We start from the raw sequence: 57671 nt of genomic DNA on the forward strand, positions 1-57671 counted from the left end.
GTAACGAAACTTTCCATTAGAGACAAATCTAAGCTGTTCGCTCTTCCAATAACCCTGCATGTAAGCGTCAAGATCGCCGCGGTTCCACGCATCTTCCTGACCTTTTAGCATTTGGGCAATGTCATCCGTCGGCACCGCACTCACCTGCCCGACAAACAGCAACATCAGTACCGCGAGGCACTGTAAAATGTGTTTTTTCATCAATCCCTGTCGCAACATAGTATCGCTCCCCAACTATCAGGTTAGACTGTACTATAACCAAATTGGCGCAGACTATCTTGTCAAAGCCGATTTATAATTAAAAAAAGCTGATGATATTATTCATTTTTCGACTCTGAGCACCAAATTATGTTTACACATTTATGCCGCTGGCTACTCAAAATTTCAGGCTGGCAAATCCAAGGGCAGTTACCCTCTCAGGCCAAATACATTGTGATTGTTGCACCACACACCAGTAACTGGGACTTTATCATCGGCGTGCTTGCCCGCGGCGCCTTAAACACCCGTATACACTTCCTCGGTAAGCATCAGTTGTTTATTCCGCCTTGGGGTTGGTTCTTCCGCGCTATCGGTGGCAGCCCTGTGGATAGGCGTAAAAACAATAATTTAGTCGATGCTGCCGTGCAGTTGTTTGCCACTCAGCCCGACTATAAACTAGCGCTCGCCCCCGAAGGTACTCGCAGCCCAGTGACCCGCTGGAAATGCGGCTTCTACCATATCGCCTCCAAGGCGCAGGTACCCATAGTGCCAGTGGGCTTAGACTTTGCCCGTAAGGCCGTGGTGATCCAGCCGCCACTGCAACCAAAAGAAATAGAACAAGATATGGCGGAAATCCTCCGTTTTTACCGCAGCATTAAAGGGCGTCATCCCAAAACGATCCCAGACTATACGCCAGACAACAGACGTTAATGCCTGAGAAATTACGGAGCAAAACATGCAGACCGAAACTTGGTTACTCTATCTTTTTGCGATTGTTTTGATTGGGATTTCCCCCGGGCCTATCGCCATGTTGTCTATGTCCCACGGCATTCATTTCGGTAAAAAACGTAGCATAGCCACAGGGCTTGGCAGTGTCAGCGCCGCGCTGGTGCTGATGGCGGCTTCGGCGGCAGGATTGGGCGCCATTATCAGCGCCTCGGAATACGGCTTTAGCTTGCTCAAATGGTGCGGCGCCGCCTATCTGGTGTTTTTGGGCATTAAACTCGTGCTCACCAAGTCGCAGGGGCAAAAGCTGGAAGTGACGAAAACCGAAGGAAAAGGGACTGCTAAACAACTCTATAAACAGGCATTTTTAGTGGGGATCAGCAATCCTAAAGACTTACTGTTTTTTGCGGCGTTATTTCCACAATTTATCGATTTAACCGCCCCACAAATGCCGCAACTGACGATTCTTGCCCTCACTTGGGCGCTGGTCGATTTTAGCTTTGTGATGCTCTACGCCTCTATGGCCAATGTGCTGGCCCCGAGCCTAAAGGCCAACAACAAACTGCATTGGTTTGACCGTACCAGCGGCGGTGTGTTTCTCACCCTCGCCGCCATCTTAGTCAGTCGGGATTAGCCCTCGACTTTCACCGATTTTAGACTGCGGATATCGTTGCCCGTCGGCGCTTGGAAGGCCTGTAAACCAAATTCGGGCAACACGGCAAAGATATGGTCGAAGATATCCGCTTGTATCGCCTCATAAAAAGCCCAACGTGTATCATTGGTAAAGATATAAATCTCAATCGGCAAACCTTCGGTCGTGGGAGCCAGTTGACGCACCATCAGAGTCATATCTTTGTGCACTTTATCATGGCGTTGCAGGTACTCCTGCAAATAGGCGCGGAAGGTGCCAACGTTGGTCAGATGGCGGCCATTGACCTTCATATCCAGATCCGACACTTTGGCATTCGACTCTTGGATCTCGCTGATCTTGGCGGGGAAATACTCCTTCAAGCAATTGATTTTACTGAGTCGACTACGCTCTTCCTCAGTTAAAAATTTAATGCTGTTGATGTCGATATTGACCGCACGCTTGATACGGCGACCACCCGACTCCGACATACCACGCCAGTTACGAAACGCATCCGACACTAACGCATAGGCGGGGATCATAGTGATGGTCTTGTCCCAGTTACGCACTTTGACCGTAGTTAAGGACACTTCCTCCACCGCACCGTCGGCGCCGTACTTGTCCATTTGGATCCAGTCGCCCTTGCTGACCATACGGTTGGCCGCCAGCTGGATCCCCGCCACGAAGCCTAAAATGGTGTCGCGGAACACTAACATCACAAAACCCGTTGCCACACCTAAACCGCTGAGGAAGTACACGGGTGATTGATCCGCCAGTACGGAAATCGACACGATCAGACCGACAAAGAACAGGAACAGTTTAATCAGCTGCACAAAGCTTTTTACCGGCAAGCGGCGGCTGACCAAATTGACATCGGAAATCTCATTAACCGCATCGAGCCCTGCGTAAATGGCGCGGATCATCAGGATCACCAACCAAATACTCAATAGACGGTCGACTAAACTGCTGAGTACGGGATGTTCGGTTAAAGTGATTGGTACCAGCAGGTTTAGCACGATAGCAGGCACTAACATTGCCAGCTTTTCCAGCACCCGGTAACGCATAAATACGTCGTCCCACGTCGCCTTGGAGCGCAGGATCACCATGTTGACCGCACGGATCACCCCACGGCGCATAATAAAATAGGCAATGGCCGCCACCAGCACACAGGCAAGCAGCATAATGCTGGTCGATATGCCGTCGGATGGTTGGCTGTCGATCCCGATACTCGATAACCAGTTCGAGATTTGAAGGCGAATTTCTTGATCCACAATCTACTCCTAGAAAAACGGCTGGGTTATCTGCCCTGGTCAGCCATGCCAAGATAAGGGCTCAAGGTTGCGAGCACATGACGTGCGACTGCGGCATACCCGCAACAAATATTTCACAACCATATATTTTTAAAACGATTTTAGCATCCGAGACCCAGTGCTCAAAGGGCGTATCTATGTAAAATGCCGCATGAGTCGACAATGGTTCCCTTTCAGCTCGGTTTTACCGCCGTTATTGCTCCAATTCGGCCTTGGCTTGATGCAGCTCAGCCTGCGCCTCTGCGACCTTTTGGCGTTTTTTGCTGATCTTCTCCATAGACTGGCCACTAGCGATGGCTTCGCTGAGTTCATTTTGGCGCTCGACTAATTTAGCCTGTTTGGCCTCGACCTTAGCTAAACGCTCGGCGTATAGGGAGTCATCCTCACAATCGGCGACAACCGCCTCCAGTGCTGTTGTTAATCCATTGACCTTGTTTTGATTTCCCGCCGCTTTAGCCTCAATAAGCTGCGCCTCAATTGCCGCCAATTTTGCTCCGCAGCCCTTGGGCGCATCCTCCTGCGCAGCGGCAATCCCGCTGCACAACAATGCGATTAAACATCCATATCGACAAAACATGGCAATCTCCTTTAGCGGACTTAAATACAGCTCTTGGGTTGATAGTGCCACAGCCAACAAGCACAAGCTGTATTGTCGGGATTTAAAATCGATTTTATTGGTACAAATGCGACTTAGACAGTGACTTAATGGCAGTAAATTGTTTATGTTAGGGCAAAATATTGACTCAGACGGATATCGGAGCCAGAAACCATGCCCAGTTCATTTCGCCTCAGCGCGCTCAGCTCATTATTGTTGCTCTCTTCATCTGTGATGGCGGCCGATGTGGCGACCATCACCCTAGAGAATGGCGCTCAAGTCAGATTAAAAGATGACTTCACTTGGGAATATATCATCACAGAGACTAAAGTCGCCGAAGCGCCTGCGGTAGCCACTGTTGCCGCCGCGCCCAGCGTCGCAGCCGTAGCTTCAACCCCTGTGGTCGTTGAAGCAGCCAAACCTGTCACCACGCTAACGGCGAACGCCATTGCGCGCCCCGAGCTCTTAGGCTCTATCGCCAAAGATGGCATTAAAGTCACCTTCAACGAAAGCCAATGGAAGGGCGATAAACTCGGCCTGACCTTCGAGCTTGCCAGCACTAGCGGTGAACACGTGACCTTAGTTGAAGTCGAAGCTAGCTTCTTTGCCGACGATGGCACCTTGCTAAAAACCGAAAAACTGGAAGTCTGGGAAGCCATTTTCCGCATGCCAGAAACCTACCTACGTAAAGGCGAGCAACGTAAGAGCCCAGTGATTTGGGTCGAAGGCGTCGATAAAAACCGTTGGCAGAAACAACTGATTAATCTCAAGATCACTGAGATTAACTCGCGCTAATCCGACGAATGAGATAAGGAATTGGAGTTAGCTTTCAATTCCTTACAAACTCAAACGGGTGTTATCAGACGAATAAGCTACAATTGCCAGCATGCCCTTATTCCCCATATGAGCCAGATGCAAGATGCCCAATAGATATTCATCTCTCGCTCTCACACTCTGGCTCTGTGGTGTTAGTCACCATGCCATTGCCGATACGGTGTTTCTCACCAATGGCGATAAAATTACCGGTGAGATTAAAGCGCTAGATGAGCAAAATCTGGTAATCAAACCTAGCTACGCCCCCAAAATCACTATCGAGCGCAGCGCGGTTCGCAGCTTTGAAACCCGTGAGCAACAGCCCTGGAGCATCAATCGCTCAATCAAAGAGGTAACGGTTCAAGCTTCTGAATTAGATAGCTTTGTGCTGATAGACGATCAGCAGACCCCTATCAGCGAGTTAATCTATTCGGAACTTTTGAGTGACTCGGATTGGCACTACAGCGGCAGTGTAGAGGCCGCCATTGATGTCACCCATAACAGTAAAAACACTCAAAAGCTGCATGCTAAGGGAGATGTGACCGCCGAAACCTTAAACTGGCGTCATAACCTCAAGAGTGAAGTCCGCTACGAGACCGAAGACAAAACCACTAAGCGTAATACCCTCGAAGCCCATTACAGCCTCGACTATTTGATCAGTGACCATTGGTTCCTGCGGCAAGAGGATTATTATCAGGAGGATAAGCTCAACCTCGATATTCGCAGCTACTACGCCGCATTGGGTCCGGGCTATCGTTTTTGGGGCGTCAACCGCGACAAGCTCGACTTTGTACTCACCTACAACCACTTCTGGCTAGATTATCAAGTATTTACCTATGAGCTAAATGCTTGGGCGGCAACCATCAACTACAAACAATATTGGTTCGACGGTGTGTTAGAGACCTATGCAGATTTGCAAATTGCCTTTCCCGATATTCCTACCATTGAATATATTTCTGACTCGACGTTTGGACTTAAATACCTGCTAACACAACAGATTTACCTCTCATTTAAATACGATATCAATGAGACTAAATCCGCTGTGCAGCATTCGCGGGATATTTCCTACAGCCTAGGTTTAGGGGTTAACTTCTAAATTTACTGAGGTTTTACCACGCAGGTCATTTCTGGCGCTTCGTATCCCCAGACAATTTTGGCTTCGCCATGGTGTTCCCACAGACTCTCATTTCGGCCTTGATACTTAGCGCCGCTGCCACTGGGCTGAACAAACATCAAGGACGTTTGATCGCCACGCTCGGCTATCAGAGTGGCAGGCTCAGTCTTAAAGTAACTGACTACTACTTCATTCGCCGGATTACCGTCGCAGGCGTAAAATATCGGCCCGGTCATTTCCACGAGACGATACTGCGCCTGTAGCTCTGCAATCCGCGTCTGGTAACTCGACTCAACACAGGCGCGTTTATCTTCGCTCTTCCAACATTCATTACGGCCTTTGACCCAGCCCCGCTGCATGGCTTTTAGCATAGGAGGTTGCTCATTCTTTGCCTTATCAGCAGCTTGAGAATAAACCTCGGCCAATTGCAGGTCGAGCTTAGTCAAGCCCGCATCCTGGCACACCAGCTCTTCGATACTGCCTGCTTGAACCTTGCCACAGTCAAAGGAAGGCTTTTCTGCGGCCATCGCAGGGACACTTAAGGCCACAGCTAAAAGCCCCGCCACACCCACAGTTTGCATATTGATTCTCTTGGTAAATGTCATACCCGTGATTCCCTTTATCTTTTGCTTATGGCTATCTATTGCCCATAGCTAACGCCACCTTGGCTTAACCTAAGCTGACTTAAGCTAAATCCCCCTCTTGGAGCGAGCAAAAATCAGCACTTAGCCACAAATATCTGCCAATGTTAGCTCTACAAGCTAACGGCTTTGCACAAACTCGAGTAAGTGTAGTGCAGCCACAGACGTTATCCCAAGAGTGTCCACTGAACGGACAGTCGCGCGGACACATTTAAAGCCATAGTGCGGACACTTTAAACTTTTCACGCGGACACAATTTTTATCATACTGATAAATAAAGAATATTTAATTGGCACATATTCTGCCTAGTCAGTAGGTCACCACACTTATCCCAATACAAGGAAGCATTATGAACACTCACACAAAAGTATTCGGCGGTTTATTGATCCTCGCACTTATCCCCTGTGGGATTTGGGCAGCCCAACAGATAAGCACTCAGTCATCTAGCGACACCAACATCTCGATCAATAGCCGTAACTATCCTGACTTTTCGTGGATTTATGTACGCCAAGATGGCGAGCTCACGATTGGCGCGGGTGAGAGCCAAGATTGGAATAAACTCAAACGCCAAAGCAATGCTTATCAAACCGACTATCTGTGGGTCAAAACCGCAGGAAATAGCTATGTGATTACCGATCCGGCCTTAGTCAATCAAGTAAAAGAGGCGTTGCGCCCAATGCAGATCCAAGGCGAGAAGATGCAGCGTCTGGGTGAACAAATGCAGGTTAAGGGCGATGCCATCAGCGCCGAAACCAGCAAACTCTTAATCAATCTCGCCTCAAGTGAAAAAGATGCTGAGGTTAACGCGCAAATCGAAAGCCTAGGCGCGTCGATGGAAGTGATGGGTAAAGAGATGGAACAACTCAGCGAAGAGCACCAAGCATTAGTCGATGTGGCCGAGAAGCAGGTTTACGAACTGGCGCAAAACGCGATAAAAAATGGCACCGCAGTACTAACACCTTAAGCCATTTTTAGCACTTAAGGGTAAATTATCGGTTATTCCAGTTATAGAGATTGAATTTCCTAGTGAAATTGACTATTTTCACGCCGCTTTGTTATTTCACTAGGAAAAGGATCAACATGGAACAAGCGATTAGCACAGGGAACGACAACCCCATTCAAATGGCCGATACCGTCTATTCGAAAGAAAAGTCACTGTTTGCAATTTTAGCGATTATTTCGGGACTAATTTGGGCCGTGCTGATCTTAGCCACCAAAGGTCTCGCCCTGATTTATGTGCTGATGTTTTTTATCATTTACCTCTTCACCCACTCGGCGTTTATCAGCTACTTAAAGGGTACGGCGGTTGAAATCAGCCCTGAGCAGTTCCCCGATTTACACAAACAATACCTCGCCTGCTGCGAGCGTTTAGAGATTAAAGAACCGCCCCGCGCCTACCTGTTAGCCGCCGATGGCATGCTAAATGCCCTCGCCACCCGCTTTCTGCGTCGTAACTACATAGTGCTGTTCTCATCGATCGTGGATGCACTCGAGTCCGATAAAGATGCCCTTAACTTCTATATCGGCCATGAGCTGGGCCATATTCGCCGTAACCATATTGGTAAAGAGCCGCTGTTAGTGTTCGCCACTTGGCTGCCGTTAGTGGGCGCAGCCTATGCCCGCGCCTGCGAGTACACCTGCGACCTGCACGGTCTGCGTTGCTGCAATAGCCTACGTTCGGCCACCAATGCGGTTGCCGTATTAGCCGCTGGGGTTGAGCAGTGGAAGCGGATGAATGTCGATCAATATATTCGCCAAACCCAAGAGTCGAGCGGATTTTGGATGTCCTTCCATGAGCTTAATAGCAGCTATCCATGGCTGACTAAACGTATGGCAAGAGTACAAGCGACCGCACAAGGCAAAATGTATGCAGCGCCTTCTCGCAGTGTATTCGCCTACCTCTTTAGCCTGTTTATGCCACGTATGGGCACCGCGGGCGGCGGGATTATCATCCTTGCGGCCATTATCGGTGTGGCCGCTGCGGTCGCGATTCCCGCATATAAGGAATACCAAGAGAAAGCGGGCGCAGCCAGCATTAACTATGATGATGCCAACTACGCCACCAGCACCCCGCAAATGGACTCTGAGCCCGCTAACGTGCCCGATGCCGCACTGGCAATCGAGCATATCGATCAGTTACATCAATCATTAGCCCCGATTACCGGGGTGCTGACTCAGTACTACCAAAACCATAAAGCTTGGCCGACCGAGTTAGAGCCGCTAGGTTTTAGCGATGAGCAGCTAACCACCTTTAACCTTTATTCCGAGGGGATTGTTGGTTTTGTTGCCGGCGAAGCCTTAGGAGATTATCAAGATTATGAGGTGTATCTGTCGCCCCAAGTTGACGAGCAAGATAATGTCACTTGGGTATGTAGCAGTAACGGTATTCCCGACGAATATCTACCAGCCGATTGCCAAGGCTAAGAGCAAAAAGCGCTGCCAATGCAGCGCTTTTTATTTTAGGACAAATTAACCTTTTTGAATCGTCATTGTCCAAGCAGCATCACCCTTCTGCGCAAAGTGAATAACTTCGTGCCCAGCCTCTGCGGCCCAGCGCGGAATATTTTCAGTTGCTTGGCCACAATCGTAATCCAATACCACTTTATCACCGGTCTCAAGATTGGTGATTAAACGTTGCAACTCAATTAAAGGAAAAGGGCATAACTTACCCGTTGTGTCGAGATAGTGTTCCATATACAGCTCCTTTATCGAAATTAAATCTGCGCAAGGCGCATCGGCCTCAGTAGCGCAAAATAGTTAAAGCACCAACTACCCAATAAAATAGCAGGAATAAATAGCCAGCCTTGCCACGACAAATAGGCTGTACCAACCAGTGCGTTACCCAGCATACAGCCACCAGCAAGCCCACTGCCTACTCCCATAAACAAACCACCTACAAACCCAAACAATACGACTTTATGTCCAGGATAGCGCCAGCGCTGCTCAGCACTACCTCGGGCGGCAATGAAGGCACCGGCAAATAGCCCTAAGAGGAAATATCCAGGCCAACTAAAAAACTTAGTGTTGCCTGTGGTGATAAGATCCCATAATTGCGCACTTGGGCCACTGATCCCCACGCTACCAACCCGACCGCTCTCAAGGCTGGCTGGCCAAGCCAGCAGCGCTAGCAAACCAATCATTAGAGCTGTTACAAAAGGATGCCAACGCGCCTCAAACAACCAATGAGCTATCCCCGTTTTACGAGGCGCCATTAGCGCTACCGGACGTTTGCGGCGTTTGAGATAACTCAATGCCAACCATAATGTGAGTGAGACGAGAGCAAGCACGATCACCCAAGGGGAAACACCTAAAGTTTGATAGAGGGTTTGTTCCTCAAGTTGATGCTGTTTCAAAGGCTTAAGAAGCCCTTTCATCTCATCAAGGCGCACAAATTTACTGGCAACAATAAAACCAAGCACCGCCATCACACTGGCTGCCAATCCTTCGGCTGCACGGTAATAGGCACCAGTAGAGCAACTTCCCGCTGCAGCCATCCCTACACCAAACAATATTCCACCCACTAAGGTGGCCAACCAGGGAAAATGCCCTTCGGGCAATTTAACCCAGCCCCACTCATAGAACAGAAACAGCCCTAAACTTTGGATGCTGATGGCAATCAAAATCGCGATCACCATGGTAAAGTCACGTTGTAGATAGGTATCGCGGATCCCTCCTGCCATACAGAATCTGCCCCTTTGCATCACAAAGCCCATAGCCAAACCAATCCCTAAGCCACTGATGATAGTCAGCATAGCCCTATCCTCAGCGCTGGATCAGATAACGAATCGTTGGCCCATTTTGCTCAATCTCTAGCACTTTATAGCCATGATTCTTGGCATCGAGTGGAATATTATTGATTGACTGCGGACAGTCACTGATCACTTCTAATATCTCCCCCGGTTTCAACGTTGGCATAGCCTCAAGGGTCGCCACTGCGGGATAAGGGCAAGGCTCACCCACCATATCGAGTTGATAATCTGGAATATATTGACTCATTACGCCGCCTCCGCGATCAATTGTTCATCCCGCTTTGCCTTACGGGCAAAGAAACGTTTTTCCCACAGCAACATGGCCGCAAACGACAGCGCCAGCAGCAGATAGGTCAGCAATAAACCGCCCTTATCGCCAAAGCTAGAGAGCAAGTTAACCTTGTCCCAACTTGTGGCTAATGGCTGGGCTAAATCATCCCAGTAATAGGCCAGCAGGGTTGAACCGAGCACGTTACCTAAACCAACCCACCAAAAATGCACTTGTCCTTCGACGGCACGATACATCCAACCCGTCTCACAACCACCCGCCAGTACAATGCCAAATCCAAACAGCAGGCCACCAATCACCGCATTCGGGCCGGCCCACATAATTTTCGGCGGTACACCTAATTGCACATAGCTATAAATCCCGATGGCACTCACCGCCATACCGAGAATAATCGCCTTGGCCATATGGGTGCGTCCGGTGATCCACATATCGCGAAATGCCGAGGTAAAGCAGATTTGCGCCCGCTCAATCAACAGACCAAAACCCACGCCGCAGAGCATGGCGATACCCAACTTAGGCGCATTGAACATAGTCAGTAATCCCCAGCCGATAATGGCCGCAAACACCAACATGCCGATACGAAAACGACGTCTGGCTTGGTTTTCATCCTGTTTAACCGACGTCGCCTTATCGACTTTCTTCAATTTCACCGGAATGCGAAACATAGGCAGTAGCGTAAAACGCGCACCAAAGTAAGAACCCGCCGCCGTCGCCAGAGCAAAAAACCACGCATGTAAGGAAAACTGCGGAATCCCTGTGAAGAAGGCCGCCAAGTTACAACCCATCGCCAAACGCGCCCCAAAGCCAGCAATAATGCCGCCGATTAACGCCTGAGCAATGCGAATACGGCTCTGTGGCATACGCAGTTTGACGTTATTCGCCCACAGCGCCGCCGCAATACAACCACCAAACATGCCGATGATCATCATGCCGTCGATACGGTCTAAGGGGGAGCCCTGTAAACCAATCACCTTGAAATAACCCCAAGTTTCAGGATTGGCACCAACCAGTTGCAGTAAGTGCCCGCCCCAGCGCGTAAATTCCCCCGTAACAGCCCAAAAAGTGCCAGTTAACCCAAAATAGTAAGTAGAAAGGATACCGGCGGCGATAACCGCAGGCATAGGAGCCCAAAAACGGACTAAATATTGTTGTTTAAATTCTTGCCATGTCATGTCATTACCCTAATGAACGAGACTATAAAAAATAAGCACGAGGCTTATACCCGTTGCCACACAAGCAAGGCACAATCCCTTAAAAATAAGGCGCTAAAGAATCTTAATTGTGTGGCGACACGCTTTAGATGGCTTTTGCTAGACAGCCACGATTTACTCCCGATAACCGATAGCTATGGGTGTAGAGCGTGGCTCTGCCATTACGGCAAAAACCGATAAGCGTGATGTTGCTTTTCTCTGCTAATTCCAACGCCAGTGAAGTCACGGCGGACATAGCAAACAGAATTTGGATATTGGCACTGGCGGCCTTTTGCACCATTTCAAAACTGGCGCGGCTGGTGAGCAACACGGCGACAGGCCGCTCTGCCTTACGCATTGAAAATCCACCGATTAATTTATCCAGTGCGATGTGCCGACCAATGTCCTCAAAGGCGGCGATGATTTGTCCTTCCGCATCTAAACCCATGGCGGCGTGGGTTGCACCCGTGAGCTTAAAGTGATGTTGATTCTCTTTGATCTGCTCTAAGGCGTGCTGCAGATGATCGATATTAAATCTGGCGTCCGAGTCCACGCGGATAACGGGTTTAACCGCTTCCTCCAACTGCGCCACACCACAGAGTCCACAGCCCGTGCGCCCTGCCATATTGCGCCGCTGCTGCTTGAGTTCCATAAAGCATCTTTGGGTGATTTCCACCTGAATGAGCACGCCTTCGGGGGTGAACTCGAGATCCACCCCTTTGATTTCATTCACATGGGAAACAATCCGCTCCGACAAGGTAAAGCCAATGGCGAACTCTTCGAGATTTTCTGGGCTGGCGAGCATTACAGTGTGGGCGATGCCGTTATACACCAGCGCCACCCGCACCTCGTTAGCGACATAATCGGTTAACTCGGAGGCCTGTCCCTGCTCTAAAAGGGTCACCTTTCTCTCAGTAACCACTGCGTGTGAATGATATTCCATAGCGACCCTCTAAACTCATTAATTCAAATAAAAACAATTGGTTTGCTAACAAAGTTCGACTCAAGTCACAAAGCGACTAACGAAATACGAATGCGCTTGATTCAGGTTTAAGCATTTTCTACTATCGGTTTGTCTTCTATTGGAAGAACGTCGTCTCCGGTGAGGCGTCCGGATTTCAAATCCGGGTAGGGCTGCCAGCAGTCCTGGGTAGGTTCGACTCCTATGTTCTTCCGCCAATTCTCATGGGAATAAAACAGCTCCCCATCCCGGATCTCCCGACTGTTACTGCGATATTTCCTACGGGTAAAACCACTGCGGTCAAAAAACTCCAACAGCTGAATACTGACCTTACGACCTAGGCCAATCAGGCCCTTAAACTCTGCGGTTTCGAGCTTGCCGTGGGTTTCCACATGCGCTCGCACCAGATTGGCGTAATGGCACAACTGCTCGCTCAGCAGATATCTGTCCTTCACCACGGCGGTAATAAAGCCCTGTTGCACAAGTTGAAAACACAGCAGTCTGAGTTTGGCGGGCTCGAGTTCGAGATATTCCCCCATCTCAGTCACCCACACGGGCGAGGTTTGCAGCGCCAACCAAGGGGCCAAGCGTTGCCAGCACTGCTGCGCCTCGCTATCGAGGACAATCCTGTGATCCGCCAGCTGCAGCAAGGCGCCACGCAGCACCATCTGTCCGTCTTGGCAGAGGCTATCAAGCACCTTATTGGCAAGCTCGCTGGGCAATACGCTGTGGCTCATGCGTTGCAGGCGATTACGCCCCAGCCCTAATTGGTCGGGATGCTGTTGGTGATACTCACGTAACAGATCGATAAACTGCTGTTTTTCTTGCTCAAGTAACTGAGTCGATAGCCCATAGGCTCCGAGGCGAGTCAGCCCCGCCTGCGCCAGCATGGCGGCCAGCCCTTCATCGGTTAGCTGCCAGCGCCAACGGATTTCATCGATACTGAGCGCCTCACTCTGACCGAGTAGCGCCAGCACATTCACTGGGTTGGAGAGCTGGGCCAGCTGTTGCAACTTGCTGACACGCTCCGGCGTGCGCTTCTTACGATTGGGGACTTTTAATGCCAGCACTCGCCCAGCGCCCAGCGTTTGCTTGCCGCCAATATGCCTGAGCACTATTGGGTCGTCCTGACATAGCAGCAATGGCTTATCGAGCACAATTTCGGCCAGATAACGCCCCTGCTCATCGGCTTCATCCAGAAGCGATACTCGCCCTAGGGTATGGTCGGCGCCGTGGTGACAATGCACATTTTGCCAATGGGTTAAGGGTTCGAAACTGCGAATTTGCACTACGGGTCTGCCGCACAGCTCAGCCTGAGGCAGGCTGCTTAACCAGTCACCGCGGGCGGGCGCCCTATGGTTATCAACGCCAGTAAGATTCAAGGCGACCCGAGTGCCACTTAAGGCTCTGTGGGCTTCCATCCCTTGGCAATGAATGCCGCGCACCCGTAGTTTGGCCTTTTGCCCTGAACTGTAGAGGCTATCGCCGATGCACACACTGCCGCTAATCACAGTGCCAGTGACCACACAGCCGGCGCCTTTAACGCTAAAGGCGCGATCGAGCGTCATCCTAAAGCTGCTGGCATCTTCCGCTTGGGTCGATTGCAACTCGGCAATATCCAAAATATGTTGCTTAAGGGTATCTACCCCCGCATCGCCTGCATCATTAGCGCAAACCTCAAATACGCTACTGGCCTCGATACCGTATTCAGCAAGCAGCGCCATTCCCTCTAGGGTCAACTTGGCGGCGGTTTGGTCATCGACCAAATCCCGCTTGGTCAGCACTAAGGTCAAACTGTTTAGCGGTAAAAGCGCGAGGATTTGCAGATGTTCGCGGGTTTGTGGCATCACGCCATCGTCACAGGCCAACACCAGCAGCGCGTGGCGCACGTGGCTCACGCCTACCAGCATGTTATTGATAAATTTTTCATGGCCGGGCACATCGATAAAGGCTAAGCGAGTGCCATCCCGCAGTGGCATAAAGGCGTAACCGAGATCGATGGTCATGCCACGGCGTTTTTCTTCGGGGAGCCTGTCGGTGTTCATCCCCGTTAAGGCACGGATCAACGTGCTCTTGCCGTGGTCGACATGGCCAGCGGTGACCATAATCATAGCTGCACACCTAAGGTGCTGAGTTCGGCTAACAATTCGGCCTCATCATCGATACCGCGCAGATCGAGGCGAAGTTGATCTTGGGTCATACGGCCAATCACAGGCCGCTGCGCCTGCTTAAAATGCTGCTCGAGCAGCGTTAGACTGCCACCCTCTTGCGCGTTAAAGCACAGAGCGATTGAGGGTAAAAAGGTATCGGGCTGCGAGCCGCTACCGACTTGGGTTTGGCACTCCACTAGCTCGATGCCATAACTCGGTGCAAACAGTGGCGCTAAGGCGCGCTGCAGACGCTCACCGATTTGGCGTAACTCAGCTTGGCTGCGGGCAAATTTGGCCATAATCGGCAGTTCCCGATCCAAGGTTTCGGGGTTCAAATAATGGATAAGCGTCGCCTCGAGCGCCGCGAGAATCAGCTTGTCGCAGCGCAATGCACGCTTGAGCGGATGACTTTGGAGTTTGTTAATCAACGCCTGTTTGCCAACAATCAAACCCGATTGCGGGCCGCCGAGGAGTTTATCGCCGGAGAAACTGACCAGATCGACCCCATCCGCCAACATGGCTTGGGGCGTCGGCTCTTGTTTCAGGCCAAAACGGCGTAAGTCGGTGAGTGAACCACTGCCAAGATCCGAGATCAACGCTATACCGCGCTCGCGGCAGAGTTGGCCCAATCTGGCCTCATCCACCGAGGCGGTAAAGCCACTGATATGGTAGTTGCTGGTATGCACCTTCATGATGGCGGCGGTATTTTCGGTTATTGCCTGCTCATAGTCCTTGAGGTGAGTACGGTTAGTGCTGCCGACTTCCACTAAGGTGCAGCCCGCTTGGCGCATAATGTCTGGAATGCGAAAGGCGCCGCCAATTTCCACCAGCTCGCCGCGGGAGACGATCACTTCTTTGCCCGCCGCGACCGCCGATAACATCAGCAGCACAGCGGCGGCGTTGTTATTCACCACGCAGCAGGCTTCAGCCCCTGTTAGGCGCTGGATTAACCCACTAATGGCATTATCCCTATGCCCGCGCTCACCAGCGGCTAATTCAAACTCCAGCGGCGTGGGATAACGCATCACAGAAGTCACCGCCCTAATGGCCGCCTCAGACTGCTGGGCGCGGCCAAGATTGGTATGCAGTATGGTTCCGGTGAGGTTCCACACAGGCTTAAGACTATGGCTATAGTCTTTAGACAATTGATCAACCAAATATCCGTTCAATAACGCCGGGTTAGCACACCAAGCGGGCAATCGCCGCTCCTGGGCAATCAGCTCACGCGCCGTGCGTAACTGACTATCCAACGCCGATTTTACTGCTGCTTTACCATAGCGTTGCAGCAGGGGCGCCAATATCGCATCAGCGAGCAGACTGTCCATCGACGGCAGTGCGCGGTACAGGGCTTGGGGTGTATCGGGTACTTGGGTCATCATTTGTATCATCTTGATAAATATAAGGGGAAGGACTCGGTGAGCCCTTCCCAACTTTGGTTATTGCTCAGTTTCGTGGGCCAGCAGCAATGGATTGACCGTGGTCGCCCCAAAGCCCTTGGCATTTAGCTCACTGTCGAGCATCAGGGTCGCTAAGTCGTCGGCCGCCACATCCATCAGCGGTGACTTTTCAACGAACAGCATCTTGGTGTAACCATGGCATTCGTCGCAGCTCTCGATGCGCACCTGCGCCTTGGCATCATCGAATGACCAGAGCGTCGTCCCTTTATCCTGACCGCAACTAGTGCAATGGGCGCGAATGTAGTGCCATTCGCTCTCGCACAAACTGCAATGCAGATAACGCAGACCCGCTCGCGGCTGGTCGACGATCACGCTCGCCACGGGATGACACCCGCAAATCGGGCATAGGTTCTGCTGCACGACTTTGCGTTGATCGATCCGTTTAATCACCATAGGTGCCCAATGGGACCAGTAGACCCCCATCGCCGCCCAGATAAACAAACTGAAGCGCGCGGGCACTTCGCTCATATGTCCCTGACGCAATGCACTGCCCCAGGAGGTGAGTTGTTCTGGAGATTGCTGCATCAATAAACGCAGCACTCGCGCCATATCCTCATCCACCTGCGGCAGCAGATCGCTTAACAGTTGTTGTAGCAGTCCTTGCCAGTAGCTATCTGCCTCTAAGCCCAAGTGGGAAAGCGGAATGGCTTCATCTTTCCCCCAAGCGAGAAGCTGACCGAAGTCAGCCTCCGCCGCCAATCTGGCCTGAATCGCAACCACACGGCGGCATAGCTCAAAGTAGTCGGCCAGCGGCGAGTCCTTGGCCAACGACAACAAACGCTGCGCCCGTCTGTGATACACAGTTTTAGGGTCCACCGCCTTTAAGGGTTTAAGCTCCAGCGGCGATTCGCTGCCGGGGACCATAGGTATCTCGGCTGTATGACTCATTAATGTTTCTCCACGTCCGAATGTTCATCCAACATCAGCGGATGATGTTTACGGCACCAAGCCTTAGAGACCTTGCCGTAAAGCATGCCTGTAATAGAACCTTCCACCCAGGTCGCCATCCAAAAGTGCACCATCACAAACATCAGCATGATCAGAGCACAAATGGCATGCAGCACGATCGCCCAGCCCACCACAGTGGCTGAGAAGTAAGGTGCAAAGTAGGGTTGCCACATGATGAATCCCGTCACGGTTAAGGTGATAGACGTCAGCACAAAGGCACGGAACAGCACTTTTTGACCAGGGTTGTAATGGCCGATAGGTGGGATTTTGTCCTCGTTCTCGAACATCACGTCCTTGATGGCGAGCATCCAAGCCAGATCGTGTTTTTCCCATTTGTTGTGATGGTAATAACGCACCAACATCAACATCAGCGGTAAACACATCATCAGGCCGGCAATTGGGTGAATAAACTTCGCCAATTGCGGCGTGCCCGCTATCGCGCCCAACCATTGGAAGGAGGGATAGAAGAAGGAAAAGCCCGTCAGAAACGTGACTAGCCCCACGGCCACAATGAACCAATGACAGATGCGGTCGAACAGTTTGTGACGCACTACCATTTCTTGCTTGTTATGCTTGCTCATTTCTTGGCCTCCTCTTCCGCTTGCGCCTTGTCCTCTGGCGGCTGATAGCCGGGTTGGTCCTCTTCCACTATGTTGCGACCGACGGTGATCTTATGCAGGCAGGCAACAGCCGCCGTTGCAAGAAGTCCGACAGTACCCAGTGGTTTCACCCAGTCCTGCCACAGGGTGACAGATAATGGGATTTGCGGATCCTTTGGCATTTCGTAGGTTTCAGGCTGAGTGACATCGTGCAATATCATCAGCATGCCTGTGCCACCTACGCCCTCAGGGTTGTAGAGTCCCGCCTTGGCAAAACCACGTTCTTTCAGCTCGTTAACACGCTTTTCGGAGTAGAACAGCATGTCTTCGCGCGTGCCAAAACGCAGCGCACCCGTGGTACAGGACTTAACGCAGGAAGGCTCAAGCCCAACGGCCAAGCGGTCAGAGCACATAGTGCACTTGTAGGCTTTGTTGTCGACGGCGCTGATCTTCGGGATATCGAATGGACAGGCACTGGCACAATAACCACAGCCAATACATTTGTCCGAATCGAAATCCACAGTGCCATTGGCATGCTGAACAATCGCGCCAGAGGTAGAACAGGCCTTTAAGCAGGCGGGATCCGCACAGTGCATACAAGCACTGTGGGTAAACTGCCAACGTAATTTGCCTTGGTCTTCGATCTCGTTGTACTTCATCAGGGTCCAGCACTCTGGCGACAGAGATGCTGGGTTTTGATAAGTCCCTTGGAACGAACCCACCTCTTCACGCAGGTCATTCCATTCAGAACAAGCGACCTGACAGGCTTTACAACCATTACACTTAGTCGCGTCAAACAGCTTCGCAATTTGCTTCACGCCACCGACTCTCGCCTGTGCAGGTGGAGTCGCTTGCGAAGTGCCGGAACGTTGAATGATATCTTGAGTCGCCATTATCAGACCTCCGCCTTTTCAACATTCACGAGGAACGCTTTGTACTCAGGCACACCCGTGTTGGCATCACCCATCTCAGTGGTAAGGACGTTACAGCTATAGGCCTTACGTGTGAGCGCGTTATGGCTACCGTGACGTGGAATACCGAGTGTGTGTACCGTTTGACCATTGACCTGCAATGGGCGCATACGCTTAGTCACTAAGGCTTTGGTGAGAATGTGGCCACGTTTCGAACTCACTTTCACCCAATCGCCATTCTTAATGCCTTTTTCTGCCGCCAATTGCTCATTCATTTCCACAAAGGTCTCTGGCATGGCAATCGCCGCTAAACGGCAGTGTGTCGTCCAGAAGTTAAAGTGTTCTGTAAGTGAGTAAGTGGTACAGGCGTAGGGATATTCCTCTTTAGTACCTATGGTGTCTTTCACCCCTTCGAACCAACGCAGCACAGGGCTGTGCACCACATTGGGATGCAGAGGGTTGGTGCCGATGGGCGATTCGACAGGCTCGTAATGCTCAGGGAACGGTCCTTCTTTCAGCAGTTTGAGCGCGAAGAAACGACCCACGCCGTCAGCCTGCATAATGAAAGGATGCGCACTTTCCTGTGGATTCAACTTGGCATTGAAGTCGGGCACGTCTATCCCTTCCCACTTGCCGTCTTTCCACTCGACAATCTTACGGTGCTCATCCCAAGGTTTACCGTTCACATCGCAAGAGGCACGGTTGTAGAGGACGCGGCGGTTGAGCGGCCATGCGAAGGCCCAGCCCGGCGTGATGCCTTTACCCGATGGGTCATGGTTATCGCGGCGAGCCATTTGGTTACCGGCTTCGGTCCAAGACCCCGCGTAAATCCAACAGGCACTCGCGGTACTACCATCGGCCTTCAGTTCAGCAAAGCTGCTGATCTGACGCTTAGTCGCGACATCATAACCATTCAACTCTTTCGTCAGTTCGATAGAGCTTGGGTTGTGCGGATCGATATAGTTCCAGTTAATCGCTTCAATCGGCTCTGGCAGTTTGCCACCCTCTTCGCGATAGAGGTGTTTTAGTTCCTGCAACAGACCAGAGACAATCTCTGAGTCCGACATCGCTTCGCCTGGAGGATTAGCCCCTTTATAGTGCCATTGCATCCAGCGGCCAGAGTTAACGATCGAACCTTCTTCCTCTGCGAACACGGTCGCAGGTAGGCGGAAGACCTCGGTTTGAATACTTGCGGTATCGACCTCGTTAAAACCGGGTTCGTTTTGCCAGAAGGTGGCGGTTTCCGATGACAAGTTATCAAGCACCACTAAGTACTTAAGGTTACTCAGTGCCTTGATATTCTTGTTGCGGTTAGGCATGGAGTTAATGGCGTTAACCCCTTGCACAATGCAACCGTTCACTTTGCCACGGTACATCATGTCCAGATGCTTACCGAAGTCATACATCTGATCCCACTTAGGTAACCACTGATAACCGAACTCGTTTTCAGGCGTCGCGTTTTCACCCCAGAAGGCTTTGAGCAGGGACACATAAAACTTCGGATAGTTTTGCCAGTAGTTGGTTTGACCTGGGCGCAATGGCTTAGGCGTGTTCGCCGCCAAGTGAGCCGCTAGGGTCGGTTCTTTATCGTTTGGCAGTTTAAGGTAACCGGGTAAACTTTGGGCCAATAGCCCCATGTCGGTTGAACCTTGCACGTTGGCGTGACCGCGTAATGCGTTAACACCACCGCCTAACTGACCAATGTTGCCCAGTAATAACTGGATCATCGCCATAGAACGGATGTTCTGCGCACCTTTACTATGGTGGGTCCAGCCCAGCGCATACATAAAGGTCGCCACACGGTCTTTAGTATGAGTACTCGCAATGGCGTCACACACCACTTGGTAGTCCGCTGTTGGCGTACCAGTGATATTACTTACCGTTGCAAAATCATAACGTTCTACGTGTTGTTTGAGTAAGTTCCACACACAACGCGGGTGCTCAAGTGTTTCATCCACTTTGGCATAACCGTCTTCGTCGAGTTGGTAGAACCAGGATTCTTTGTTGTACTCACCTTTTGCTTCATCAAAGCCTGAGAATAGGCCGTCATGGAAGTCAAAATCATCCCGCACCAGATAACTGGCGTTGGTATAGGCTTTCACATAATCGAAGTTAACTTGATTGGTCGAAATCAAATAGCGAATCACACCCAGAAGGAATGCTATGTCAGTTCCTGAGCGGATTGGGGCATAGTGATCTGCCAATGACGCACTGCGGTTGAAACGTGGGTCAACCACAATCAACTTAGCATTGTTATGCTGCATAGCTTCTGTAACCCAGCCGAATCCGACAGGGTGAGCTTCTGCGGCATTACCGCCCATAATAATCACTACGTTAGAATTTTTAATATCGATCCAGTGGTTGGTCATAGCACCGCGCCCAAATGTTGGAGCAAGACTTGCTACCGTTGGGGAGTGTCAGTTACGTGCAATAGTATCGATAGCCACTAGGCCTAAAGCGCGCGCAAATTTTTGGGTCGCTAAGCCGCTTTCATTGGCCATACCGGATGAGGTCATCATCCCTGTGGTTAACCAACGGTTAACCGTTACGCCATCGGCGTTTTTCTCAATCAGGTTCGCATCACGGTCATCTTTCATTAAACGAGCAATACGTTTAAAGGCATCATGCCAGCTGATCCGTTCCCACTTGTTGCTGCCGGGGGCGCGATATTCTGGGTACTGTAAACGGTGTGGACTGTTAACATAATCCACAAGGCCAGCACCCTTAGAGCACAATGCACCGCGGTTTACTGGATGATCGGCATCACCCTCGATATGGAAAATAGCATGCTCAGAGTTTTTGCCCCCGCTACCTTGGCTGTACATCAGCAGGCCACAACCGACCGAGCAATACGGACAGTTGTTACGGGTTTCTTTGGCTCCGATCAGCTTAAACTCTCGCACTGCTGCATAGGCCTTTTCGGACATCAATCCCAGCGCTGAAATCGCTGAGGTTGCCGCTCCGGCCGCACACAGTTTAAAAAACTGGCGTCTGTTCATAGCGTTCTCTCACACTTTTGTCGTTATGAGTTGGGTAATTGCAGTGGTAACGCTGCAATCGTTTGAGTGAGTCAATAAAGCCCCCACTTAATTTAAGATTATCCTTAAAGTGAAAATAGATAACAAATAATGACATGAGATCAAGATCGCAATTCACTAGCTACAGAATAAATGACCATTAACCCAGATTTAACTGAACATTTTTAGATTTTAATCTCAAAAATTACGAATGAATAAAGATATAAATTCAAAAAACATCAAAAGACATTTTGTCCAACAAGCAAGACCCATTTTGTCTCACAATGGCATATTACGGTTATATAAAGTATGAGTTTAAAGCCGAAATGAAATAAGAGATGGTTAAAAACACCTCAGATTTACCAGTTTTGGACGGATAGACAGCGATCAAAGCTGGCAATGTAAAGATTGGATAAAAAAGCACTCATCCTGCGGTGTTAAACACACCTAAAGTACAAAGTGCAAAAACAGCGAAATCGCCGCATAGATAGACAAAAGGCATAGCAAATCGCTATGCCTTTACTTTATTGAGCACTTACTTCGGCACTTTTCACCCCCGGATGGGTTATCGGTGCCAAAGACTGCGTATTACAGACTCGGCAATACGCCTTGGGGCAAGTAAGCATTGAAGCTGGCGGTATAAAGCAGATCCGTGGCCGCATCGATATCCGGCGCAAAATATCTGTCTTTATCATAGTAGGCAACCACTTCGCGTAGCTCGGCCTTCGCCTGCGCAACTGCTTTGCTTGGCATTAATGGCGCGCGGAAGTCCAAACCTTGGGCTGCCGCCAATAACTCAACCGCTAACACACCACGGGTATTTTCGCTCATATCCCGTAAACGGCGCGCCGCAAAGGTCGCCATAGACACATGGTCTTCTTGGTTGGCCGAGGTTGGTAAACTGTCGACCGATGCTGGATGGGCGTAGGTTTTGTTTTCAGAGGCCAATGCCGCCGCCGTCACTTGGGCAATCATAAAGCCCGAATTCACCCCGCCGTTTTTCACCAGGAAAGGTGGCAGTTTAGACAGGCTAGAGTCGATAAGCAGCGCAATACGACGCTCAGCAATCGCGCCTAATTCGGCAATCGCAATCGCCAAATTATCTGCTGCCATAGCAACGGGCTCGGCGTGGAAGTTACCGCCAGAGATAATGTCGCCAGTATCTTGGAATACCAACGGGTTATCGGTCACACCGTTGGCTTCTGTGCCTAGCACCTCGGCCGCTTGGCGGATTTGGGTTAAGCACGCACCTAATACCTGTGGTTGGCAGCGCAGTGAGTAAGGATCTTGCACCTTCTCGCAGTTGATGTGGCTTAAGCTGATTTCAGACTCTTCGCCCAGCAGATGACGGAACACCATGGCCGCATCGATTTGTCCTTTCTGACCACGGGCCGCATGAATGCGTGGGTCAAACGGACTGCGGCTACCCATGGCGGCCTCGACGCTCATGGCGCCAATCACTGAGCTTGCAGCAAACAAGTCTTCAGCGTGGAACAGACCTTCCAGCGCCAGTGCAGTAGAAGCCTGAGTACCGTTGAGCAGGGCTAAGCCTTCCTTCGCGGCTAAATCGATTGGCTTGAGGCCGGCGATTTCTAAGCCTTCGGCGGCCGAAATAATCTGACCTTGATAGCTCATCTCGCCTTCACCCAACAGCGGCAAACACATATGGGCTAACGGCGCTAAGTCGCCAGAGGCACCCACAGAACCTTTTTCAGGCACACAAGGGTAAACCTCGGCATTCACTAGGCTGATAAGGAAGTTGATGACTTCTAAACGGATACCCGAGAAGCCACGGCTTAAGGAGTTGATTTTTAGCACCATCATCAGGCGCACTGTGGCGTCCTGCATATATTGGCCCGTGCCCGCCGCATGGGATAACACGATAGAGCGTTGTAGTAATTGCAGATCTTCCGGGGCAATCTTAGTGTTGGCCAGCAGACCAAAACCCGTGTTGATGCCGTAAACGGTGCGACCTTCATCCAGCACCTTTTGCACGATTTGCGCGCTGGTGTTGATCTCGGTAATCGCCTCTGGTGCCAGTTCGAGTGTCAGCTTATGGCGACTGATTTCACGCAGTTGCGCCAGACTTAAACTGCCAGGCGTTAATACTAAATGATTGACTGATTTCATTTTTACATCCGTATTCTTGTCGTTGTTTTTCACGGTTTGTTGCATATTTAGTCTTTAAGCATGGGCAGATCTAAGCCCTGCTCTTTTGCACAGTTTTTCGCGATCTCATAACCCGCATCCGCATGGCGCATCACGCCTGTCGCAGGGTCGTTCCACAGCACGCGGCCAACACGTTTAGCGGCGGCCTCAGTACCATCACACACGATCACCACACCTGAGTGTTGGCTAAAGCCCATGCCTACACCACCACCGTGGTGCAGCGACACCCAAGTTGCACCGCTAGCCGTGTTTAGCAGTGCGTTCAGTAATGGCCAGTCAGAGACTGCGTCTGAGCCGTCCATCATAGATTCGGTTTCACGGTTAGGGCTGGCGACTGAGCCTGAGTCTAAGTGGTCACGACCAATGACGATTGGCGCCGACAGCTCGCCGTTTTTCACCATCTCGTTAAAGGCTTGAGCTAAACGCGCACGGTCCTTTAAGCCCACCCAGCAGATACGCGCTGGCAAACCTTGGAAGGCGATACGTTCACGGGCCATATCTAACCAGTTGTGCAGATGTGGATTGTCGGGGATCAGCTCCTTCACTTTGGCGTCGGTCTTGTAGATATCCTCAGGATCGCCAGATAGGGCCACCCAACGGAATGGGCCGATACCTTCGCAGAAGAGTGGACGAATATAAGCGGGCACAAAACCAGGGAAATCGAACGCGTTTTTAACGCCGGTTTCGAAGGCCATTTGGCGAATGTTGTTGCCATAGTCTAAGGTCGCCGCGCCTGCCGCTTGCAGATCCAGCATGGCTTGCACTTGTACCGCCATCGAGGCTTTAGCCGCTTTAACAACGGCGGCTTCATCGGTTTTACGCATGTCAGCCGCTTGCGCCATGGTCCAGCCCTGTGGCAAATAGCCGTTCAGCGGATCGTGGGCAGAGGTTTGGTCGGTGACGACATCAGGAGTAATGCCACGCTTCACTAATTCGGCAAAGATATCGGCGGCGTTAGCCAGCAGGCCCACAGATACGGGTTTACCCGAGGCATTGGCATCGTTGATCATAGCCAAGGCTTCGTCTAATGAAGTCGCCTTTTTATCTACATAACGGGTACGCAGACGAAAATCGATACGGGTTTCATCCACTTCACAGGCGAGCACTGAGAAGCCAGCCATAGTACCGGCCAGCGTTTGCGCGCCGCCCATACCACCTAAACCACCGGTGAGGATCCACTTACCCGCAGCCACGCCGCCAAAGTGTTGCTTTGCCACGGCAACGAAGGTTTCGTAGGTGCCTTGGACAATGCCCTGAGTACCGATATAAATCCACGAACCCGCAGTCATCTGGCCATACATGGCCAAACCTTGCTTATCTAACTCGTTGAAGTGTTCCCAGTTTGCCCAATGTGGCACTAGGTTAGAGTTAGCAATCAGCACGCGCGGTGCATCCGCGTGGGTGCGGAATACACCCACAGGTTTGCCCGATTGCACCATTAAGGTTTCGTCGTCTTCGAGGCGTTTTAGTACTTCGATAATCTTGTCGTAGCAGTCCCAGTCACGGGCCGCGCGGCCGATACCGCCGTAAACCACTAAATCCTCTGGGCGCTCGGCCACATCGGGATGTAAGTTGTTCATTAACATGCGCATTGGCGCTTCGGTTAACCAGCTTTTGCAGCTTAGTTGGCTACCATGGGGCGCAATAATGCGGCGGCTTGGATCGTGTCGCTTGTCCATTGAGATGTCCTCTTTCAACCTGTTGAACTCACTCGCCATTCGGCTGAGTGCTATTGTTTTTATTGTGTTTTTGTCGCTAAACATCGGATGAATGCCATAAGCCTTCACCTCTGTTTGCGTACGTTATTTATTAAATGTCAGGTGTCCGCCGAGCTTAAAGCGGCTACCCGGGTGTACTAATTTGGCAAAACTCACCACCCCTTGGCGTGACCAAGTGCGGCGTGAAATCTGTAAACAGGGTTCGGTCGCCGGAATGGCTAACCTCTGCTGCAATTCGCTACTGGCAATAATGGCTTCGATGGTGTGGTGCGCCTCGGTCAGCGGAGCCACCTGCGACAGGTATTCATGGGGTGTCTGCTCGCTAAAGTCCTGCTCTAAGTAATCAGGTGCAAAGGCGGGATTCACATAACGCTCCTCAACCTGGAGCGGTACGCCCTGCTCGCAATGTACTAACACCGAATGAAACACCGGACTCCCGAGCTCCAGCGCCAGTGCAATGGCGATAGGCGCGGTGGCATTCACTTGTCTCAGTGCTAACTGCTGCACACTGTAACCATGACCACGGTCTTTGATTTCATCGGCAATGTTGCGGATCGCCAACATGGAGGATTGCGACTTTCGCCCCGCCACAAAGGTGCCCAGCCCCTGTGAGCGCTCAAGCACGCCGTTGTCTGTCAGCTCAGTCAGGGCGCGACGCGCCGTCATCCGGCTACAGACAAACAGTTCGGCCAGCTGGTTTTCCGAGGGGACACGGGCATTTTCTTCCCACTCACCAGACTCGATACAGCCAATGATATATTGCTTAATTTCTGCAAACTTAGGCGTAGCCAAAACACTTCCTCAAGATAAAATCTACCTAGGTTTGGCGTGGTAGGTACTCACACACCAAAACACTGAGCCACTTTCAAACGTTCAAAATTGCGGCTACAATCCTAGCTTGTATATACAAGTAAATACAAGCTAGCTCACATAACTTTCGATAATAAAGAGTTTGCGGGGCAAAAAAGCCAACGCAGCGAGGGATTACAATGTCTTGGGATCAGGTTTGGATAGACGTTAACGTAGCAACAATGGACCCTTCCATATCAGCACCTTACGGCGCAATTACCAATGCGGCTATCGCAGTTAAAGACGGTAAAATTGCCTGGTTAGGCCCACGCAGCGAGCTGCCTGCCTTCGATGTGTTGTCCATTCCTGTTTACAGGGGCAAGGGCGGTTGGATCACTCCAGGGCTGATTGATGCCCACACCCATTTAGTGTTTGCAGGTAATCGTGCCAACGAATTCGAGCTACGCCTAAAGGGCGCCACCTACGAGGAAATCGCCCGTGCTGGCGGCGGAATTATTTCCACGGTTAATGCCTGCCGTGAGGCCGACGAAGCCGAACTATTCGACCTCGGGCGCCAGCGTTTAAATGCCTTGGCGAAGGAAGGCGTTACCACGGTTGAGATCAAATCAGGCTATGGCTTAGATACCGAAACCGAACTCAAAATCCTGCGCGTGGCTCGCGAACTCGGCCAACATCACCATGTGGATGTAAAGACCACCTTCCTCGGTGCCCATGCGGTACCGCCCGAGTTTAAAGACAATAGCGACGGTTATGTCGACTTAATTATCAATAAGATGCTGCCTGCGGTGATTGCCGAAAATCTTGCGGATGCGGTGGATGTATTCTGTGAAAACATCGCCTTTAACCTAGAGCAAACCGAGCGCGTGCTGAGCGCCGCCAAGGCGGCTGGCCTGCAAGTTAAACTGCACGCCGAGCAATTATCCAATATGGGCGGCTCTGAATTAGCCGCACGTTTAGGGGCTAAGTCGGTTGATCATATTGAGTATTTGGATGAGGCTGGCGTTAAAGCCCTAAGTGAAAGTGGCACCTGCGCCGTGCTGTTACCGGGCGCGTTTTACTTTTTGCGGGAAACCCAAAAACCGCCTATCGACTTATTGCGTCAATACGCGGTGCCTATGGTGCTCGCCAGCGACTTTAACCCCGGCTCATCGCCCATCGGCTCGACCCTGCTGATGCTGAACCTGGGTTGCACCCTGTTCCGCTTAACCCCAGAGGAAGCGCTTGCGGGTTTAACATTGAATGCCGCTAAGGCACTAGGGATTGAAGAGAGTGTCGGCAGCTTAGTGGTCGGCAAACAGGCGGATTTCTGTCTATGGGATATCGCCACCCCGGCGCAACTCGCCTATAGCTACGGCGTGAATCCCTGCAAGGATGTAGTGAAAAACGGTAAGTTAGTGCATCAATAATCCGCGGTTCAGCTAAACAAGGTCGCCATGGATACTGGCGGGCTTGTTTAGCAATCATATCTGCGGTTAGTGAGCGCCATTCTCTAACTGCTCATCTTGTTGTTTTACCAGTTTATGCTCGCCTTCATTACAGCCGATTTTCCAGTAACTTGATGTATAAAAATGGCTTTTCGGTAGGTCGTATGTCTGCTTAAGCAGCTTTCTTAGGGTGCGCATACTGCTAAATTCACAGGCGAGCCATACTGCGCCTTGCCCTTCCAGTTTTGGCAACTGGGCAATGCATTCGGCTAAGGGCTTACCTTCTGGGTCGGCTTGTGGATTAATTACCCAATGCAATTGCACATGGCTAGGATGCACTAAGGGCTGAATATCGGCTTCACTTAACACCTCAATCACAGCGTAACCCACGGCATTGCTTGGCAATTGCGCCAAGTTCACGCTGATGGCGGGCAAAGCCGTCATATCCCCTGCCAGTAAAAACCACTCGGCATCCACATTGATCAGTTTTTTCAGTCCGGGGCCACCGATTTGGATGGTATCCCCAATCTCGCTCGACTTTGCCCAACGGGATGCGGGGCCATCGGTGTCGTGCAACACAAAGTCCACATCGATTTCATTCATCCGCTGCTGACGAATGGTATAAGTGCGCATTAATGGCCGCTCATCCCCCGGCTGCGGAAACAGTAACTTGATATAGGCGCTTTCTTGATCGGCGGGAAAACCTGCAAAGCCAGCGCCGCCTAAGGTGATACGTAGCATATGTGGCGTGATTTGGGTTTTACCTATCACGGTCAATTCGCGCGGAGCGGGTCTGTTCATACTTAAACTCCAAAAAGATAAATGGCACTCAATTGTTAGCTTTCCGCCACGCTATCGCTGATCTGGTTGGCAATACGGATGAACACCGCAATTTCATCCTGATCGAGTGCTTGGGTCATATGGGCAACGGTGGCTTTTTCGGCGGCAATAATTTGCGTCATCAACTGCTCGCCCTGCGTCGTCGGCCTCAACAACTGACTACGGCCATCCTTTGGATTATCGACTTTTAGGATATAACCGCCCTGCTGTAGCTCATTGAGCACCCGCGTAATTTGGGCTTTATCCCGCTGCATACGCAGGGCAATAGATTGCGCCGTGGCCTCGGGATGACGGCAAATCCCCTTGAGCGCCCGAATATGGGTAACGGGTAATTCAATCTGCTGCGCGGCAATATCCGCACGCAGCTGTTTTTTGTAGGCATGAACTAATCTGTGCAAGGTTTCACCGAGGGAAGTGGCTGACATAATGGCATCTCGATATAGTTGACAGTATCAACAATATCGATATTGGTTGACTGTATCAACCAAATAACCATTGGGTGAATGACTGATTAAGACCAACAAAACTTACGGCCATGAGTCAATCCAATTCATCCACTCAAAACGAGTAACAAAATTCTTGCGGCTTGGATGCAATAAACTGCTAGGATAACCGCTCAAATTTGAGCTTGATCACACAAAACACGGTTTAACACTTGGGGTGTCAGTTCGATAACGGATTTGCCTCAATGTCTTTGTATGAGTAACCCGATGAAAAGAATAATAAATGCTTTAATGCTGGCCATGTTAGCAACGGGCTGTAGCGATCCAAACCCAACACAGACCAATCAAACCATTGAGCAGGCCAAGGCCGAAAAGGCCGTCCCAGTATTGAGCCTTAAGCAGCAACTCGCGCCAATCACTCAACGTTATTTTGCCCTTAGACCCGAAATCGCCACCTATTATGGCGTGGCCGAGGATGAGGCGGGCAAGGATGTGCTCTCTAAGCTGACCGATTACAGCCCATCGGGGGAAAATCATCGCCGTAAAGCACTTAAGACCATATTAGCCGAACTCAACGCTATTGATGCCAGTCAGCTTAGCGCCTCGGAGCAAGTGAGTTTAGGGTCGATAAAATCCGAAATCGCTGGCGCCCTGCTGCCAGCCGAAACCGTGGCTTATGGCACTATGCTCGGTGAATACGGCGTTTGGTTTTTACCTTATGTCGTCAACCACTTATCGGGGCTGCATGTTGAATTTCCGGGGTATATGGAAGATAAGTTTGCGGTCACCACTCCAGAGCAAGCCAAGGCCTATCTTAACCGCTTAACCATGTACCCTGCCGCCATGGGCACAGTTATCGATAAGCTGGATCAAGATGTGCAAATGGGGGTAATCCCACCCGATTTTATTATCGATAAGACCATAGCGGGTTTGCAGCAACAGTTAGTGCACCATGCTAATGAGCATCCCTTGGTCAGCAGTTTTAAAGCCAAATTAACCGCCGCCCAAGTACCAGACAGTGAAGCGTTGGCGAACTCTGCCGCTGACCTTGTGGAGACTAAATATTACCCTGCAACGCGTCAGTTGATTTCCGCACTGCAAGCCGTGCGCCTCAAGGCCACCCATGTGGCAGGACTCGGCCACCAACCTCAGGGCGCGAAACTTTACAAGGCGATGATTAAGCACCTCGCCAATTCGGAGATGACCCCAGATGAGATCCACCAACTGGGATTAGACGAAGTCGCCCGCATTACCGCCGAGATGGATGTGTTACTCAAACAAGTGGGTTACCGCAAAGGCACAGTTGGCGAGCGTATGCAGCGATTGCTTAAGGATCCTAAATACATCTACCCCAATACCGCCGAGGGCAAACAGCAATTAATGACGGACATTCACGGCTATCTGGCGAAAGTGAACGCCAAATTACCGCTGTGGTTTGGGCTGTTACCGAATCAAGAGGTTGCGGTTGAAGCCGTGCCAGACAGTCGCGCCGCCGCAACCAGTGGTGCATTTTACGATGCACCTTCACAGGATGGTTCACGTAAGGGCACCTTCTGGATAAGCCTGTACGATATGGCGGCACTGCCCTCCTATTCGCTGCAAACCTTAACCTACCACGAGACCAATCCCGGCCATCATCTACAGACGCTCATTGGTCTGTCGGATACCTTGCCGCTGCTGAGTACCATTTTTTACTCTAATGCCGCGGGTGAAGGTTGGGCGCTGTACGCCGAGCGTTTAGCCGCCGAGATGGGCATGTATCAGGATAATCCGATTAATGACCTTGGTCGCTTGCAGTCTGAGTTACACCGCGCGGTGCGCTTAGTGGTCGACACGGGTATGCATGCCAAGGACTGGAGCCGTGAGCAAGCCATTGATTATGCAGTGGCGACTGAGGGAATACACCTCTCTGAAGCCACGGGCGAAATCGAGCGCTATGTGGTTTGGCCGGGGCAAGCCTTAGGTTACAAGCTGGGCGAGCTGAAAATTATCGAACTGCGCACTAAGGCCAAAAAAGCCTTGGGCGATAAGTTTGACATTAAAGTCTTCCACGACAGGCTGCTCGAAAATGGTGCCTTGCCCTTAGATTTATTGGAGCAAAAGATGGATCAGTGGCTCGAATCCGCTAAGGCGGCCAATGCCGCCGCCGAGACCAAGGTTTAACTCGGGTAAAACAGCTCAAATCATCTCAATATAGGGGCAGCTTAGGCGGCCCCTATGCTTTTAGGGCTCCCTTTGTTTTCAGGACTCAGGTTAATCCGCAAAGCGACGTTGGTACTTGCCGCTTAAATAGCGGATCACCACAAAACCGACAACACCTGGTAGTGTCCACGACAACAGACGCAAATTGCCATGGTCGATAAACAAACGGCTGCCGCCAAAGGCAAAAAAGGCGGTGTAACAGGCGATACCCGAGCCAATCATCGCGCCTAAATGCTCAATCCACCACTCTAGTTTGGTCAACGTCGCCTTAAAGCTATAACGCAGGAATCCCGCCCCAACTGTTGTGCCTAGCAGGCCAAAAATCACCGCGAGGATCAGCTTTTCTTGGTATCCCCATAGCGCCATCACAGGGCCAAGTAGCGTTAAGCTCAGCATTAACGACAGATGCAGCGGCGATTTTAATGACTGACGCTGCGCCTTATAACGCAGGACCAACACACCATGCCTCACGGTCACTAGAGTTAACAAGCTGATATAAATGAGAAATATCCAAGCATTTTGACGATCCACAATCTGCGCCGCTAAAGCATCGGCGTTAGCAGCAGGCTGCTTAATCACCGCGAGCGGGTCAATGAGGCCCGTCGTTGCCATCGCCACGCCCGTCGCCGCCACTGTGTACATGGCATAGACATAGTAACGGCCAAAACGACTGTGGTTCGCGCTGCCCTTTTTCAGCATGGCAGGCATCCAAAATAACACTAATGCCAGCACGCCCGCGCTGATATGCACTAATTGCGACAGGGTGAAAATCGTGTTCATCATCTTGCTCCATCAAAGTTTGAAGCTTGATAGTAACGAGCACGGGGAGTCACCCATAAGTGCCAAAAGTCATGTTTTAAGCTCTAGCATAAAGCAGCCACAGAATGTGGCTGCAATTGAGGTGACTGTCGCTATAACCCGGTATGTTTATCCAGCCTTAAGGTATCGATGATCGAGAAGGTATAACCTAACTCGGTGAACATCTGCTCGATATTGAGCTTAAAATCGATGGGGCGATCTAAATCGAGTTGATTGATAAAGAAATGGTGTTTTGTCGGGATCTTAATCAGCAATTGTTTTTGATAGAAACAGGCTTCAACCTCGGCATTTAGCTCGCGACCTAAGGCCAAGAGATTCTCCATCATCAAGGGATTGAGTAAGTAGCGCGCCTCGACTTGGTCGCTGCTATACACCTCAAAATAACGCTCGAAACGAACATCCTCAAGCTTGACCCGCGACAGCTTTGTCTTAAACCCCTCAATTCGATTTTTTAAACTGCCCTTATCCGTGACTAACAGCGTGGTACCGTTGAATCGCTTAGGAATATTGCACACCAGCAGTACACCATTGAAGATGGTCTCTCGCTCAACCGAGCCATTGTTGTTCGATTTAGTGTTGTAAGCATCGACCTCGTAAAACTGGAACGGCACCTTGTTATAGGTTCCTTTAAGGCAATTTGGCGCATACTGCTTATCGGTTTTAGGCAGCAGCCCCAACTCCAGAAAGGTCGAGAAATCCACTTTAGGCTCCCTCGTTAACGCATAATCATTGCCGAAGTACTTGAGACTAATGGGGTAGAGTTTTTCAAAGGCGGCATTATAGAGTTCATTGCTTTCCTTTCCCGAGGCAATCGCCACTAGGGCTATCACGGGAATCGGCAAAAACGCGCCAATCATCAAAGGCACAAAATAATCCATAGGCACCAGCATAAACTGGACCCCGAGCAACCCGGCGAAGGCGCCCAAAATCACAGTGATGCATAGGTAGTAGATTGGGGTGGTGAACTTGGCATTTTCACGCCGCCTCTGGTTCACGCCCTCACGTTTTGCTTCAAACGGTGCACATTTAGGGGCGATTTTTTGTTTGTAATACTTCTGAAAGGGAATACGGTGATCTTCGGGAATATCAAATTCAATCGAACTCATTGACTCCTACTCTTACGACTCAAATCCATTTAGGCCAATGATTTTACGGATTTTATTCCAGCAAGGCCAGTTTAAGGCCAACAAATGACCGATTAAGCCCGAGCCAGCCTACGACCACGGCGCTGCAATAAGCCAAAAATAATCAGCACTCCAAAGGTGGCGCTAAAGAGGGTTAAGGCCCTAGCTACACCGTAAAAATCCGCAAGATTAAAGGAAACCCCATCCGCCCACAGCACTAAGGAACCTAAGGGTAATTGCATCGCCACCGCGGCGTACCAATCGAATGGCAATCGAGGAAAAAGTCGCTGATAGCTAAATAGTATCAGCCCAGAGAGCAGCAATAATAGGCCCGCATCATGGGCACCTAACCCCAGATAAGCCGGGCTAGTGTGGCTGAGGTTATCGACGCTTCCGAGCAAAGCGTACATATAGCCCGCCGTTGCAACCAGTGCAAAACTCACAAAGCTCAATACCGCCAACAGAATACCTAAGCCAAATGCGGGTAAATATTTCATAAACAGTCTCATCAGTGCAGAACTCGCTCGACCTCATTCCTAAAACCCTAAAGGAGAACAAATTCAGTCGAAAGATAGTAAAGCTACAATAACAGCCCAAATTTCCCTTAGCTATTAAGACCATAGTCTTATGCTGACAACAAACTGTGGGATCATAAACAGCCTAATTCTCCCCACTAAATCCAGTATTTCATCCATATCCACTAGATAAGCCTCTAAAATTCCTCATTTAATTAAGTTTCAGTCGAATAGCTGAGTGATATGGTGCACAATCTCCCACGGTCTAAGGGCGAAATCCACTAGCCAATTACCCCAATAACGCTTAGGATCGGGGTTGCATTTTTTAGCCAACATATTGTGGAGTATCAAAACATTATGGGTATCAGAGCCATAGTCGTAGACACAGCAGGCACCACGACAGACCTAACCTTTATCCAAGATGTACTATTCCCCTATTCTGTCAAAGCCTTACCAGACTTTTTAGCGCAGAACCAACACAATGTCTTGGTGGAAAACTGTATCTGCGACACCCGAGATATCGCCCTCGAACCCGATGCCGATTTAGCCCGCGTGACTGAAATTTTGCAGCAATGGGTGCATGAAGATCGCAAAGTGACCCCACTCAAAACCCTACAGGGTTTGATTTGGAAGCAAGGTTACGCCCATGGCGAATTTACAGGCCATATCTTCCCCGACTTTATCGAAGCAGTTAGCCGTTTTAGCGCGCAAAAACTGCGTATTTACAGCTTCTCTTCGGGTTCGGTTGAAGCCCAAAAACTGCTGTTCAGCCACAGTGATGGCGGCGATTTAACCGAGATGTTTAGCGGCCATTTTGATACCCGTACCGGTAACAAATTAGATAAACAAGCCTACGCCAACATACTCAACACCATCAGCCTAAGTCCTAAGCAAGTGCTGTTTGTATCCGACGTGGTTGAAGAGCTAAAAGCCGCCGAAGCCGCTGGCATGATGACCTGCCAAATGGTGCGCGATAGCAAACAACGCACAGGTGATTTTCGCACTATCAAGAGTTTCGATGAGCTAGTGATCGAGTAACACCGACACTACAGATAAAAAGCGACCCAAGGGTCGCTTTTTGTTTATCAGGCAAATCAAACCTACCTGTCCGCAGGGTGATTCACCCCATCGCAAACGGGAACATCGCCTAATTCGTAAGGGTTAACGCCTTCGAGGCAACCAAGGTTATAGCCATATTCCTTGGGATTAGAGCGCCTTTGATGATGGGTATAGATACCGCACACAGAGCAGAAGTAATGTTTGGCGGTTTTGGTATTAAACTCATAGCACTTTAATACGTTCTCGCCTCTGATAATCTTCAATCCCGCCAGCGGCACTGAGCCGACGATAGCGCCCTTGCGCCGACAGATTGAGCAATCACAACGCCTCGGCTTTTCAATGCCATTGGGCAGCGATAATTCCAATACCACGGCGCCACAATGGCAACTGGCGAGATGCTTGGCTTGGATCTGAGTATTGCCAACGTGTTTAATCACTTAAGCTCCTTATTGATTAACGCCCCAACCTGCCTTGCCGTTCAACTTGCGCTTGCCAGTTTTGCACTTGCAGCGCCTTGGCATTGATCACAGGCCCCAGCATTTGGCTCTTAGCGCGCTTAAAGCCACTAAAGACTAAGGTCGCGATATCTAATTGCTTTAGCGCGGGTGCGCCTTGGAACCACTTGTAATACCAAGGCGGCGTATCCATGGTCATGATAATGCGTGAGGTTTTCCCCTTGAGCAGTCGATCGGGGAAGGTTTTCCCCTGCTGATACTGAAAGGCAAAACCGGGTAAAAATGTTCTATCAATTAATCCTTTAAACTTAGCGGGTACGCTGCCCCACCAAATTGGCACCACAATCACAACATGTTCGGCCCAGAGAATGGCCTGCTGAAAGCGTTGCAGATCCGCCTCTAAGGGCTGTTGTTGATGGTATCCCCGCGCCAGATTAGGCTCAAATTCTAACTCGCTAAGTTTTAATAGACGCACCGAATGCGACTCGCTCGCAGCCTTGGCGTAAGTATCGGCTAAATGTTCACACAGGCTATCGGGTTTGGGATGGCCAGAAACCACCAGTATCTTTTTTGTCATAGTAAAAACCTTGAGTATTCAATATGACAACAGCTTAAGCTCTGCCCCTAGGGGCAGAGTCAAGCCTGCAATTACGCGCGGGATTCGCAGGTATCCAAACCATCAATACAGGCGTCGAGCCTGACTAATTTATCTTCTAATTCGCTAATCTGCCGTAGGAAATCGGCTTTGATATGCAATAAAAACTGCTGCACAGACTCAAGCTGCGCCGCCTGTTCACCCTCGATAAACAAGTCTTTAAGTTGCGAGAGTTTGATACCTAAGGTTTTGGCCTCTTTGATCAGCAATAACTGCTTTATATCGGTTGCGCTATAAGTGCGATAACGCCCCTTACGGATCGGCGCACTGATCAGTCCCCACTCCTCGTAGAGGCGAATCGCCTTGATCGACAGGCCAGTTTGCTTAGCCACAGCACCAATATACATAGTATTTAATCCATTAAAATAATTGAAAAAATCATCATAAATCTGCCGCCCTTTGCCAGCATATCACTGCGCTTTAGGCTTGTCGCTCGCACTTTATACTGCTAGTCTGGCTGCCTTAAACGAGCGTTTTAACTAGAGCTTTTGACTATGAGTAATGCAATGGAAAGTCCAACACTAAGTCCAATGGAAAAGTTTCTCGCACAGCACCCTATAGTAACCGAAATCCCCGTGGCTTGGGGCGAAATGGATGCGCTGCAACACGTCAACAATGTGGTCTATTTCCGTTATTTTGAAACCGCACGTATCGACTTTTTCAACCGCCTCTTTCCACTCGATGCCCTGTATAAATCGGGTGTCGGTCCTGTTATTAGCGAAAATCAGGCCCGCTATAAACGACCTGTAACCTTCCCCGATACGCTATTGGTCAGTGTGAGTATCAGCGATATTCAAAGTGACAGATTTACCATGCATTATCAGGCTTTTAGTAAACAGCAACAGGCAATTACGACCTTAGGTACTTCGGTCGCTGTAATGTTTAACTTTAAAACGGGTCAAAAAGCCGAGCTTCCCACGGAATTACTCGCCATTCTTAAACAACACGAGCAAGCTTAAGCTACCGAGTCTATGGCGACATTGCCATAACACTTTAGGCCAAATCAGAGGGAGGCTGTATGTCAGAAAAAGCGCCAACAGAAGCCACCGTTGAGCATCAACAGGATAAACAACGCTTTGTGATCCCCGTTGACGGGCATGAGGCCGTGCTGGAATATCGACTCAATGGCCAGCACATCGATTTTAATCGAACCTTTGTACCCGACGAACTACGCGGCAAAGGCCTTGCCGAACGTTTAGTTCGCCATGGCCTAAAGTGGGCCAAAGCCCAGGATTTTGAGATAGCAGCCAGCTGTTGGTATGTGCAGAAGTTTTTGAAATAACTGGCTTCGCAACAGGTAAGCTAAATCCAATACACTGGATAGTGGCGTTTGGGATCGGTGGAGAGGTTATTCACGACTAGCGCCACCAGCAATAGCAGTAGTGAGCCGAGAAAGACTGGCATCAAGGCATAGAGAAACCCGAGTTGATGCACGTTCTCACCGCCTATCACGGCAATTAATGCCGTTGCGCCGCCCGGTGGGTGCAGCGTGCGGGTTAAATACATCAATGCGATGGCGAGTGATACCGCTAACGCACTCGCGAGCACCATATAATCGGCAAATACTTGATAAACAGCCACACCAATCAGTGCCGATAGCACACTGCCACCAATCAAGTTACGTGGCTGAGAAAACTCTGCCAGCGGCGCGCCGTAGACTAATACCGCCGACGCCCCAAATGAGCCAATCACAAACATAGTGCCGAGCAGATTATCGCCCATATAAGTGGCAAGACTGGCGACTAGATAAATGCCACAAAAGGCCCCTACCCATGACCAAACGATCTTTTTTAGGGGTTGTCGTGGCGGACAGATGTCCTTAGAACGCATTCGGGTGAAGTAAAATCTCATGCTAAATCCGGCCGGGAGGAATAAAGGCGCGGACAAGTGATCCGCATCACATTTGCGGCCGCCACGTTAACGTTTTCACCGCGCAATTGCAATTGTGCGGTGAAAGCGAATATCAGACTTATGCAGCTTCGCCGTTGAGGCTAGCTAAGATTTCACGAATATCTTCGGGGATGGGACGACTCTTTTCGCAGCTGTAGTCGTAGTGCACTAAGGTAGTTTTCACTTCGGCGGTTTTATTGCCAGCCTGCCAACAGGTTTGAGTTAACTCGAAGCTGCTATTGCCAATACGGCTGACATAGGTTTTCACCGTCACGCTCTTGCCGTAGTAAGTCGGCGCGATAAAGGCCACGGTAAAGCCTGCCACTATGAGGTTCCACTGATGCAAATCCAACTCGGGATTAAAAATCTCGAAGATTGGCGTGCGCGCCGCCTCGCACCACACGGGGATCACTGTGTTGTTGATATGGCCTAGGCCATCGGTTTCGGTAAATCTTGGGTGGATTTCGAGGCTGTATTCGGTGACTGACATGCAAACTTCCCTTTTGTTGTTCTTATACTTTTATGCTGTAAATGGGATAAACGAGGCGCTTACCCTGTTTATCCCTACCAAGCCTAACAGAAATAAGAAGCGCGATGCTAGAACTGGCAGCTCGCGGTCTCTGGGGTTTGCTTGCCATTGGCATCGTATTTTTTCATACAGCCAGCCTTACCCATATCATAGATTTTTTCGTATTTGAGCTTGCCACTGCTGTCGTAGGACTTAAACACACCATGGCTTTTCGGGTTTTCTAAGTGATAGATTTTGCGCCCCTTAGTCACATGGGAAAAATCCGAGAACCCGGGTTCCTCTTGATAGATCACCCCGTTCATATAACGCTTATGCACCACATGTTGCTCATCGATACGCAGCATTTCGCTGGCTAACTTACCATTTTGGTCATAACAGACTTTATCCACGGCATAATTGCCGTCGAGATCCTCGATACAACTCACGGCACCATTATCAAAATACTCTCGCTGGATACCGCAGCGCGCAATGGCGTTATCCCAGAAATAGGGTTCACCGTTCCAGGTTTCGCCTTCTTGCTGGCAATAGTTCCACAAACTCTTTAACTGGCCGTTCGGGTAGAAAGTGTAATGGGGACCAGAGAGACGGTTATTGATAAGATGACCATATTGGACGAGCGAATAGCCGCCGTCGGTGGAATAGCGGATGCTTGGGCCGTATTCCTGACCCGCTTTATAGGTCTTCAGAGACGTTAAGCGACCGTTAGAATCGAATCGATATTCTTTATCAACCGACCCATTGGTGTAATAGCTTAATTCGGATAGCTGGCCGCCGCGATACACTCGCTGCTCACCGTCTTTAATCGAGCTAGTTTCAGCATTTTTTACGCTTAATACGCCCTCACAATCGCCTGCGTAGGGCTCTTTTCGCATCATGCATTCATCCTGCGAGGGTTTAAGTGTTACGGCGTCATTAAACTTATATTGACTCAACTCATTCAGATCGCCGTTAGGCTCGAGCCACATTTGTGCGCCATCCAACTCGCCTTGACGATAATTGGCAACATTGCTGACGATATTTGGCGCTGAGTACCATAGACTTTCACCGTGGAGGCGGCCCTTATCGTAATGTTTAAGGGCGAACATAAAATTATCTTTATTGAATAACTTAGCCTCACCTTGGCGTAGACCATTCTCATAGTTGACTTCGGTCTTATAGAGATAAGTCACTGATTGCTTTGTGGTAAAAGCATCGTTCTCATCGGGCGTTCGAATATATACCCAAGTGCCTGAACGTTTACCATCGAGGTAGCGGCCTTCACCAGTTTGAAAGCGATAATCCCCTTGGGTGACCTTTTCCACCCAAGCGCCTTGTTTCACACCCTTTTGGTATTGGCCTTTGCTACCATCGGACTCAAGCCACTCACCATCTTTTACGCCATTGAGATAAATGCCCTTTTCGGACAACTTTTTCGCGCCTTCGGTGCTGGAATCGTAATCTGGGGTATAGATTTCACTCGGGCCATCGGGCACGCCCTTGTTGTAATGGATAAAGCCGTAGTTATCGGCGTCATCCATAATGGACTGCAACACCCATTTGCCCTGTTTCTTACCGTCGAGATACTCGCCTTCCCAGTAGGTTTCACGGCTGTCGGCTTCAATCCACTTACCCACTTGCTTACCCAGCTTATAGTCACCGGCATACATCACACTGCCATTGCGGGCATCGTAGGCGGCAAAGTGACCATCCAGCTCACCCTGCACATAATGGGCTTCACTGGCAACACCAGCCCAAGTACTGCCCATGCTCATGAATTCGTAAAAAGGCCCTGTTCGCGGGATTTTTTCGCTGCCATTTTTAAGCCAATCGATGTCGTCGGCCTCGTAGCCAATGGCCACCAGCATAAAGCTGCTATCTTCTTCGACGTAGGCGCTGCGATCAAAGGTTGCCACCAGACTGTATTTTCGTTCACGTCCCTCGGCATCTTTATCGGTGCGAGTCACGGGATAGCGCAGCTTGTATTCCACTGCGGTTTTGATATCCGTCGCCGTACCTTCAGAATTGCGATAGCCAATTAAGGTCGGTTTGAGTTTAGAGGTACCATCAAGAATCGCCTTAATGTCAGGATCTTGGACGCCCTCAGCCTCATAGGTCATACGGTACTGCTGCGGTGGCAACTGGCTTAATACTTTGCGAACGCCGCCGACGGTAAAGGTGCTAATGGTGGGTGCGACTTCATCGAGTACGGCTTGCAGTCGCGGCAGTTTAGTCAACTCCTCGCCCTCAAAACCATAACCCCGCAGATGCTGGCCATCGGCATCCTTGAGCATGACGATCACTTCTTTAGTGCCGCCTTTGTCGAAGTCATAGTAAAACACCGCCACGATTTCGGCGCGGCCGTAATCGTCAATGCGCACACCTGGCGCATCGCCGTAGAGCATTTCGCCCCACACCTGTTGATCTTTTTGATAAAAATTGAGCCATTGGCCATTGGGAAGATCCACGGGACCGTGAACCATTTTGTCATATTCCGCCGCAAGTGCAGCAGGAATAACCGCAAACGAAGAGAGCAACACCGCACCAACTGCGGCGCATAAACGACGAATCGAAAGTTCCATTTAACTATCCTTAACACCGACACCTTGCGCCTCGTGCGCACCAGTAAGCGGGGCGAATTTTAAGCGAAGTCCGGTGCTTCAGGAAGTAGCTGACACAAAAAAGGCCGCAAAGCGGCCTTTTAGGATCAAAGCTTTAACAATCAATTATTGTACATAGCATTAATTTCATGGGCGTACTTGTGATAAATCATTTTGCGGCGCAATTTCAGCGTCGGGGTGATTAATCCCGCCTCCATCGAAAAGGCTTCTGGCAGCAGGGTAAACTTTTTGATTTGCTCAAACCCCGCCAATTCTTGCTGCAAATGCTTTAAGCGCTGCTCGAAATGCTCAACCACATGGCTATGACGCAGCAGCTCGATAGGCGACTCGTATTTCAGGCCCTTATCCTTGGCCCAAGCTTCGAGGGATTCAAAGGCGGGCACAATCAGCGCCGTCACATAGTTACGGGCATCGGCAATCACAGCCACTTGTTCGATAAAGGGGCAACGGCCCACAGTGCCTTCAACCCGCTGCGGTGCAATGTATTTACCGTTAGAGGTTTTCATTAACTCTTTGATGCGGTCGGTAATAAATAAATTACCATTGGCATCGAGTCGCCCCGCATCGCCGGTCTTCAACCAGCCACCTTCGAAGGCAGCTGCGGTATCTTCAGGGCGATTGTAATAACCGCGCATCACGGTATCGCCACGGACTAAAATCTCATCGTCCTTACCTAGCTTCACTTCGATTTCGGGTAAGACTTTACCGTTCGAACCCGCAACCCGGTTATCTAAAGTATTACAGGTCACAGTCGCGTTCGTTTCCGTCATGCCGTAACCACAAAGTACTGGAATACCAATGGCATGGAAGAAAGACGCTACGTTTAAATCGAGGGCGGCGCCACCGCAGGGCATAAACTTTAAGCGGCCACCGAGCACGGCTTGCAACTTGCTGTAAACCAGCTTGTGCGCTAAACGCCATTGCAAGGATAACCACAAACCGCCCTTAGCGCGGCCTTGGCTCACCTCAAACTGACGCTCGCCGACGCCCATGGCCCAGGCGAACAGTTTTTTACGGCCTTCGGCGGATTTAGCAACCTTATCCTGCACTGCGCTATAAACCTTCTCGAGGAAACGCGGCACCACACACAGGGTATGCGGACGCACGGCGCTGATAGCCTCTTTCACTCTTTGGGTGTTTTGCAGGTAAACGTTGTGGCCACCACGGCACAGCACGTAAAAGCTCCAACCACGCTCAAACACATGGCTTAGCGGTAGGAAAGCTAACGACACATCGCCAGTGGTAAACGGCAGGATCTGATCGTGCTGACGCACAGTCGAAGCCATATTGCGGTAATCCAGCATCACGCCCTTAGGGTCGCCCGTGGTACCAGAGGTATAAATCAGGGTTAACAGATCGTCGAGATTGGCATCCTGTAAGCGCTGCTCAAGCTCAACACTCTGGCCGTATTCTTTGGCTAATAAGCTGTCTAAATGTTGATGTTGGGCGTTGTCCTGCGCCAGCTCAACACTCGCGTCGAACACAATCACATGCTCTAAGGTTGGACACTGTTTTTGCAGCTCACAGGCCAGCGCATATTGCTTAGCGTCGTCGACAAAAATCACCTTCGCCGCCGCATCGTTAATGATAAAGCTAGCCTGCTCTAGGGTGCTGGTTGGATAGATAGGTACCACAACGGCACGACTTTTCAGGGTACCTATGTCGGCACAGGTCCATTGAGGGCAATTTTGCGACAGGATCACGCAACGGTCTTGCACTTGTACGCCAAGTTCAATCAACACCTGTGCAATTTTATGGCTAATTTGATCGAATGCCTGCCAACTGACTTGATGCCAAGGCGCAGCCATTTCAAAACCTTCCAGCGCGATAGCCTCTTTTAATGACTGGCTTTGCTGCTGTAATAGTCGAATTACGTGATATTGTTCGAGAGACATGAGTGACTCACCTTTTAGCTTACAAGTGTACCGCTTTTGCGGCATTCTACCTGAAGGCAAGCCAAAAACTAAGAGTTTTTGCTCTAATCTTGTGCAAATGTCGCCCCAATCACGCCATTTCAGGGCAATTAGCGCTCGATAATGTCGCCCAGCCAGAGCTTTTTACTGCCCCAATACAGTGCGATTTGCCCAAGGATCACCAGTAAAATATTGCCCAGCGACCAATAAAACAGGCTGCCCTCATGTTGCAGCGCCGCAAGGCTAATAGACACCCAGATTGAATGCCCCACGACCACCAGCATAGTTAGGCTCAACTGTAATACTCGGCGGCACAGGCAGCCTAGCCCTAACACTAAGGCGCAGGCCCAATAGGTGCTCATGACTAAGTGCGCCAGCAAGGCCAATGTCATGTTGCCATTGAGCCAAGTGATAAACAGACTCGAGAGCAAAATGCCTATGCCGATGAAAAACAGTAATCGTTGCTGCCCACGGGCAAAGGCTTTGACTAAACCTGTACGGCCATCGAAACCCGGCAGCAATAAGAGCAATTCAGTCGCACGAGAGCGCTGTACCCGACTCCAGTGCACTAGCGAGCAGCCGATCACACTAAACTGCGCCAACAGCAGTAACACAGGGAAATTCCATTGCAGTTCATGGGATAACACCCCGAGCACTATCGTCAGCACAGGGAGTAACAGCAACAACACGGTCAGCATAGGACCAATAAAGAAGTTCACCGGATGCAGGTAGCGCTCTAATCGGCTCAAGATCCGCATCGATTGCAGACTCGGCAGCCAAAACCAGCCCATCTCGAGCCCATTGAGGTACACGCTGCGCGCCTCTACTCGCCAAGGTAACACTAGGCATCGGCGCCAAATCAAAGCGGCTAACACAAACAACACGGCTAAACTCAGCCACAGCGGCACTTGCTCGGCCAAATCGCTGGAAAATGGCACTAAGATAAACAGTAAAAATGAGCTGTAAAACCACTGGGTTTGCAACAAACACAACAGAATAAACCCTAGGCTTATCCCTTGTGCAAATACCAATAATGACAGGCTCGAGGTGAAGTCATACAACACACAAAGCAGCACGGCTAAGCTAAATACACCGATAAGCATCACTTCGCATTGGATAAACACATTCTGTCGATAACGGGGAATTAATATCGAGCACTCATTGGCCATCAAGCGAATAAGCTGCCAAGCCACGGCCGCCGAAGTCGAAACGATAGCCATGGCAACGAAGATATCAAAACTCTCTTTCTGCCCCACCCATCCGGCTAAGATACTCAGCACTAAGCCAAATATGCCTGTACCAAGAAAACTCACACTGCCGACATCAAACAACCACAGGCGCAGCATGCCGTTAAAGGGATTAATCGAATGGTGCGTCCCCAGTTTTTCAGGTACCTGCACTAAGGGTTTAGCGGCACTCATTTGTGCAGCTCCACAAAGAGTTGCTCCAAATTCAGCGCCTCACTGCGCAGCACACCGGGCAGATTAAGCTCCATATCGCCCCTGTCCACCAGCACAGAATCACCATCGCGGCTGAGGATACGCACCTGCTCCGGCAACTCGGCGCCGTCCGCGAGTTTGACTAAACGCACCTCTTCCCTCAGGGCATCAATCTCCTTAAACAGCACTAACTCGCCCTGCTTAATCAGGGCAACATGGCTCGCGACCCGCTCTAAATCTGAGGTGATATGGGATGAAAACAACACGGCCGAGCCGGATTCGAGGGCCAAGTCGAACAAATCGACCATAAACTTGCGCCTGACTATTGGGTCAAGGCTGGCCACGGGTTCATCGAGGATCAGCAACTCAGGGCGATAGGCCATCGCCATGATCAAGGCTAAGGATTGGCGCTGACCAACGGACAGGCGTTGCACCTGTTGAGTCACATCTAATTCAAAACGGGCGAGCCAATCCTGCTCTAACTGCATGTCCCAGTGGGGATAAAAACTGCGGTGCAAATCGAGGGCGCGTTCAACGGTAAAACCTTCATAACCAAAGGGTTGCTGCGGCACATAGCCGAGGCGTTCCTTAGCCGCCGAGGAGAGCTGCTCCGGCGTTTCGCCTAAGGTGCGGATTTCACCCGAATCCGGCGAGAGGATCCCCAAAGCGCAGCGCATTAGGGTCGATTTACCCGCACCGTTTTGTCCCAATAGACCCACCACCATACCGGCCGATAAACGTAAGGTCAGATCCTTGAGCGCACGCTTTTCGCTGGCACCTTTGCCGCGAAACACTTTGTTTACGTTAGAAAACGCTAGTATTGGGGTAAAGTCTTGGTCCATCGAATTGCGTCCTTTTTATTCTCGTTTTCGCTTAGCTCGACTCAGGCTACCAACGCTCATTAATCAATTGCAGCAACTCGGGCAGACTCACGCCCAGCTGCTTTGCCTGTGCCAGCAGCGCATCTAATTGCGGCTCGAGCAGACTCACGCCCGACTCCATCGCCTCGCTGCGCGCGGCGACCCTAGTCGCCTGACCACGGCGGCGCTCAAGCCAACCTTGATCGACCAATTGCTGAATCGCGCGGGACACCGTCATCGGATTGACCGCAAGATATTCAGCAATTTGGCGCACTGAGGGTAATACGTCTTCCTCTTGCAGTTGGCCGCCCACAATCAAGCGCACGATTTGCTCGTGTAATTGCTTGTAAATTGGCTCACCACTGCTGGGGTTGACATTTAAAAGTTCTAACATTAGCCTTTACACACTGTATTAATACATTGATACACCGATACACTGTATTTAAAGTAACACACTCATCCTGAAATGCAAAAAGGAAAGCGCTCATGATAGATAGCATGATCCACAGGAAGTCCCATAATGCCAGCGCTGACGTGGCAATGAAGCGCGTTGATACGCGCCAGCAACAAGGCAAGTTAAGCAAAAGCATCATCAGTTTGAGTGCGTTGATGCTCGCCATGGGTAGCGCCGCGACTTGGGCCAGCGACAACTCAGTTAAGCCAATTGAATCCGCCAACACCTGCTATGTTGAAGGTGTATCAGACCGCTTAAACTGCGGCTTTGTCACTGTGCCCGAAAACCCTAACAAGCCGGATGGCAAGCAGATCCAAGTGCATTATGTGGTCTTGCCCGCGGTGAAAAACGTCAACCACGAAGAAGCCTTACTGGCGATCGCCGGTGGCCCAGGTCAATCGGCCATAGATAATGCGGCAGGCTTCGATAGCATGCTCAACAAAGTGCGCCAGCAGCGCGATATTCTGCTAATCGATCAACGCGGAACGGGGCGCTCCAATGTGCTCAATTGTGAAGCCGGCCCACAATCGCCACTGTCCTTCGACGATGATAATGTCGATACCTTGGCCGAAGCGCAAAAATGCCGCGATCAATTCCCCGATACCGATGTCACCCAATACGGCAGCCTCAATGCGGTGCAAGACTTCGAGGCCGTGCGCGCCCACTTAGGCTACAAAAAGCTGCACCTCTACGGCATCTCCTATGGCACGCGTATGGCGCAGCTCTATATGCGCTTATATCCCGAGCACTTAGCCACAGTCACCTTAGACGGCATAGTACCCATGCAGCAGAGCGTATTGGAGATTGGCTCGGCAATTGAGCGCGGCTTTGACTTGCTGTTTAAAGACTGCCAAGAAACAGCCGCCTGCCATGCCGAGTTTCCTGAGCTCAAGGCCGAGTTTGACGAAGTAGTCGCTAAACTCAGCCAAGGGCCGGTGATGGAGCCAGTGCACGACCCTGTGACGGGAGAAAAGACCCTACTCACTATGACCCGCGCGAAGTTTTACGGTGCGATCCGCATGGCACTGTATCAAACCAATGTGCGCGCCTTAGTGCCCCATGCGATTCATCAGGCCGCCAAGGGTAACTACCAACCGCTACTCGGGTTATTTGCCTTAACCACGGATGGCGCAGGCATGGCGATGGGCATGCACGCCTCAGTCGTCTGCGGTGAAGACATACATCGCATCACCCCTGCGATGCGTGAACAGGCCAAAACCTCCTATGTTGGCAAAACCATGCTCGAAAGCTTAGAGGCATCGTGTTCTGTGTGGAAGGTGCCGCCAGTCGATGCCAACTTTAGCGAGCCTATCAAGAGCGATATTCCCACCCTGTTGCTATCGGGCGAAATTGACCCAGCAACCCCACCGAGCTGGGGAGAACTGGCGATGGAAAAACTCACCAACGCCAAACACTTTGTCGCACCTTATGCGACCCATGGTGTGGCCTATCAGTCCTGCGCCAATAACTTAGTCGCCGAGTTAGTGCGTACTGGTTCGGTCAAAGATCTCGATGGTGAATGTTTGAAGAAGGATGTGCGCCGTAGCTTCTATTTAAACGCCAGCTCGGTTGAGCCACTCGCGACCGAAGATGCAACCCACTCTTCCAAAGATAAGCCCAAGGATAAACCCAGCACTGGAGCCAAGGAGTAAGTCATGATCAAAGTATCCCATCTTTCTAAGCGCATCGGCGAAGTGCAGGCCTTAAACGATTTGAGCTTCGTGGCCGAAAACGGCCAGATCACCGGCCTACTCGGCCCCAATGGCGCGGGTAAAACCACCTGTTTGCGCACGATTTTCGGTCTGTTAAAGCCCGATACTGGCACGGCTGAAATTGAAGGTATCGACGTTGCCATCGACCCGATTGGCGCTAAGCAACAACTAGGCTTATTCCCCGACCCGTTCGGTCTGTATGAGCGCCTCACACCAAGGGAATATATCCGTTACTTTGCCGAACTCAGCGGCTTATCCGCGAGCGATGCCAAGGCGGCTACTGATAATGTCATCGCCAAATTGCGCCTCGAAGATATCAGCGATCGCCGCTGTAAAGGCTTCTCCCAAGGGCAAAGAATGAAGACCGCCCTCGCCCAGGCCATAGTCCACAGCCCGAGCAATATTATCCTCGACGAGCCGACCCGCGGACTCGATGTAATGAGCACTCGTTTGCTGCGCGACATTCTAATCGACCTTAAGAATCAAGGGCATTGCGTGCTGTTTTCCAGCCATGTGATGCAGGAAGTCGCAGCATTATGCGACCAAGTGATCGTGATGGCGCAGGGCCGAGTGGTCGCCATCGGCAGCCCAGAGCAACTCTGCGCGCAAACGGGTAAGGCCTCACTCGAAGATGCCTTTATCCAGCTGATCGGTACCGATGAGGGCATTGCCGCATGATGACTCACAGCATTAACGCTCACACAAATTGCGATAACGCCTGCTTCGACCTAATGGCGAACAGACAAACTTGGGATAAGGAATAATCATGAACAAAATCATCGCAATGGTTCGCAAGGAACTGATAGACGCCGCCCGCGATAAACGCTCTGTGATGGCGGGCCTCTACTACGCCATTGGTACGCCGCTGATCATGTGTGGCCTGTTTATGGTGCTTATCGGCCAACTGACCAGCCCGGACGATCTGAAAATCAGCATCACTACCCCAGACAAGGCGCCGGACTTAGTGAGATTTTTGTCCAACAAGGGGATTACTCAGGGCGAAGCAGGCGCTAAGGATCTGAAAGCCATAGAGCTGATTATCAGCCCCAACTATGCCAAGCAGATGAACCAAGGCAAAGGCGCAGAGATCACTATCGTGGCCGATAACTCAGAGGAAAAACTGCAAAACTCGATTCGTCGCTTAGAGAAACAGTTACAGGCCTATAGCGCCGAAATGGGCAGCCTGCGCTTAATCGCCCGTGGCATTGACCCTCGAGTAGTGCAGCCTCTGAAAGTGAATGTGCATGACCAAGCCACAACCGACTCTAAGGGCGGGATGATCTTAGGCATCGCCATTTTCACTATGATTTACTCAGTGTTTATCTCGGGGATGAATCTGGCCATCGACACCAGCGCCGGTGAGCGTGAGCGCAACTCCTTGGCATTGTTACTCAGCCATCCGCTTACCACACGCCAGTTAGTGCTCTCTAAAATCATCGCCGTCGGCCTATTTGCCCTGCTCGGCTTAGTGTTGATTTTACTGGTGTCTAAGGTCGCCTATACCTTCGTGCCTTGGCAGGAACTCGGCTTTAGCGTCAGCATCACCAATGAGTTTATGGCGCTAATGCTGCTGGTCGGTATTCCCGTCGCGCTGATGGCCGCCTGTCTGCAATTGTTTGTGTCCTTTATGGCGAAAACCTTTAAGGAAGCCCAATCCTACCTGACCATGGTGTTGTTTGTGCCCTTAGCACTATCGATGGCGGCCAGCTACAACATAGCGCCGGACATTCTGCAGTGGTTGCCAGTATCCGGTCAGCAACAGGCGCTGATGGACTTTATCAAAGGTAAGGACATGAATATGCTGCAATTGCTGGTATCGACGCTGGGCACCCTAGCCATCGCCCTCGTATTAGCATTCGGCATGGAAAAATCCTTAAAGAGTGAAAAGGTAGTCTTCGGTTTATAACACTATCGACCCGCAGAGGGCGCGCCGCGCCCTCGAATAGGGTTAAAGGAGCCTGTTATGGAAAACGAATATGTGCTGATGGTGATCATGGTGACTTTTGTGGTGGGCATAAGTGCCACCGAAATGTTCAAGCATTACCTGAAAATCCGCCAATTGGGTGGCGGAAATGATCGACAGCTTGAGGATAAACTCACCCAGTTGAGCTTACAGAATCAGGTGCTTATCGAACGTGTGCAAGTGCTGGAACGCATAGTCACAGACGCAGAACACAACGCCCAGCAAAGCACGCTGGCGCAGCAGATTGACGCACTAAAATAATCGTTAATGCAGTTCGGCCTCGCAGCAGTTATCGCTATCAAACTCATACTGCTGAGTATTAAAGCGTTGTCTGTAGGCCCTCGGGGTTAAGCTCGTTAGCTGAATGAATAATTTGCGAAACGAGCTGACATCCTCATAACCCACACGGGTGACCACTTCCTCTAAGCCTAAACTGGTCGTTTCCAATAAGCGTTTTGCCTCGTCCACCCTCAGGCGCTGCACATAACTGGCCGGGGTCTCGTTTAATGCCTTTTTAAAGCGGCGGATAAGCGTGCGCTTACCTAGGGCAAATTTATCAGCAATATCATCCAGTAACAGCGGTTCGGTTAAATGATGCTGCATCCATTGCTGCACATTCCAAATCACCTCATCCTTATGGCTCGATGTCATCAGCTCCATGGTCATAAAGGGTTGTTGGGATTGGCGATTTGGGTCAATCAGCAGGATTTTTGCCATCTGGCTTGCTAACTGTTCACCCACCAGAATGTGCACTAAATGCAAGGCGAGGCTCATATTCGAGGTCGTCGCCCCCGCGGTGTGTAGATGACCGTCGGACACCACCAGCTTGTCCATCCGCAGGTTCACCCTGGCAAAGTGTCGCTGAAACATCTCATTCAACCACCAGACAGTCGTCGCCTCGCGCCCATCTAGCAGGCCAGAGGCCGCTAAAATCAAGGTGCCGGAGCAATAGGCCGCTAATGGTTTACCCGAGGCAGCAAACAGCCTTAATGGTTCGAACAAGGGCTCAAAATCATAGAGATAGTTTTGAAACTCGCTCTTATTGGTCACCATGGCCGAGGCCAAGATCACCGCATCGGAGTGCAGAATATCACTCGGGGTATTAAGCCCCACCGCGGGCACTTTAATGCCTTGATTCGTTAGGATATCACCACCGTGACTCGACACCACTTGGCACTCAAACAGGTCTTGCCCAGCCTGAGGATTGACTCGCCGCCAATAGGTATTGCAGAAACTAAATACATCGAGAAAGCCAATAATCCCGCTGGCAACCGTATTGTCCGTCGCCAAAATAGTGATCCTTTTCATCCCAATGCCCTCACCAGTCTCATCATGCATTGAGTCTAGCGCACTGGCACAAAATGTCACTACTCACCTTTAAATTGTCAATAACGACACTTCAAGCCCAGTGTGAGAGTTTCTAGACTGTGCTTAAACCTCCAGCACACAGGACGACACTATGACACAGCGCACCCTCAGCCAGCTTAAACGTCTACTGGCCTTTGGCTTACTCAGCCTCACTTGGGCACTCTTGCTCTGGTTAAACTTCAGCATTGCGCCCAATGCCTTCGCGCATTTTGTGGCTATCCCAGTGCTGTTTATCGCAACGGGCGGGTCGGCGCTGCTGATCACCAGTAAACCGCCAAGTCCTATTAACAAGGTAATAAAAAACCCAAGCTAGGCTTGGGTTTATGTCATCTTGCGGTGCGGCGCATTATTTTGCCTTAGGTCTAAAAGGCTTAATCACGGCCTCGTTACACTCGAGGTACGGACCTTCCATCAGGTCGATGCAGTAAGGAATGGCGGGGAACACCGCATCTAAACATTCGCGGATAGATTTTGGCTTGCCAGGCAGGTTCACAATTAATGAATCACCGCGTAAGCCCGCAGTTTGGCGCGAGAGAATCGCCGTCGGTACAAACTTTAACGACTCGGCGCGCATCAGCTCACCAAAGCCAGGCATCATGCGATCGCACACGGCCTCGGTCGCCTCAGGCGTGACATCGCGCTTGGCTGGGCCTGTGCCGCCCGTGGTCACAATCAAGCAGCAATCCTGCTCATCGGCCATCTTGATCAGGGTCGCTTCAATCACATCCTGCTCGTCGGGGATCACTTGATAAATCGGCTCCCACTCGCTGGTGAGGTAATCATTGAGGGTATCGATAATGGCCTTGCCCGAGATATCCTCATAAATCCCCGCGCTGGCACGATCGCTTACCGTAACAATCCCGATTTTTGCTTTGCTCATATCCCACTCCAAACATCAATCTGTGACTCGACCCCTAAGCACTTTGGGATCCACTAATTTCTCTGCGGCTAAAATAGCATAAAAACAAGGCGAAATGCGCGCCGACAACTCGACTTAGCTCACGTATTAGCAGCTAGTCTGCCGGGCTAGCGGCTTTAGGGAGCGGCTCAGTATCATGATCCTTTAGCGGTGTCGCGGGCGAGAGATAGCCGACAATCGCGCAGCTAAGCGCCACCAGAGCCGCCGCGATGAAGCCCCATTGGAAGGCGTGGTGCACAACCTCAATGGGCAATTGCTTTATTGCCGCAATCCCCACCTGCGCACCTTCGAGCGGTAACAAGCCATATAGCAACAGGCTGAATAAGGCCGTGCCAATTGCCGCGCCCATGGAACGACTCAAGGACACCATGGCGGTGATTTGGCTTAAACGCGCCTTGCCCGACACGCTCTGCACCACCAGCTGCACGCTAGGCATCACAGTCCCTAAGCCAATTCCCACCAACACACCTAAAGCGCCGATCAAATTCGCATTCGGCGGCACTAAACCGATTAAGAGCAAACCGATAAAGGCCAAGCCCATGCCGAAGGTCGGCAACCACTTAGGCGCCACATCCCGACTCAACAGCCTGCCCGCTATGGTGGAGCCCGTCACTATGCCAAAGGTCATTGGCATCAACAGCAAGCCCGTTTTGGCCGGATTGGTATGCAGACCGACCTGTAAGTAAATGGGTAAAAAGAAGATCATCGCAAACAGGCAGGCGGCAAACAGCGCGGCCGTGAAGAGCGGCATATAAATGGCTTTATTGGCGAGCAAATCCAGCGGTAAGAAAGGACTCTCACGCTGACGCTCCCACCACAACAGCACAAGGGCGCCCACACAGATAAATCCCATAAAGCCTAAGCTTGTGGCCGATAGCCAAGCAAAGTCTTGCCCCGCCACAGACAACCAATACAGCAGCGCCGTAATGATAGCGGGAAATAGCAGCACGCCGAGCAAGTCAAACCGCCCTTGCCGTACGGGTTTAACACTCTGTTTATGCAAGCGATTAAGCCGCAAAACCGCCAGCATGACCAAAGGAATATTCGCCCAAAATAACCAGTGCCAAGAATAGGCATGCACCACAAAGCCGCCAATCACTGGGCCGCCAACACTGGCGAGGGTAAACATAGCGGCAAAATACCCCTGAAAACGCGCCCGTTGCCGTATCGGTACCAGTTCACCCACAAGGGATTGGGACAGACTCATCAACCCGCCACCGCCCAGACCTTGGAGGATCCGCCCAGCAATCATATGGTCCATAGTCCAAGCACTGGCGGAAACAACCGAACCTAGCGCAAACACCACTAAGGCAATCATCAGGATTTTAGCGCGGCCAAAGTTATCCCCCAGCCAGCCGTAAATAGGCACACTCGCCGCCATCGCCAGCATATAACCTATAGTGATCCACGAGGCTTGCCTGAGGCCGCCAAGATCTTCCACTATGGCAGGGGTTGCGGTGGCGAGTAGGGTTTGATCGACCGCCGCCAGAAACATGGGTAAGAATACGGCGGAGAAAATCGCCAGAAAAACCGAGGTGGGCAGAGGCTCATGCTGGGACGAAACAGACGCTGGGCTCATAGAGTCTCCACCTGTGATTAAGGCTTAAATTCGCCTTGCATTCCAATACTTTGATGCCCAATAACTGTTTAGCAGGCTCGAAATTTTCACCCCTTGGCTCGTCGAGACATGGAGAAAATTATTCCCACCCACATAAATGCCGACATGGTGCGTGCTCCAACCCGTTTTGAAAAACACTAAGTCGCCTTTACGCAGTTGATCCCGCGCCACGGGTTTGCCGAGGGCTTGCTGTTCTTCCACTGTGCGCGGCAGAGTCATACCCAACATCTTTTGATAAGCGACCGACACAAAGGCCGAGCAATCGATGCCTTTCTTAGTGCCGCCACCTAGGCGATAGGGCACGCCGCGCCATTCGGAATGGAAATCGGCAATATTGCTATCGTTCCAAACGGATACGGGTTCAACTTGCTTCACCACAGGCTTAGGTTCTGGCGCGCTCGCACAGGCGCCAAGACCTAAGGCTAAGATAACTATCAGTAATCGTTTCATTAGCGTAAAACTCATCGCAGGCAATTCTTGCGTAATATCGGGTGCTATCAAAGCGATAACGACAATACAGTGAAAAATCGATGGTATCAGCCTAAGCTAATCTCAAGCTTAAAACTATAACGCCGTCCACAGTAAACGAATACCCACCAGCACCATTAAAATCAAGATGATGCGTTTAAACAGCCTATCGCTGATTTTATCTTGGATCGACAACCCCAGTTTTACGCCTAACCAAGCCAAAGGCGCAAGTAACAAGGAGATCAGAATGTTACCTTGGTTAATTTGCCCGAGCAGACTGTAGGGCACCAACTTAACCAGATTCACCACCGCAAAAAATACCACTGCCGTGGCTAAAAACTCTGGCTTGGCCAAGCGTAGCGGCAGCAAATAGGCATTGAGTGGCGGCCCGCCCGCATGGGCCACAAAGCTGGTAAAGCCCGCGGTTAAGCCGCAAAGCCGTCCCACGAGTGGCGAAGGCGTCGCTTGGGTTTTATCCCCTAACATCAAGCCATAAAGACCAAAACCTAAGGACACACAGCCTAAAATCGCCCGTAAGTAATCTTCGTTTAAGCGGTCGAACAACCAATAGGCTATGCCTATGCCCACAATCGCCGCGGGTAAAAGGATCCATAATTGGCATAGATTATGTTGCCCCCACCAAGAACGAACACTTAAAAAATCCATATAAATCAGCAATGGCAACATGATTGCCGCCGCAGTTGCCGGGCTTATCGCCAGCGCTAACAGGGGCACGGTCAGGCCACCGACGCCGCCGGCAAAGCCCGATTTAGAGATCCCAGTGATCAACACCGCAGGAATCGCCACCAGCCAAAAAAGAGGGTCTGTTAACATCCCTTATTCCCAATCTTGCGTTAAAGTCATTAAGGTCGAGCATCGAGTAACAGACCTTGAGGGCGAAACATCGCCTCGCTGCACCAGCATAAATGTTAAGTCTATCCGTGTCTAAATGAAGATAAGGAGTCGATATGAGTCAAATGCAAACATCGCCATTTTACGGCGGCCCAAGGGAATGTCCCGTCGAAGATGGGCGGATCCAAATCCAGCAGATTGCACCCAAAATCAGTGATGTGGGCGGGATACCCGTAGCGCGGGCGATTCCGCAAAAACCGCGTCGACTCATAGGTCCTTGGTGTTTTCTGGATCATATTGGCCCAGTCACCGACGGCCCCTTAATGAATGTGGGCGAGCATCCCCATATCGGCCTTCAAACCTTCACTTGGATGCTGGAGGGGGAAATCATGCACAGGGACAGTCTAGGTAGCGCCCAAGTGATACGCCCGAGGCAAGTAAACCTGATGACCGCGGGCCATGGCATCGCCCACACCGAAGAGTCCGTCGAAGGTCATCGTACTATGCATGCGGTGCAGCTATGGATTGCGTTGCCGCTGGAGCACAAGGACACAGCCCCGAGGTTCGACCATTATCCCCTGTTGCCCACTTGGCAGGAGGCGGGCGCCGAATTCACCCTATTGATTGGCTCGTGGAAGGATAAACAAGCCCCCACGTTGCACTTTTCGCCAATCGTCGCACTCGATATCTTCGCCGCAGGGGCCACACAACTGACACTCAGGCTGGATCCGCGATTTGAATATGGCCTAATGCCCCTCGAAGGCCGATTCGATATCGACGACGAGGCCTTTGATAACAATAACCTCGCTTACCTTGGCATGCTGCGCGAGAGCGTGACGCTCGACCTTCACCCTGGTGCACGTTTACTACTGATTGGTGGCGCGCCCCTCACCGACACCGTCAGTATCTGGTGGAATTTTGTCGGCCACAGCAAGGAAGATATCGCCAGTGCCCAAGCCGATTGGGAGGCCAAGTCCCCACGCTTTGCCACTGTGCCGGGTTATAGTGGTAAACGCTTAATGCCACCGCCCATCCCTTGGTAATCTCAGCGGTTAATACGTTAGCGCGAGGTAATGGAGCTAGATTACCTCGCGTAATGGCGGCATTGGCAGCCCTTATCTGATGCAAGGCGGCGATCAAAACCGCCAGCCTGATGTAAATGCCAGACAACGCCCTCTCGCCAAGCCCCAGAAAATTTTACGGATTTTTTACGCGCTATCCCCACAGGCCTTTGCTAGAGTAGCCTTAACTTCAGCAACGTCTTAGCCGTTATGACTTTTGCAAACACAGCCTCCATCAACCAATACTGGCGCACGCACCCCGCGTTATTTACCGCCATGTTGTTAGTGATTGCCTTGCTCACTAGCTATTTGATTGATCACTTTTCAGGCTCGGCCATTGCCGTACTGCTTATCCTGCAATTAGCCGTGGTCGCCGTGGCCCTACAATGCAGCGCCAATTACGCCTATTTTGTGGCTGTGTTTGGCGCCGTCAGTTTCAATTTTTTATTCACCACGCCACGCTATTCGTTGCAGATGTTCAACGTCGAAGACATAGTCAATTTAAGCGTGTTTTTGTTGGTCGCGCTCACTAGCAGCAAGTTAGCCGAACATTACCGCCGCCAGCAGCAGGCGCTCGAACAGGCGCAGCTCAGAAACAGCATTTTGCTCTCTGTCTCCCACGATTTACGTACGCCGCTTGCGACCATTATTGGCACCCTAACCACCCTCAAGGAATACCAAGCCAAACTTAACCCGACGCAAACCGAGGAGCTTATCGACTCGGCCGCCGCAGAGAGCCATAGGCTGCACCAATATATCGAAAACCTTTTGCAGGCCACTAAGTTACAACATGGCGCGCTCAAATTTAGCCTAGACGAAGCCAATCTACGCGAAGTGTTACAGCGCACTATCGCCCGCTTTCAAACCGCGCAACCTAGGATCCAAATTCACTGTGAGCCAGAACTTCCGCCATTAATGATTTGCAGCTCTTTGATTGAGCAGGCGATTTTTAATGTACTCGATAATGCCCTGCGCTACTCACCCGCGGAACAGCCTGTTACGGTAAACCTCTATCGCCACCAACAGATGCTGCGCATCGATATTCAAGACTTAGGACAAGGCATAGCGCCAGCCGACGCCGAGGCCATTTTCGAGCTGTTCTATCGTCAACATCCCTCGACCGATGGCGGCGCGGGATTAGGCCTTGCGGTCGCCAAAGGCATAATTACCGCCCATAGGGGCAGCATCGGCGCCGAAAGTGTCGCCCAAGGCAGCTTGATCCGCATCGCTTTACCCATAACCACGGAGGCGGCATAAATGGCTTACAAGGTATTAGTGGTGGATGATGAGCCGCAAATCCATACCTTTATGCGGATCTCACTCGAGGCGGAAGGCTTTGAATACTTAAGCGCTACCAGCATAGCCACGGCGCTTAAACAATACCAAAGCCACCAGCCGCACCTTATCGTGCTCGACCTCGGCCTGCCCGATGGCGATGGTATCGAATTGCTCCATGCGCTGCGCCAGCAGGATAAGACCCCTGTGCTGGTGCTCACCGCTCGCGATCAGGAGGAAGAAAAAATCCGCCTGCTCGAGGCAGGTGCTAACGATTATCTGAGTAAGCCCTTTGGGATCAGGGAATTAATCGTGCGTATCAAGGTATTAGTCCGTGACCTTGTGGATACCTCAAGCAATGCCGATATGCTGCAATTTGGCCCGCTATCCCTACAAAAGAGCAGCCATCAATGCTGGCTCAATCAACAGGAAGTGGCGCTTACTAAAAAGGAATTTGCCCTGCTCGCCCAACTCATGTCCCACCCGGGGCAATTGCTGAAACAGAACGAACTGCTGCGCAATATCTGGGGCGAGACTCATCAGGAAGATAGCCACTATCTGCGGATTTTAGTCCGCCAACTGCGTAAAAAGCTCAACGACAGCGACGAACAACAACTGATCAAAACCGAGCCCGGTTTAGGGTATCGACTCACCGACCTCGGCCCGCCCTAGGCCAGCTCGCCTCACTCTTTAGCTCAATCACAAAAGGATATGGAATGGCACATTTTACTGTCATCGGATTAGGCCGCTTCGGCGTTGCCGCGAGCCTCGAACTCATCCACTTAGGTCACACGGTTACTGGTGTCGATAGCGACCCAAAAATCGTTGAAAAATATGTAGAAAGTCTTACAGAAGCGGTAATTTGCGACTGCGCCGATGAGGCATCGCTGCGGGAACTCGATCTGACCAACTGCGAGGCCGTGCTGGTCGCTATCGGTGAGGATATGCAGTCTAGCCTGCTGTGCACCCTAGCACTGAAAAACCTCGGCGTGCAGACGATTTGGGTCAAGGCCAGCACCAAGGCACACCATACTATAGTGTCGAAACTCGGCGTTGCCCGCATTATTCATCCCGAGGAAGAAATGGGGATCCGCGTCGCCCAGTCGCTTAACTATCCTATGGTGAATAATTTTCTCACCATCGGCGATGGGCTCTATATTGTTGAAATCCATATTAAAGCTCAGTTGCATCAGACTACTGTTGGCCAACTGCTCGGGAGCTTGC

Annotated in this window: 57 protein-coding genes, 1 tRNA gene and 1 pseudogene (2 of these 59 cut by a window edge); 21 read left to right on the top strand and 38 right to left on the bottom strand. The window is 50.9% G+C overall.

The window, feature by feature from the left end; all coding sequences use genetic code 11:
* On the bottom strand, positions 1-219 hold the 5' portion of the coding sequence (locus M0415_RS19400) for a YybH family protein (protein WP_086902886.1). It extends 231 nt beyond the left edge of the window; only the first 219 of its 450 coding nucleotides appear in the window; it begins with the start codon at positions 217-219; its stop codon lies off the left edge, out of view.
* A 129-nt stretch (positions 220-348) separates the two neighbouring features.
* Between M0415_RS19400 and M0415_RS19405 the strand changes: the two genes are divergently transcribed.
* Positions 349-909: a lysophospholipid acyltransferase family protein gene (locus M0415_RS19405; protein ID WP_086902887.1), complete on the top strand. Its 561-nt coding sequence runs from the start codon at positions 349-351 to the stop codon at positions 907-909.
* A 25-nt stretch (positions 910-934) separates the two neighbouring features.
* The gene (locus M0415_RS19410) at positions 935-1558 is read left to right on the top strand and encodes a LysE family translocator (RefSeq protein ID WP_249552929.1); all 624 of its coding nucleotides are present in this window, start codon (positions 935-937) and stop codon (positions 1556-1558) included.
* Here M0415_RS19410 and M0415_RS19415 read toward each other — a convergent pair.
* Positions 1555-2823 carry a mechanosensitive ion channel family protein gene (locus M0415_RS19415; protein WP_011620950.1) on the bottom strand — a complete coding sequence of 423 codons (1269 nt, stop codon included), beginning with the start codon at positions 2821-2823 and terminating at the stop codon, positions 1555-1557. The genes M0415_RS19410 and M0415_RS19415 overlap by 4 nt on opposite strands.
* 232 nt (positions 2824-3055) lie before the next feature.
* The gene (locus M0415_RS19420; RefSeq protein WP_249552926.1) at positions 3056-3439 is read right to left on the bottom strand and encodes a DUF1090 domain-containing protein; all 384 of its coding nucleotides are present in this window, start codon (positions 3437-3439) and stop codon (positions 3056-3058) included.
* A 192-nt stretch (positions 3440-3631) separates the two neighbouring features.
* Here M0415_RS19420 and M0415_RS19425 point away from each other — a divergent pair, with 192 nt between their 5' ends.
* A complete protein-coding gene (locus M0415_RS19425; protein WP_249552924.1) occupies positions 3632-4252 on the top strand; it encodes a DUF3157 family protein in 621 nt (206 codons plus the stop codon).
* 124 nt (positions 4253-4376) lie between these two features.
* Positions 4377-5366 carry a DUF481 domain-containing protein gene (locus tag M0415_RS19430; protein ID WP_249552922.1) on the top strand — a complete coding sequence of 330 codons (990 nt, stop codon included), beginning with the start codon at positions 4377-4379 and terminating at the stop codon, positions 5364-5366.
* Positions 5367-5368: 2 nt separating this feature from the next.
* Here M0415_RS19430 and M0415_RS19435 read toward each other — a convergent pair whose 3' ends face one another.
* A complete protein-coding gene (locus tag M0415_RS19435; RefSeq protein WP_425383235.1) occupies positions 5369-5965 on the bottom strand; it encodes an MliC family protein in 597 nt (198 codons plus the stop codon).
* Positions 5966-6374: 409 nt separating this feature from the next.
* Here M0415_RS19435 and M0415_RS19440 point away from each other — a divergent pair, with 409 nt between their 5' ends.
* Both M0415_RS19440 and M0415_RS19445 read left to right on the top strand, forming a co-directional pair.
* The gene (locus M0415_RS19440; RefSeq protein ID WP_249552918.1) at positions 6375-6989 is read left to right on the top strand and encodes a hypothetical protein; all 615 of its coding nucleotides are present in this window, start codon (positions 6375-6377) and stop codon (positions 6987-6989) included.
* Between the two features lie 116 nt (positions 6990-7105).
* Positions 7106-8449, top strand: a complete 1344-nt coding sequence (locus M0415_RS19445) for a M48 family metallopeptidase (protein WP_088212706.1) — start codon at positions 7106-7108, stop codon at positions 8447-8449.
* 45 nt (positions 8450-8494) lie between these two features.
* On the opposite strand, the gene M0415_RS19450 is transcribed toward M0415_RS19445, so the two are convergent.
* From M0415_RS19450 to fdhD, 5 genes are all read right to left on the bottom strand, one after another.
* Positions 8495-8719 (bottom strand): sulfurtransferase TusA family protein, encoded by a 225-nt coding sequence (locus M0415_RS19450; protein ID WP_086902895.1) that lies wholly within the window; start codon positions 8717-8719, stop codon positions 8495-8497.
* Positions 8720-8739: 20 nt separating this feature from the next.
* Entirely contained in the window at positions 8740-9777 is a 1038-nt protein-coding gene (locus M0415_RS19455) for a YeeE/YedE family protein (protein ID WP_249552916.1), read from the bottom strand.
* Between the two features lie 10 nt (positions 9778-9787).
* On the bottom strand, positions 9788-10021 hold the full coding sequence (gene yedF, locus M0415_RS19460; protein WP_011070517.1) for a sulfurtransferase-like selenium metabolism protein YedF: 234 nt from the start codon (positions 10019-10021) through the stop codon (positions 9788-9790).
* Positions 10021-11235, bottom strand: a complete 1215-nt coding sequence (gene yedE / locus M0415_RS19465) for a selenium metabolism membrane protein YedE/FdhT (protein ID WP_011715383.1) — start codon at positions 11233-11235, stop codon at positions 10021-10023. The genes yedF and yedE overlap by 1 nt, the downstream gene beginning before the upstream one ends.
* 124 nt (positions 11236-11359) lie before the next feature.
* A complete protein-coding gene (gene fdhD / locus M0415_RS19470) occupies positions 11360-12196 on the bottom strand; it encodes a formate dehydrogenase accessory sulfurtransferase FdhD (protein ID WP_220054350.1) in 837 nt (278 codons plus the stop codon).
* 141 nt (positions 12197-12337) lie between these two features.
* Between fdhD and M0415_RS19475 the strand changes: the two genes are divergently transcribed.
* Positions 12338-12432 (top strand) — tRNA-Sec (locus M0415_RS19475).
* 93 nt (positions 12433-12525) lie between these two features.
* On the opposite strand, the pseudogene selB reads toward M0415_RS19475, so the two are convergent.
* The 9 genes and pseudogenes from selB to hutC all read right to left on the bottom strand — a co-directional run.
* Positions 12526-14325 (bottom strand): annotated as a pseudogene (gene selB, locus M0415_RS21550) (selenocysteine-specific translation elongation factor); the annotation flags it as partial.
* Positions 14322-15743 carry an L-seryl-tRNA(Sec) selenium transferase gene (gene selA / locus M0415_RS19485; protein ID WP_249552912.1) on the bottom strand — a complete coding sequence of 474 codons (1422 nt, stop codon included), beginning with the start codon at positions 15741-15743 and terminating at the stop codon, positions 14322-14324. The pseudogene selB and the gene selA, both read right to left, overlap by 4 nt.
* Positions 15744-15800: 57 nt before the next feature.
* Positions 15801-16709, bottom strand: coding sequence for a formate dehydrogenase accessory protein FdhE (gene fdhE / locus M0415_RS19490; RefSeq protein WP_249552910.1), 909 nt, complete (start codon positions 16707-16709; stop codon positions 15801-15803).
* Positions 16709-17350, bottom strand: a complete 642-nt coding sequence (locus M0415_RS19495) for a formate dehydrogenase subunit gamma (protein WP_011620938.1) — start codon at positions 17348-17350, stop codon at positions 16709-16711. The genes fdhE and M0415_RS19495 overlap by 1 nt, the downstream gene beginning before the upstream one ends.
* Positions 17347-18261 carry a formate dehydrogenase subunit beta gene (fdxH, locus tag M0415_RS19500; protein ID WP_011624734.1) on the bottom strand — a complete coding sequence of 305 codons (915 nt, stop codon included), beginning with the start codon at positions 18259-18261 and terminating at the stop codon, positions 17347-17349. The genes M0415_RS19495 and fdxH overlap by 4 nt, the downstream gene beginning before the upstream one ends.
* A gap of 2 nt (positions 18262-18263) precedes the next feature.
* Positions 18264-21278, bottom strand: coding sequence for a formate dehydrogenase-N subunit alpha (fdnG, locus tag M0415_RS19505; protein WP_157705907.1), 3015 nt, complete (start codon positions 21276-21278; stop codon positions 18264-18266).
* 606 nt (positions 21279-21884) lie between these two features.
* Entirely contained in the window at positions 21885-23426 is a 1542-nt protein-coding gene (hutH, locus tag M0415_RS19510; protein ID WP_249552908.1) for a histidine ammonia-lyase, read from the bottom strand.
* 47 nt (positions 23427-23473) lie between these two features.
* On the bottom strand, positions 23474-25144 hold the full coding sequence (gene hutU, locus M0415_RS19515) for a urocanate hydratase (protein WP_011620933.1): 1671 nt from the start codon (positions 25142-25144) through the stop codon (positions 23474-23476).
* Between the two features lie 123 nt (positions 25145-25267).
* Entirely contained in the window at positions 25268-25975 is a 708-nt protein-coding gene (gene hutC, locus M0415_RS19520; RefSeq protein WP_011715378.1) for a histidine utilization transcriptional repressor HutC, read from the bottom strand.
* 197 nt (positions 25976-26172) lie between these two features.
* Between hutC and hutI the strand changes: the two genes are divergently transcribed.
* A complete protein-coding gene (gene hutI / locus M0415_RS19525) occupies positions 26173-27399 on the top strand; it encodes an imidazolonepropionase (RefSeq protein ID WP_249552906.1) in 1227 nt (408 codons plus the stop codon).
* 66 nt (positions 27400-27465) lie between these two features.
* Here hutI and M0415_RS19530 read toward each other — a convergent pair whose 3' ends face one another.
* A complete protein-coding gene (locus M0415_RS19530; RefSeq protein WP_249552904.1) occupies positions 27466-28218 on the bottom strand; it encodes a siderophore-interacting protein in 753 nt (250 codons plus the stop codon).
* 35 nt (positions 28219-28253) lie between these two features.
* Positions 28254-28682, bottom strand: a complete 429-nt coding sequence (locus M0415_RS19535) for a MarR family winged helix-turn-helix transcriptional regulator (protein ID WP_249552902.1) — start codon at positions 28680-28682, stop codon at positions 28254-28256.
* A gap of 285 nt (positions 28683-28967) precedes the next feature.
* On the opposite strand from M0415_RS19535, the gene M0415_RS19540 reads away from it, so the two are divergent.
* Positions 28968-30863 carry a DUF885 domain-containing protein gene (locus M0415_RS19540; RefSeq protein WP_249552900.1) on the top strand — a complete coding sequence of 632 codons (1896 nt, stop codon included), beginning with the start codon at positions 28968-28970 and terminating at the stop codon, positions 30861-30863.
* 90 nt (positions 30864-30953) lie between these two features.
* Here M0415_RS19540 and M0415_RS19545 read toward each other — a convergent pair whose 3' ends face one another.
* From M0415_RS19545 to M0415_RS19555, 3 genes are all read right to left on the bottom strand, one after another.
* On the bottom strand, positions 30954-31685 hold the full coding sequence (locus M0415_RS19545; protein ID WP_249552898.1) for a hypothetical protein: 732 nt from the start codon (positions 31683-31685) through the stop codon (positions 30954-30956).
* Positions 31686-31813: 128 nt separating this feature from the next.
* The gene (locus M0415_RS19550; RefSeq protein WP_249552896.1) at positions 31814-32827 is read right to left on the bottom strand and encodes a DUF3137 domain-containing protein; all 1014 of its coding nucleotides are present in this window, start codon (positions 32825-32827) and stop codon (positions 31814-31816) included.
* Between the two features lie 92 nt (positions 32828-32919).
* Positions 32920-33342, bottom strand: coding sequence for a hypothetical protein (locus M0415_RS19555; RefSeq protein WP_249552894.1), 423 nt, complete (start codon positions 33340-33342; stop codon positions 32920-32922).
* A 375-nt stretch (positions 33343-33717) separates the two neighbouring features.
* Here M0415_RS19555 and mtnC point away from each other — a divergent pair, with 375 nt between their 5' ends.
* Complete coding sequence (gene mtnC / locus M0415_RS19560) at positions 33718-34398, top strand: acireductone synthase (protein WP_220054338.1); 681 nt, start codon at positions 33718-33720, stop codon at positions 34396-34398.
* A 62-nt stretch (positions 34399-34460) separates the two neighbouring features.
* Here the strand turns inward: mtnC and M0415_RS19565 are convergent, their stop codons facing one another.
* From M0415_RS19565 to M0415_RS19575, 3 genes are all read right to left on the bottom strand, one after another.
* Positions 34461-34856, bottom strand: a complete 396-nt coding sequence (locus tag M0415_RS19565) for a GFA family protein (protein WP_249552892.1) — start codon at positions 34854-34856, stop codon at positions 34461-34463.
* Positions 34857-34872: 16 nt separating this feature from the next.
* On the bottom strand, positions 34873-35451 hold the full coding sequence (locus M0415_RS19570; RefSeq protein ID WP_249552890.1) for an NAD(P)H-dependent oxidoreductase: 579 nt from the start codon (positions 35449-35451) through the stop codon (positions 34873-34875).
* A 71-nt stretch (positions 35452-35522) separates the two neighbouring features.
* Positions 35523-35876 carry a MerR family transcriptional regulator gene (locus M0415_RS19575; RefSeq protein WP_249552888.1) on the bottom strand — a complete coding sequence of 118 codons (354 nt, stop codon included), beginning with the start codon at positions 35874-35876 and terminating at the stop codon, positions 35523-35525.
* Between the two features lie 183 nt (positions 35877-36059).
* Here M0415_RS19575 and M0415_RS19580 point away from each other — a divergent pair, with 183 nt between their 5' ends.
* On the top strand, positions 36060-36488 hold the full coding sequence (locus M0415_RS19580; protein WP_041416664.1) for an acyl-CoA thioesterase: 429 nt from the start codon (positions 36060-36062) through the stop codon (positions 36486-36488).
* Between the two features lie 59 nt (positions 36489-36547).
* Positions 36548-36811: a GNAT family N-acetyltransferase gene (locus M0415_RS19585; RefSeq protein ID WP_249552886.1), complete on the top strand. Its 264-nt coding sequence runs from the start codon at positions 36548-36550 to the stop codon at positions 36809-36811.
* A 20-nt stretch (positions 36812-36831) separates the two neighbouring features.
* Here the strand turns inward: M0415_RS19585 and M0415_RS19590 are convergent, their stop codons facing one another.
* From M0415_RS19590 to M0415_RS19620, 7 genes are all read right to left on the bottom strand, one after another.
* Positions 36832-37380, bottom strand: coding sequence for an HPP family protein (locus M0415_RS19590; RefSeq protein ID WP_037416221.1), 549 nt, complete (start codon positions 37378-37380; stop codon positions 36832-36834).
* A 118-nt stretch (positions 37381-37498) separates the two neighbouring features.
* On the bottom strand, positions 37499-37909 hold the full coding sequence (locus M0415_RS19595) for an acyl-CoA thioesterase (protein ID WP_011624719.1): 411 nt from the start codon (positions 37907-37909) through the stop codon (positions 37499-37501).
* A gap of 107 nt (positions 37910-38016) precedes the next feature.
* The gene (locus tag M0415_RS19600; RefSeq protein WP_249552884.1) at positions 38017-40506 is read right to left on the bottom strand and encodes a toxin-antitoxin system YwqK family antitoxin; all 2490 of its coding nucleotides are present in this window, start codon (positions 40504-40506) and stop codon (positions 38017-38019) included.
* A 140-nt stretch (positions 40507-40646) separates the two neighbouring features.
* On the bottom strand, positions 40647-42440 hold the full coding sequence (locus M0415_RS19605; RefSeq protein WP_249552882.1) for an AMP-dependent synthetase/ligase: 1794 nt from the start codon (positions 42438-42440) through the stop codon (positions 40647-40649).
* Between the two features lie 128 nt (positions 42441-42568).
* Positions 42569-43879 carry an ABC transporter permease gene (locus M0415_RS19610; protein ID WP_249552880.1) on the bottom strand — a complete coding sequence of 437 codons (1311 nt, stop codon included), beginning with the start codon at positions 43877-43879 and terminating at the stop codon, positions 42569-42571.
* On the bottom strand, positions 43876-44739 hold the full coding sequence (locus M0415_RS19615) for an ABC transporter ATP-binding protein (RefSeq protein WP_249552878.1): 864 nt from the start codon (positions 44737-44739) through the stop codon (positions 43876-43878). Before M0415_RS19615 ends, M0415_RS19610 begins: the two co-directional genes overlap by 4 nt.
* 46 nt (positions 44740-44785) lie before the next feature.
* Positions 44786-45151, bottom strand: coding sequence for a GntR family transcriptional regulator (locus tag M0415_RS19620; RefSeq protein WP_088212733.1), 366 nt, complete (start codon positions 45149-45151; stop codon positions 44786-44788).
* A gap of 146 nt (positions 45152-45297) precedes the next feature.
* Between M0415_RS19620 and M0415_RS19625 the strand changes: the two genes are divergently transcribed.
* From M0415_RS19625 to M0415_RS19640, 4 genes are all read left to right on the top strand, one after another.
* Positions 45298-46863 carry an alpha/beta hydrolase gene (locus tag M0415_RS19625; RefSeq protein ID WP_425383234.1) on the top strand — a complete coding sequence of 522 codons (1566 nt, stop codon included), beginning with the start codon at positions 45298-45300 and terminating at the stop codon, positions 46861-46863.
* Between the two features lie 3 nt (positions 46864-46866).
* Positions 46867-47601 carry an ABC transporter ATP-binding protein gene (locus M0415_RS19630; RefSeq protein WP_023265913.1) on the top strand — a complete coding sequence of 245 codons (735 nt, stop codon included), beginning with the start codon at positions 46867-46869 and terminating at the stop codon, positions 47599-47601.
* A gap of 88 nt (positions 47602-47689) precedes the next feature.
* Positions 47690-48829 carry an ABC transporter permease gene (locus tag M0415_RS19635; protein WP_249552874.1) on the top strand — a complete coding sequence of 380 codons (1140 nt, stop codon included), beginning with the start codon at positions 47690-47692 and terminating at the stop codon, positions 48827-48829.
* A gap of 57 nt (positions 48830-48886) precedes the next feature.
* Entirely contained in the window at positions 48887-49147 is a 261-nt protein-coding gene (locus M0415_RS19640; protein WP_249552872.1) for a phage shock protein B, read from the top strand.
* A 3-nt stretch (positions 49148-49150) separates the two neighbouring features.
* On the opposite strand, the gene M0415_RS19645 is transcribed toward M0415_RS19640, so the two are convergent.
* Complete coding sequence (locus M0415_RS19645; protein ID WP_249552870.1) at positions 49151-50194, bottom strand: GlxA family transcriptional regulator; 1044 nt, start codon at positions 50192-50194, stop codon at positions 49151-49153.
* Between the two features lie 151 nt (positions 50195-50345).
* On the opposite strand from M0415_RS19645, the gene M0415_RS19650 reads away from it, so the two are divergent.
* Positions 50346-50567, top strand: coding sequence for a hypothetical protein (locus tag M0415_RS19650; RefSeq protein ID WP_249552868.1), 222 nt, complete (start codon positions 50346-50348; stop codon positions 50565-50567).
* A 33-nt stretch (positions 50568-50600) separates the two neighbouring features.
* Here M0415_RS19650 and mog read toward each other — a convergent pair whose 3' ends face one another.
* The 4 genes from mog to M0415_RS19670 form a co-directional block, all read right to left on the bottom strand.
* Positions 50601-51134, bottom strand: coding sequence for a molybdopterin adenylyltransferase (gene mog / locus M0415_RS19655; protein ID WP_006083754.1), 534 nt, complete (start codon positions 51132-51134; stop codon positions 50601-50603).
* Between the two features lie 133 nt (positions 51135-51267).
* Positions 51268-52752, bottom strand: coding sequence for an MFS transporter (locus M0415_RS19660; RefSeq protein WP_249552866.1), 1485 nt, complete (start codon positions 52750-52752; stop codon positions 51268-51270).
* Between the two features lie 24 nt (positions 52753-52776).
* A complete protein-coding gene (locus tag M0415_RS19665) occupies positions 52777-53241 on the bottom strand; it encodes an NlpC/P60 family protein (RefSeq protein WP_041408656.1) in 465 nt (154 codons plus the stop codon).
* Between the two features lie 114 nt (positions 53242-53355).
* Positions 53356-54093 (bottom strand): sulfite exporter TauE/SafE family protein, encoded by a 738-nt coding sequence (locus M0415_RS19670; RefSeq protein ID WP_249552864.1) that lies wholly within the window; start codon positions 54091-54093, stop codon positions 53356-53358.
* Between the two features lie 134 nt (positions 54094-54227).
* Between M0415_RS19670 and M0415_RS19675 the strand changes: the two genes are divergently transcribed.
* The 4 genes from M0415_RS19675 to M0415_RS19690 form a co-directional block, all read left to right on the top strand.
* The gene (locus tag M0415_RS19675) at positions 54228-55154 is read left to right on the top strand and encodes a pirin family protein (RefSeq protein WP_249552862.1); all 927 of its coding nucleotides are present in this window, start codon (positions 54228-54230) and stop codon (positions 55152-55154) included.
* A 228-nt stretch (positions 55155-55382) separates the two neighbouring features.
* A complete protein-coding gene (locus M0415_RS19680) occupies positions 55383-56429 on the top strand; it encodes a sensor histidine kinase (protein WP_249552860.1) in 1047 nt (348 codons plus the stop codon).
* Positions 56430-57119 carry a response regulator transcription factor gene (locus tag M0415_RS19685; protein WP_249552858.1) on the top strand — a complete coding sequence of 230 codons (690 nt, stop codon included), beginning with the start codon at positions 56430-56432 and terminating at the stop codon, positions 57117-57119.
* A gap of 44 nt (positions 57120-57163) precedes the next feature.
* Positions 57164-57671 carry the 5' portion of a potassium channel family protein gene (locus M0415_RS19690; RefSeq protein ID WP_249552856.1) on the top strand. It continues 191 nt past the right edge of the window, so the window shows 508 of its 699 coding nt (coding positions 1-508); its start codon is at positions 57164-57166; its stop codon lies beyond the right edge, outside the window.

It is taken from the genome of Shewanella sp. 10B, from assembly GCF_023475885.1.
Lineage (GTDB): Bacteria > Pseudomonadota > Gammaproteobacteria > Enterobacterales > Shewanellaceae > Shewanella > Shewanella mangrovisoli.

Coding starts and splice junctions, on each gene's coding strand:
- fdxH (WP_011624734.1), bottom strand. CDS start 18,261: ATGGCGACTCAAGATATCATTCAACGTTCCGGCACTTCGCAAGCGACT.
- M0415_RS19680 (WP_249552860.1), top strand. CDS start 55,383: ATGACTTTTGCAAACACAGCCTCCATCAACCAATACTGGCGCACGCAC.
- M0415_RS19645 (WP_249552870.1), bottom strand. CDS start 50,194: ATGAAAAGGATCACTATTTTGGCGACGGACAATACGGTTGCCAGCGGG.
- M0415_RS19600 (WP_249552884.1), bottom strand. CDS start 40,506: ATGGAACTTTCGATTCGTCGTTTATGCGCCGCAGTTGGTGCGGTGTTG.
- selA (WP_249552912.1), bottom strand. CDS start 15,743: ATGATGACCCAAGTACCCGATACACCCCAAGCCCTGTACCGCGCACTG.
- M0415_RS19570 (WP_249552890.1), bottom strand. CDS start 35,451: ATGACAAAAAAGATACTGGTGGTTTCTGGCCATCCCAAACCCGATAGC.
- M0415_RS19590 (WP_037416221.1), bottom strand. CDS start 37,380: ATGAGATTTTACTTCACCCGAATGCGTTCTAAGGACATCTGTCCGCCA.
- M0415_RS19635 (WP_249552874.1), top strand. CDS start 47,690: ATGAACAAAATCATCGCAATGGTTCGCAAGGAACTGATAGACGCCGCC.
- hutH (WP_249552908.1), bottom strand. CDS start 23,426: ATGAAATCAGTCAATCATTTAGTATTAACGCCTGGCAGTTTAAGTCTG.
- M0415_RS19640 (WP_249552872.1), top strand. CDS start 48,887: ATGGAAAACGAATATGTGCTGATGGTGATCATGGTGACTTTTGTGGTG.
- yedF (WP_011070517.1), bottom strand. CDS start 10,021: ATGAGTCAATATATTCCAGATTATCAACTCGATATGGTGGGTGAGCCT.
- M0415_RS19405 (WP_086902887.1), top strand. CDS start 349: ATGTTTACACATTTATGCCGCTGGCTACTCAAAATTTCAGGCTGGCAA.
- fdhE (WP_249552910.1), bottom strand. CDS start 16,709: ATGAGTCATACAGCCGAGATACCTATGGTCCCCGGCAGCGAATCGCCG.
- M0415_RS19665 (WP_041408656.1), bottom strand. CDS start 53,241: ATGAAACGATTACTGATAGTTATCTTAGCCTTAGGTCTTGGCGCCTGT.
- M0415_RS19535 (WP_249552902.1), bottom strand. CDS start 28,682: ATGTCAGCCACTTCCCTCGGTGAAACCTTGCACAGATTAGTTCATGCC.
- M0415_RS19630 (WP_023265913.1), top strand. CDS start 46,867: ATGATCAAAGTATCCCATCTTTCTAAGCGCATCGGCGAAGTGCAGGCC.
- M0415_RS19625 (WP_425383234.1), top strand. CDS start 45,298: ATGAAGCGCGTTGATACGCGCCAGCAACAAGGCAAGTTAAGCAAAAGC.
- yedE (WP_011715383.1), bottom strand. CDS start 11,235: ATGACATGGCAAGAATTTAAACAACAATATTTAGTCCGTTTTTGGGCT.
- M0415_RS19660 (WP_249552866.1), bottom strand. CDS start 52,752: ATGAGCCCAGCGTCTGTTTCGTCCCAGCATGAGCCTCTGCCCACCTCG.
- M0415_RS19425 (WP_249552924.1), top strand. CDS start 3,632: ATGCCCAGTTCATTTCGCCTCAGCGCGCTCAGCTCATTATTGTTGCTC.
- M0415_RS19450 (WP_086902895.1), bottom strand. CDS start 8,719: ATGGAACACTATCTCGACACAACGGGTAAGTTATGCCCTTTTCCTTTA.
- M0415_RS19420 (WP_249552926.1), bottom strand. CDS start 3,439: ATGTTTTGTCGATATGGATGTTTAATCGCATTGTTGTGCAGCGGGATT.
- M0415_RS19540 (WP_249552900.1), top strand. CDS start 28,968: ATGAAAAGAATAATAAATGCTTTAATGCTGGCCATGTTAGCAACGGGC.
- M0415_RS19545 (WP_249552898.1), bottom strand. CDS start 31,685: ATGATGAACACGATTTTCACCCTGTCGCAATTAGTGCATATCAGCGCG.
- M0415_RS19595 (WP_011624719.1), bottom strand. CDS start 37,909: ATGTCAGTCACCGAATACAGCCTCGAAATCCACCCAAGATTTACCGAA.
- M0415_RS19575 (WP_249552888.1), bottom strand. CDS start 35,876: ATGTATATTGGTGCTGTGGCTAAGCAAACTGGCCTGTCGATCAAGGCG.
- M0415_RS19610 (WP_249552880.1), bottom strand. CDS start 43,879: ATGAGTGCCGCTAAACCCTTAGTGCAGGTACCTGAAAAACTGGGGACG.
- mog (WP_006083754.1), bottom strand. CDS start 51,134: ATGAGCAAAGCAAAAATCGGGATTGTTACGGTAAGCGATCGTGCCAGC.
- M0415_RS19495 (WP_011620938.1), bottom strand. CDS start 17,350: ATGAGCAAGCATAACAAGCAAGAAATGGTAGTGCGTCACAAACTGTTC.
- M0415_RS19455 (WP_249552916.1), bottom strand. CDS start 9,777: ATGCTGACTATCATCAGTGGCTTAGGGATTGGTTTGGCTATGGGCTTT.
- M0415_RS19580 (WP_041416664.1), top strand. CDS start 36,060: ATGGAAAAGTTTCTCGCACAGCACCCTATAGTAACCGAAATCCCCGTG.
- M0415_RS19435 (WP_425383235.1), bottom strand. CDS start 5,965: ATGCAAACTGTGGGTGTGGCGGGGCTTTTAGCTGTGGCCTTAAGTGTC.
- M0415_RS19445 (WP_088212706.1), top strand. CDS start 7,106: ATGGAACAAGCGATTAGCACAGGGAACGACAACCCCATTCAAATGGCC.
- M0415_RS19670 (WP_249552864.1), bottom strand. CDS start 54,093: ATGTTAACAGACCCTCTTTTTTGGCTGGTGGCGATTCCTGCGGTGTTG.
- M0415_RS19650 (WP_249552868.1), top strand. CDS start 50,346: ATGACACAGCGCACCCTCAGCCAGCTTAAACGTCTACTGGCCTTTGGC.
- hutI (WP_249552906.1), top strand. CDS start 26,173: ATGTCTTGGGATCAGGTTTGGATAGACGTTAACGTAGCAACAATGGAC.
- M0415_RS19685 (WP_249552858.1), top strand. CDS start 56,430: ATGGCTTACAAGGTATTAGTGGTGGATGATGAGCCGCAAATCCATACC.
- M0415_RS19675 (WP_249552862.1), top strand. CDS start 54,228: ATGAGTCAAATGCAAACATCGCCATTTTACGGCGGCCCAAGGGAATGT.
- M0415_RS19430 (WP_249552922.1), top strand. CDS start 4,377: ATGCCCAATAGATATTCATCTCTCGCTCTCACACTCTGGCTCTGTGGT.
- M0415_RS19440 (WP_249552918.1), top strand. CDS start 6,375: ATGAACACTCACACAAAAGTATTCGGCGGTTTATTGATCCTCGCACTT.
- M0415_RS19555 (WP_249552894.1), bottom strand. CDS start 33,342: ATGAAATATTTACCCGCATTTGGCTTAGGTATTCTGTTGGCGGTATTG.
- M0415_RS19585 (WP_249552886.1), top strand. CDS start 36,548: ATGTCAGAAAAAGCGCCAACAGAAGCCACCGTTGAGCATCAACAGGAT.
- M0415_RS19615 (WP_249552878.1), bottom strand. CDS start 44,739: ATGGACCAAGACTTTACCCCAATACTAGCGTTTTCTAACGTAAACAAA.
- M0415_RS19620 (WP_088212733.1), bottom strand. CDS start 45,151: ATGTTAGAACTTTTAAATGTCAACCCCAGCAGTGGTGAGCCAATTTAC.
- M0415_RS19605 (WP_249552882.1), bottom strand. CDS start 42,440: ATGTCTCTCGAACAATATCACGTAATTCGACTATTACAGCAGCAAAGC.
- mtnC (WP_220054338.1), top strand. CDS start 33,718: ATGGGTATCAGAGCCATAGTCGTAGACACAGCAGGCACCACGACAGAC.
- M0415_RS19550 (WP_249552896.1), bottom strand. CDS start 32,827: ATGAGTTCGATTGAATTTGATATTCCCGAAGATCACCGTATTCCCTTT.
- M0415_RS19410 (WP_249552929.1), top strand. CDS start 935: ATGCAGACCGAAACTTGGTTACTCTATCTTTTTGCGATTGTTTTGATT.
- M0415_RS19530 (WP_249552904.1), bottom strand. CDS start 28,218: ATGAACAGACCCGCTCCGCGCGAATTGACCGTGATAGGTAAAACCCAA.
- fdhD (WP_220054350.1), bottom strand. CDS start 12,196: ATGGAATATCATTCACACGCAGTGGTTACTGAGAGAAAGGTGACCCTT.
- hutU (WP_011620933.1), bottom strand. CDS start 25,144: ATGGACAAGCGACACGATCCAAGCCGCCGCATTATTGCGCCCCATGGT.